Source organism: Methylophaga sp., from assembly GCF_030651745.1.
Genome location: NZ_JAUSCC010000098.1, coordinates 1 through 43,832 on the forward strand (window position 1 = coordinate 1; position 43,832 = coordinate 43,832).

At 45.7% G+C, this 43,832-nt stretch carries 52 protein-coding genes and 1 pseudogene; 35 read left to right on the plus strand and 18 right to left on the minus strand.

The window, feature by feature from the left end; translation table 11 throughout:
- Nucleotides 1-172 precede the first annotated feature (172 nt).
- The 4 genes from pstB to Q7V21_RS11565 all read left to right on the plus strand — a co-directional run bounded on the left by pstB (nt 173) and on the right by Q7V21_RS11565 (nt 3,898).
- Nucleotides 173-937, plus strand: a complete 765-nt coding sequence (gene pstB / locus Q7V21_RS11550; RefSeq protein ID WP_304917493.1) for a phosphate ABC transporter ATP-binding protein PstB — start codon at nt 173-175, stop codon at nt 935-937.
- A 23-nt stretch (nt 938-960) separates the two neighbouring features.
- Nucleotides 961-1,677, plus strand: coding sequence for a phosphate signaling complex protein PhoU (phoU, locus tag Q7V21_RS11555; RefSeq protein WP_304917442.1), 717 nt, complete (start codon nt 961-963; stop codon nt 1,675-1,677).
- A gap of 73 nt (nt 1,678-1,750) precedes the next feature.
- On the plus strand, nt 1,751-3,313 hold the full coding sequence (gene ppx / locus Q7V21_RS11560; protein ID WP_304917443.1) for an exopolyphosphatase: 1,563 nt from the start codon (nt 1,751-1,753) through the stop codon (nt 3,311-3,313).
- Between the two features lie 54 nt (nt 3,314-3,367).
- Nucleotides 3,368-3,898, plus strand: a complete 531-nt coding sequence (locus tag Q7V21_RS11565; protein ID WP_304917444.1) for a hypothetical protein — start codon at nt 3,368-3,370, stop codon at nt 3,896-3,898.
- Between the two features lie 44 nt (nt 3,899-3,942).
- On the opposite strand, the gene Q7V21_RS11570 is transcribed toward Q7V21_RS11565, so the two are convergent.
- Nucleotides 3,943-4,347: a cytochrome c gene (locus Q7V21_RS11570; protein ID WP_304917445.1), complete on the minus strand. Its 405-nt coding sequence runs from the start codon at nt 4,345-4,347 to the stop codon at nt 3,943-3,945.
- A 305-nt stretch (nt 4,348-4,652) separates the two neighbouring features.
- Here Q7V21_RS11570 and Q7V21_RS11575 point away from each other — a divergent pair, with 305 nt between their 5' ends.
- From Q7V21_RS11575 to Q7V21_RS11595, 5 genes are all read left to right on the plus strand, one after another.
- On the plus strand, nt 4,653-5,405 hold the full coding sequence (locus Q7V21_RS11575) for a sulfite exporter TauE/SafE family protein (protein ID WP_304917446.1): 753 nt from the start codon (nt 4,653-4,655) through the stop codon (nt 5,403-5,405).
- Between the two features lie 15 nt (nt 5,406-5,420).
- Nucleotides 5,421-6,359 (plus strand): sigma 54-interacting transcriptional regulator, encoded by a 939-nt coding sequence (locus Q7V21_RS11580; RefSeq protein WP_304917447.1) that lies wholly within the window; start codon nt 5,421-5,423, stop codon nt 6,357-6,359.
- 94 nt (nt 6,360-6,453) lie between these two features.
- Nucleotides 6,454-7,287 carry a thymidylate synthase gene (locus Q7V21_RS11585; RefSeq protein WP_304917448.1) on the plus strand — a complete coding sequence of 278 codons (834 nt, stop codon included), beginning with the start codon at nt 6,454-6,456 and terminating at the stop codon, nt 7,285-7,287.
- A complete protein-coding gene (locus Q7V21_RS11590) occupies nt 7,284-7,721 on the plus strand; it encodes a hemerythrin domain-containing protein (protein WP_304917449.1) in 438 nt (145 codons plus the stop codon). Before Q7V21_RS11585 ends, Q7V21_RS11590 begins: the two co-directional genes overlap by 4 nt.
- Before the next feature lie 95 nt (nt 7,722-7,816).
- Complete coding sequence (locus tag Q7V21_RS11595) at nt 7,817-8,554, plus strand: cytochrome b/b6 domain-containing protein (RefSeq protein WP_304917450.1); 738 nt, start codon at nt 7,817-7,819, stop codon at nt 8,552-8,554.
- A gap of 7 nt (nt 8,555-8,561) precedes the next feature.
- On the opposite strand, the gene Q7V21_RS11600 is transcribed toward Q7V21_RS11595, so the two are convergent.
- The 3 genes from Q7V21_RS11600 to radC all read right to left on the minus strand — a co-directional run bounded on the left by Q7V21_RS11600 (nt 8,562) and on the right by radC (nt 12,588).
- Nucleotides 8,562-9,698, minus strand: a complete 1,137-nt coding sequence (locus Q7V21_RS11600; protein ID WP_304917451.1) for a PepSY domain-containing protein — start codon at nt 9,696-9,698, stop codon at nt 8,562-8,564.
- A 62-nt stretch (nt 9,699-9,760) separates the two neighbouring features.
- Nucleotides 9,761-11,791 carry a TonB-dependent receptor gene (locus Q7V21_RS11605; protein WP_304917452.1) on the minus strand — a complete coding sequence of 677 codons (2,031 nt, stop codon included), beginning with the start codon at nt 11,789-11,791 and terminating at the stop codon, nt 9,761-9,763.
- A gap of 122 nt (nt 11,792-11,913) precedes the next feature.
- A complete protein-coding gene (radC, locus tag Q7V21_RS11610; protein WP_304917453.1) occupies nt 11,914-12,588 on the minus strand; it encodes a DNA repair protein RadC in 675 nt (224 codons plus the stop codon).
- 151 nt (nt 12,589-12,739) lie between these two features.
- Here radC and Q7V21_RS11615 point away from each other — a divergent pair, with 151 nt between their 5' ends.
- The 11 genes and pseudogenes from Q7V21_RS11615 to Q7V21_RS11665 all read left to right on the plus strand — a co-directional run bounded on the left by Q7V21_RS11615 (nt 12,740) and on the right by Q7V21_RS11665 (nt 18,574).
- Entirely contained in the window at nt 12,740-12,961 is a 222-nt protein-coding gene (locus tag Q7V21_RS11615) for a hypothetical protein (RefSeq protein WP_304917454.1), read from the plus strand.
- Nucleotides 12,954-13,241, plus strand: coding sequence for a type II toxin-antitoxin system RelE/ParE family toxin (locus tag Q7V21_RS11620; protein ID WP_304917455.1), 288 nt, complete (start codon nt 12,954-12,956; stop codon nt 13,239-13,241). Before Q7V21_RS11615 ends, Q7V21_RS11620 begins: the two co-directional genes overlap by 8 nt.
- Nucleotides 13,242-13,456: 215 nt before the next feature.
- On the plus strand, nt 13,457-13,786 hold the full coding sequence (locus Q7V21_RS11625) for a DUF1493 family protein (protein ID WP_304917456.1): 330 nt from the start codon (nt 13,457-13,459) through the stop codon (nt 13,784-13,786).
- A gap of 514 nt (nt 13,787-14,300) precedes the next feature.
- Nucleotides 14,301-14,972: a hypothetical protein gene (locus Q7V21_RS11630; protein ID WP_304917457.1), complete on the plus strand. Its 672-nt coding sequence runs from the start codon at nt 14,301-14,303 to the stop codon at nt 14,970-14,972.
- A gap of 29 nt (nt 14,973-15,001) precedes the next feature.
- The gene (locus Q7V21_RS11635; protein ID WP_304917458.1) at nt 15,002-15,094 is read left to right on the plus strand and encodes a hypothetical protein; all 93 of its coding nucleotides are present in this window, start codon (nt 15,002-15,004) and stop codon (nt 15,092-15,094) included.
- Nucleotides 15,095-15,136: 42 nt separating this feature from the next.
- Nucleotides 15,137-15,790: a hypothetical protein gene (locus Q7V21_RS11640; protein ID WP_304917459.1), complete on the plus strand. Its 654-nt coding sequence runs from the start codon at nt 15,137-15,139 to the stop codon at nt 15,788-15,790.
- 262 nt (nt 15,791-16,052) lie between these two features.
- Nucleotides 16,053-16,538 carry a hypothetical protein gene (locus tag Q7V21_RS11645; RefSeq protein ID WP_304917460.1) on the plus strand — a complete coding sequence of 162 codons (486 nt, stop codon included), beginning with the start codon at nt 16,053-16,055 and terminating at the stop codon, nt 16,536-16,538.
- Between the two features lie 216 nt (nt 16,539-16,754).
- The gene (locus tag Q7V21_RS11650; RefSeq protein ID WP_304917461.1) at nt 16,755-17,393 is read left to right on the plus strand and encodes a dihydrofolate reductase family protein; all 639 of its coding nucleotides are present in this window, start codon (nt 16,755-16,757) and stop codon (nt 17,391-17,393) included.
- A gap of 68 nt (nt 17,394-17,461) precedes the next feature.
- Complete coding sequence (locus Q7V21_RS11655; protein ID WP_304917462.1) at nt 17,462-17,776, plus strand: nuclear transport factor 2 family protein; 315 nt, start codon at nt 17,462-17,464, stop codon at nt 17,774-17,776.
- Nucleotides 17,777-17,949: 173 nt separating this feature from the next.
- Nucleotides 17,950-18,087: pseudogene (locus Q7V21_RS11660) on the plus strand (steroid delta-isomerase); the annotation flags it as partial.
- Between the two features lie 85 nt (nt 18,088-18,172).
- Entirely contained in the window at nt 18,173-18,574 is a 402-nt protein-coding gene (locus tag Q7V21_RS11665) for a GFA family protein (protein ID WP_304917464.1), read from the plus strand.
- Nucleotides 18,575-18,610: 36 nt separating this feature from the next.
- Here the strand turns inward: Q7V21_RS11665 and Q7V21_RS11670 are convergent, their stop codons facing one another.
- Entirely contained in the window at nt 18,611-19,108 is a 498-nt protein-coding gene (locus Q7V21_RS11670) for a DUF2938 domain-containing protein (RefSeq protein ID WP_304917465.1), read from the minus strand.
- Nucleotides 19,109-19,187: 79 nt separating this feature from the next.
- On the opposite strand from Q7V21_RS11670, the gene Q7V21_RS11675 reads away from it, so the two are divergent.
- The 3 genes from Q7V21_RS11675 (at nt 19,188) to mdh (ending at nt 20,990) form a co-directional block, all read left to right on the plus strand.
- The gene (locus Q7V21_RS11675; RefSeq protein WP_304917466.1) at nt 19,188-19,628 is read left to right on the plus strand and encodes a helix-turn-helix domain-containing protein; all 441 of its coding nucleotides are present in this window, start codon (nt 19,188-19,190) and stop codon (nt 19,626-19,628) included.
- A 55-nt stretch (nt 19,629-19,683) separates the two neighbouring features.
- On the plus strand, nt 19,684-19,911 hold the full coding sequence (locus tag Q7V21_RS11680; protein ID WP_304917467.1) for a DUF6434 domain-containing protein: 228 nt from the start codon (nt 19,684-19,686) through the stop codon (nt 19,909-19,911).
- Nucleotides 19,912-20,045: 134 nt separating this feature from the next.
- Entirely contained in the window at nt 20,046-20,990 is a 945-nt protein-coding gene (mdh, locus tag Q7V21_RS11685; protein WP_304917468.1) for a malate dehydrogenase, read from the plus strand.
- Nucleotides 20,991-21,116: 126 nt separating this feature from the next.
- Here mdh and Q7V21_RS11690 read toward each other — a convergent pair whose 3' ends face one another.
- The 7 genes from Q7V21_RS11690 to Q7V21_RS11720 form a co-directional block, all read right to left on the minus strand.
- Entirely contained in the window at nt 21,117-23,279 is a 2,163-nt protein-coding gene (locus Q7V21_RS11690) for a TonB-dependent siderophore receptor (protein WP_304917469.1), read from the minus strand.
- A gap of 351 nt (nt 23,280-23,630) precedes the next feature.
- On the minus strand, nt 23,631-24,092 hold the full coding sequence (locus Q7V21_RS11695; RefSeq protein WP_304917470.1) for a hypothetical protein: 462 nt from the start codon (nt 24,090-24,092) through the stop codon (nt 23,631-23,633).
- Between the two features lies 1 nt (nt 24,093).
- Nucleotides 24,094-24,549 carry a cytochrome c gene (locus Q7V21_RS11700; RefSeq protein ID WP_304917471.1) on the minus strand — a complete coding sequence of 152 codons (456 nt, stop codon included), beginning with the start codon at nt 24,547-24,549 and terminating at the stop codon, nt 24,094-24,096.
- Nucleotides 24,542-25,084 carry a methylamine dehydrogenase light chain gene (locus tag Q7V21_RS11705; RefSeq protein WP_304917472.1) on the minus strand — a complete coding sequence of 181 codons (543 nt, stop codon included), beginning with the start codon at nt 25,082-25,084 and terminating at the stop codon, nt 24,542-24,544. The genes Q7V21_RS11700 and Q7V21_RS11705 overlap by 8 nt, the downstream gene beginning before the upstream one ends.
- Nucleotides 25,085-25,114: 30 nt before the next feature.
- On the minus strand, nt 25,115-25,711 hold the full coding sequence (mauD, locus tag Q7V21_RS11710) for a methylamine dehydrogenase accessory protein MauD (RefSeq protein WP_304917473.1): 597 nt from the start codon (nt 25,709-25,711) through the stop codon (nt 25,115-25,117).
- 9 nt (nt 25,712-25,720) lie between these two features.
- The gene (locus Q7V21_RS11715; RefSeq protein ID WP_304917474.1) at nt 25,721-26,257 is read right to left on the minus strand and encodes a MauE/DoxX family redox-associated membrane protein; all 537 of its coding nucleotides are present in this window, start codon (nt 26,255-26,257) and stop codon (nt 25,721-25,723) included.
- On the minus strand, nt 26,254-27,426 hold the full coding sequence (locus Q7V21_RS11720) for an amine dehydrogenase large subunit (protein WP_304917475.1): 1,173 nt from the start codon (nt 27,424-27,426) through the stop codon (nt 26,254-26,256). Before Q7V21_RS11720 ends, Q7V21_RS11715 begins: the two co-directional genes overlap by 4 nt.
- 299 nt (nt 27,427-27,725) lie before the next feature.
- Between Q7V21_RS11720 and Q7V21_RS11725 the strand changes: the two genes are divergently transcribed.
- The 5 genes from Q7V21_RS11725 to Q7V21_RS11745 all read left to right on the plus strand — a co-directional run bounded on the left by Q7V21_RS11725 (nt 27,726) and on the right by Q7V21_RS11745 (nt 31,000).
- Entirely contained in the window at nt 27,726-28,031 is a 306-nt protein-coding gene (locus tag Q7V21_RS11725; RefSeq protein ID WP_304917476.1) for an NIPSNAP family protein, read from the plus strand.
- A gap of 42 nt (nt 28,032-28,073) precedes the next feature.
- Nucleotides 28,074-28,646: a LysE family translocator gene (locus Q7V21_RS11730; protein WP_304917477.1), complete on the plus strand. Its 573-nt coding sequence runs from the start codon at nt 28,074-28,076 to the stop codon at nt 28,644-28,646.
- Nucleotides 28,647-28,709: 63 nt separating this feature from the next.
- Nucleotides 28,710-30,173: a phospholipase D-like domain-containing protein gene (locus tag Q7V21_RS11735; protein ID WP_304917478.1), complete on the plus strand. Its 1,464-nt coding sequence runs from the start codon at nt 28,710-28,712 to the stop codon at nt 30,171-30,173.
- Nucleotides 30,174-30,310: 137 nt separating this feature from the next.
- A complete protein-coding gene (locus Q7V21_RS11740; protein ID WP_304917479.1) occupies nt 30,311-30,568 on the plus strand; it encodes a DUF1488 family protein in 258 nt (85 codons plus the stop codon).
- Nucleotides 30,569-30,727: 159 nt separating this feature from the next.
- Nucleotides 30,728-31,000, plus strand: coding sequence for a DUF1971 domain-containing protein (locus tag Q7V21_RS11745; RefSeq protein ID WP_304917480.1), 273 nt, complete (start codon nt 30,728-30,730; stop codon nt 30,998-31,000).
- 20 nt (nt 31,001-31,020) lie between these two features.
- Here Q7V21_RS11745 and Q7V21_RS11750 read toward each other — a convergent pair whose 3' ends face one another.
- The 4 genes from Q7V21_RS11750 to Q7V21_RS11765 all read right to left on the minus strand — a co-directional run bounded on the left by Q7V21_RS11750 (nt 31,021) and on the right by Q7V21_RS11765 (nt 34,089).
- A complete protein-coding gene (locus Q7V21_RS11750) occupies nt 31,021-32,187 on the minus strand; it encodes an ABC transporter ATP-binding protein (protein WP_304917481.1) in 1,167 nt (388 codons plus the stop codon).
- Nucleotides 32,184-32,885: a molybdate ABC transporter permease subunit gene (modB, locus tag Q7V21_RS11755; RefSeq protein WP_304917482.1), complete on the minus strand. Its 702-nt coding sequence runs from the start codon at nt 32,883-32,885 to the stop codon at nt 32,184-32,186. Before modB ends, Q7V21_RS11750 begins: the two co-directional genes overlap by 4 nt.
- Nucleotides 32,851-33,627, minus strand: coding sequence for a molybdate ABC transporter substrate-binding protein (gene modA / locus Q7V21_RS11760; protein ID WP_304917483.1), 777 nt, complete (start codon nt 33,625-33,627; stop codon nt 32,851-32,853). Before modA ends, modB begins: the two co-directional genes overlap by 35 nt.
- A 99-nt stretch (nt 33,628-33,726) precedes the next feature.
- Nucleotides 33,727-34,089: a winged helix-turn-helix domain-containing protein gene (locus Q7V21_RS11765; RefSeq protein WP_304917484.1), complete on the minus strand. Its 363-nt coding sequence runs from the start codon at nt 34,087-34,089 to the stop codon at nt 33,727-33,729.
- Between the two features lie 184 nt (nt 34,090-34,273).
- Here Q7V21_RS11765 and Q7V21_RS11770 point away from each other — a divergent pair, with 184 nt between their 5' ends.
- The 3 genes from Q7V21_RS11770 (at nt 34,274) to Q7V21_RS11780 (ending at nt 36,529) form a co-directional block, all read left to right on the plus strand.
- Nucleotides 34,274-34,594 (plus strand): hypothetical protein, encoded by a 321-nt coding sequence (locus Q7V21_RS11770; RefSeq protein WP_304917485.1) that lies wholly within the window; start codon nt 34,274-34,276, stop codon nt 34,592-34,594.
- A 192-nt stretch (nt 34,595-34,786) separates the two neighbouring features.
- Nucleotides 34,787-36,106 (plus strand): ferredoxin reductase family protein, encoded by a 1,320-nt coding sequence (locus Q7V21_RS11775; protein WP_304917486.1) that lies wholly within the window; start codon nt 34,787-34,789, stop codon nt 36,104-36,106.
- Between the two features lie 126 nt (nt 36,107-36,232).
- Nucleotides 36,233-36,529 (plus strand): DUF1840 domain-containing protein, encoded by a 297-nt coding sequence (locus tag Q7V21_RS11780; protein ID WP_304917487.1) that lies wholly within the window; start codon nt 36,233-36,235, stop codon nt 36,527-36,529.
- Nucleotides 36,530-36,651: 122 nt separating this feature from the next.
- Here the strand turns inward: Q7V21_RS11780 and ycaO are convergent, their stop codons facing one another.
- Both ycaO and Q7V21_RS11790 read right to left on the minus strand, forming a co-directional pair.
- A complete protein-coding gene (gene ycaO, locus Q7V21_RS11785; RefSeq protein ID WP_304917488.1) occupies nt 36,652-38,394 on the minus strand; it encodes a 30S ribosomal protein S12 methylthiotransferase accessory factor YcaO in 1,743 nt (580 codons plus the stop codon).
- Nucleotides 38,395-38,545: 151 nt separating this feature from the next.
- Entirely contained in the window at nt 38,546-38,746 is a 201-nt protein-coding gene (locus Q7V21_RS11790; RefSeq protein WP_304917489.1) for a DUF3185 family protein, read from the minus strand.
- 242 nt (nt 38,747-38,988) lie between these two features.
- On the opposite strand from Q7V21_RS11790, the gene Q7V21_RS11795 reads away from it, so the two are divergent.
- The 4 genes from Q7V21_RS11795 (at nt 38,989) to miaB (ending at nt 43,817) form a co-directional block, all read left to right on the plus strand.
- The gene (locus tag Q7V21_RS11795; protein ID WP_304917490.1) at nt 38,989-39,300 is read left to right on the plus strand and encodes a hypothetical protein; all 312 of its coding nucleotides are present in this window, start codon (nt 38,989-38,991) and stop codon (nt 39,298-39,300) included.
- A 96-nt stretch (nt 39,301-39,396) separates the two neighbouring features.
- Nucleotides 39,397-40,659, plus strand: a complete 1,263-nt coding sequence (locus Q7V21_RS11800) for an acyltransferase (protein WP_304917491.1) — start codon at nt 39,397-39,399, stop codon at nt 40,657-40,659.
- A 73-nt stretch (nt 40,660-40,732) separates the two neighbouring features.
- Nucleotides 40,733-42,322 (plus strand): glucan biosynthesis protein G, encoded by a 1,590-nt coding sequence (locus Q7V21_RS11805; protein WP_370654062.1) that lies wholly within the window; start codon nt 40,733-40,735, stop codon nt 42,320-42,322.
- A gap of 154 nt (nt 42,323-42,476) precedes the next feature.
- Nucleotides 42,477-43,817 (plus strand): tRNA (N6-isopentenyl adenosine(37)-C2)-methylthiotransferase MiaB, encoded by a 1,341-nt coding sequence (gene miaB / locus Q7V21_RS11810; RefSeq protein ID WP_304917492.1) that lies wholly within the window; start codon nt 42,477-42,479, stop codon nt 43,815-43,817.
- Nucleotides 43,818-43,832: the final 15 nt, after the last annotated feature.

Sequence of the window (43,832 nt, forward strand, 5' to 3'; positions counted from 1 at the left end):
ATCAGTATCCGTAACCGCTTACGCGAACGTTATCGCAGTGCGTCCGATTAATGCTCAATGCATCCTGTAATTAAACGAGTATATGACTATGAATTCACAAGCAACTAACGCCACCCCGATTCGCGTTTCATTAAACCAATCTCGCGGTGGAGAAGAACGAGAAGTTTTGCTGATGGCAAATGAAACACCAAAGATCCAGGTAAACGATTTAAATCTTTATTACGGAAAAGATCAGGCGTTGAAAAATATTACGCTGACTATTCCGGAAAAAAAGGTCACGGCATTTATTGGCCCTTCCGGTTGCGGTAAATCAACCTTGTTACGTTGTTTCAACCGAATGAATGATTTGGTGGATAACGTCACTATCACCGGTGAAATGCTGATGGATGGTTTTGAAATAAACGATCCGAAAATCAATGTCGCTGAATTGCGTCGTCAGGTCGGCATGGTATTCCAGAAGCCAAATCCGTTCCCGAAAACCATTTATGAAAACGTTGCTTACGGCCTGCGTTTGCAAGGCATCAATGATCGCCAGACGCTGGATAAAGTGGTTGAGAAATCACTGAAAGGTGCAGCGTTGTGGGATGAAGTCAAAGACCGTTTGAATGAGTCTGCAATGGGTATGTCAGGTGGTCAGCAACAGCGTCTGGTAATTGCCAGAGCCATCGCGATTGAACCGGAAGTAATTTTGCTTGATGAACCGGCCTCAGCTTTAGATCCGATTTCAACTCTGAAGATCGAAGAGCTGATTAACGAACTGAAAGATCAATACACCATTGTTATCGTTACCCATAACATGCAACAAGCGGCGCGCGTTTCTGATTACACCGCCTTTATGTACATGGGCGAGATGATTGAGTTTGGTGCCACCGACCAGTTGTTTACCAATCCAAGTGTTAAACAGACTGAAGATTATATTACCGGCCGTTACGGCTAGGCTGCAGGTTCAGGAGATCCTTTATGGCTACAAATAAATCACAACATATTTCGCAACAGTTCGAAAAAGAGCTTCAAGATATCCGCAGCCGTGTACTTGCCATGGGTGGCTTGGTAGAACAACAAGTCTCCAAAGCGATGGAAGCGTTGGTTACCGGTGATGCCGAGCTGGCTCGCCAGGTTATAACCGATGATGAAGACGTCAATAAAATGGATGTCAGCATCGATGAAGACTGTATTCAAATCATAGCGCTGCGTCAGCCTACTGCCAGCGATTTACGTTTGGTAACCGGTATTCTGAAAACCATTACCGATCTGGAACGTATCGGCGATGAAGCAGTACGAATTGGCAGAATGGCACTCAACCTTGCTGAAAAAGATCGTCCAAAAAAGAATTACCGTGAGCTGCATGCTTTAGGTCAGCATGTGTCCGGTATGTTGCATAGCACGTTGGATGCGTTTGCCCGTTTTGATGTGGATTCGGCTTTGCAGGTAGCGCATGAAGATCGTCAGGTGGATGCTGAATATGAAGGCATCATCCGTCAGCTGATGACCTACATGATGGAAGATCCCCGCACAATTAGCCGGGCGATTGACATGATGTGGTCAGCACGCTCACTGGAACGTATCGGCGACCATTCACGCAATATTTCTCAGCACATTATCTATCTGGTTGAAGGTAAAGACGTCAGGCATTTATCTGCTGAAAAAATGGAAAAAGTGGTTAAAGGCGACGAATAATTTTCTCTCGGCACGACGTTGCCCGTATTCATTATGAATGCGGGCTTTTTTTTGGGCCAAATTCTGAAAGTTCGTGGCGTCCCTCGACGTAGTCAGGCAAAATGCCAGCAAGTTGGTAAAAGCTGAGTTTATGGAAACACCAGAAGATTTTGATGTTCTCGCCGCTGTTGACCTCGGTTCTAACAGCTTTCATATGATCATCGCCCGATTGCGTGACGGGCATTTCCAGGTAATGGATCGGCTGCGCGAGATGGTGCAGCTTCGGGCCGGACTGGATAAACATAATATGTTGTCTGAAGAGGCACAAACACGTGCAATTGCCTGTCTGGAACGCTTCGGTGAACGCATTCGTCATTTGCCTGCCGGTAAAGTACGCATTGTTGGCACCAATACCTTACGTGTGGCTGAAAACAGTCGGGAATTTCTGCGTAAAGCCCGTCAGGCTCTAGGTCATCCCATTGAAATAGTCACCGGTGAAGAAGAAGCACGGCTGATTTACATGGGTGTTTCACGTTCATTAGCCTTTGATAACAGCCGCCGATTGGTAATGGATATTGGTGGTGGCAGCACAGAGTTTATTATCGGTGAAGGTCTCGATGGGTTGCGCCGTGAAAGCCTGGAAATGGGGTGTGTCAGTTTCACTCAGCGGTTCTTTACCGATGGCACCGTCAGTCAATTACGGATGCAGGCGGCATTATTAACTGCTGCTATCAAACTACGATCCATTCAACGACCTTATCAAAATCTTGGCTGGGTTGAGGCTGTCGGCGCTTCCGGCACCATTCGCACCGTCGCCAGTATTGCAACTGCGCAGAGCTGGAGTGAAAACGGCGTTATCACCACCGAAGCTTTAGATAACATTATTGCCCATATGGTCGAAGCCGGTCATTACGCTAAATTTCAACTGGAAGGCTTAAGTCCGGAACGTGCCAATGTGCTGGCCGGGGGAGTCGCCGTGTTAAAGGCATCATTTGATCGATTAAAAATTGATCGGATGATTGTCTCAGATGGCGCATTGCGTGAAGGTTTGCTTTACGACCTGCAAGGTCGTATTCAACATGATGATGAACGTGACCGCACGGTCAATTCCTTGGCCCGCCGCTATCACGTTGATGAAGCCCATGCTGATCGAGTCAGTAAAATGGCTACCGAGTTGTATCATCAGGTTGCGGCTGAATGGGAAATCAGTAGTGAAGAGCATCTGCATCGTCTGCAATGGGCGGCCAAATTGCATGAAGTTGGACTGGCCATTTCGCATTACCAATATCACAAACATTCTTCTTACTTAGTTGCCCACTCTGATTTACCGGGTTTTTCACGCGAAGAGCAACAGGCACTGGCGGCGATGGTAAGAGGGCAACGCCGCAGTTTTCCGCGTAAACATATCAAACAATTGTCGGATGATATGCAGCAGTCGACTATGCGTTTAACCATTTTATTGCGATTATCCCTGGTGTTTAACCGGGGCCGTAGCGAAAAAACTGACACCCATGTTGGCCTCAGTATGCATCGCAATTCATTGATCTTGACCTTACCAACGGGCTGGCTGGAAGAACATCCTTTAACAGAAGCTGATCTAGTGCAGGAAAGACAAGAGCTGAAAGAAATTGATCTCCGCCTGAAAATTCGTGACTAAAACGGAATTTCGCCTCGTAGCAACAGTCAATACTGCATGCGCGAGGGCATGATCATGTTGCGAGCAGTTTCAGTATTAGTATCAGGCTTAATGTTTTCTCTGCCAGTTTGGGCAGAAGAAGCGCTTTACTTCAGTGAAACTGGTGAGCGCTTCAGCATCAGCCAGACCAAAGATGGCAAATATTGGGCAACGCTGATTATCAGCGATAAACACACCGCCAGCTTTGCCAATAATGAATTAATTCTTTTGCAACTGGATGATCAAGCCCCAATTTCTTTGGAGCATGGGAATTTGAGTTGTGGCTCACCCGCCAAGGCTGAGCAAACTGTATTTTATGAGTTTTCCACTTCAGCTAACGGGGTGTTTGCAAAATCTGAATCCCAACCATTACCGAAAGGATTCGACCAGGTCAGGCAGCGTGATGTGTTTCGATCAATTACCGCCGATCGGCGTGCTGAAACGGTTGATTTTGAGTTGAGTGATAAAACTGTCACCGTGCAGCAATTAGAATCAGCCAACACATTGAATTTTCGTTTTGTTACCGATGATGAAATTCGGCGTCAGGCAACGTTTAAGCTGCAATAAAACAAACACAGGATCTGGCAACTTGCCAGATCCTGTGAGTCGTACTATTTAGCTTTAGTTGGTTTAACCTCGCCAATTGCACCATCAGCACGAGCTTTCAGATAAGCATAAATTTGATCCATGCCCTCCATTACTTGGGCATTGCTCTCCCAACCCGGCATCATGCCGATTTGCCCCATCTTGCCTTTGGCTACCGTGGTAATAAACTCATCTTTGGAAATAACATTTAAGCTTTCAGCCAGATTTGGCCCTACCATGCCTTGAGCAACGGTGCCATGGCAGCGTGCACACCAATTGCGATAAAGTTTATAACCATTAAAGGTTTCACTATCCAAAGCATGTCCATCGGTTACGGTGTAAGGTTTATCATCTGCATGACTGAATGCGCTAAAAGCCAGCAAACTTGCCATAATGGCCAAAACACTTGGTTTTAGTATGTTTTTTTTCATATTGTTCCTCACAAATATCAATAATCAGGCCATTGAGAGTAATCTGCTTTTAAAGTCAGGAGACCGGTATTCAAGACCTGTTATCACAACGGTCAAAACCATGAAATGTGTAAACTGCTGTGTTAATTGACATGGTTCTGTACTATTCAATCTGTTTTTAACATCATACTCTCTACCTTCAAGACTATTTTAGTAATTACTAATAAAGGAAAATGTGTTTTTTGCAGCGCTAGTAGGGCAAATCACACAATAATTAAAGGGTTAAAGTGATAATCTGTGCGCTAGTTGAAATTCAGGCTTAATAAATGGATGCACTCACGACATCGTTGGTCACGGCTTTCTTGCTAGGTTTATTCAGCTCGGCGCATTGCATTGCTATGTGTGGATCGGTCATTGGTGCGTTGACGTTGACCCTGCCCGTCGAGATCCGCCAACAACCTCGTAAAATGTTTCCGTTTGTCTTTAACTATAATGTTGGCCGAATTCTCAGCTATGCCATTGCCGGTAGTATCGTAGGCTTTCTTGCTTCTCCATTAGCTCAGATCAATGGCCTTTCAGTATTACGTTATCTTTCAGTTTTAGTGATGATCGGCATGGGCTTGTATCTGGCCGGATGGTTTCCCAAGTTTGCTCATGCCGAAAAAATTGGTGCGCCGATCTGGCGTAAGCTACAACCCATTGGTCAAAAACTGCTTCCTGTTCGTACCTTAAAACAAGCCTTTTTATTAGGTGCAGTATGGGGCTGGTTACCGTGTGGTTTGGTATATGCCGGGCTTGCCGTAGCAGCAACGACGGGTGATCCTTTATATGCTGCTTCAGTGATGCTGGCATTTGGCTTAGGCACTTTACCGGCAGTAATGGGGGCTGGAATGTTTGCCGGAATGTTGGCTTCATTAGCGCGTAATCAACTGTTTCGCAAACTTGCTGGATTATTGATCATCGTGATGGCTTTGTTGCTATTGTTATGGCCACATGGCGGGCATCATGATCATGAACAAGGGGAGGCAACTCCTTCAACTGAGATGGAATCTGGCCATGATCATTCCCACCAACATTAAGTTGAGCGCGCCAACATGACGATGGAAATGATTGGTCATTCACCCCAAATCACACATTTGCAACGTGTGTTACCAATGATTGCTTTGAGTGATGCCAGCGTATTGATTTGTGGAGAAACTGGTACCGGTAAAGAACTGGTTGCCCAACGTCTGCATCAATTAAGTCGCCGTGCCGATAAACCGATGGTGACGATTAACTGTGCTGCATTACCGGCGCAAGATACCGAAGTGGATTTATTTGGTCGTGCCAATGCTGACGGTGAAGTGATTGAACCGGGACGACTACTGGCCGCGCAGGGCAGTTCGGTATTTCTTGATGAAGTGGATGCTTTGCCATTAAGTGTGCAGGCCAAAGTACTGCGCTTTCTCGAAGCTGGAGAATGTCAGCTAGCGGGTAGCCATAAATTACATCTTATTGATGCACGAATTCTGGCGGCTTCCAGTGTTGATTTACCTGCCGAAGTCAAAGCCGGGCGGTTTCGTGCTGACTTATATTATCGCCTGCAAGTGGTGCCGATTGAATTACCGGTGTTAAAACAACGCAGTGAAGATATTCCGTTGTTGTTGAATTATTTCGCCAAACAATTTGCTGGCAATAATGCGCCATTACGTTTTGCCAAGGAAGCCGTGCAACAATTGCAACGATACAGCTGGCCCGGCAATGTCCGTGAATTATCCAATTTCTGTCAGCGACTCAGCTTATTACAGCCGGGCATTATGGTGCAGTTAAAAGATTTACCCTCTGAAATGCAGCAGAAATCACTTTCCGCTCCGCAGCAATTTAGCATCCCACCAGAAGGTATTGATCTGGCGCAACTGGAGCTGGATTTGATCGAACAGGCGTTGGAAATGGCAGCCGGAAATCGCTCTAAAGCCGCCAGATTATTAGGTATTACCCGCGATACATTGCTATATCGCATGCAGAAATACGGCCTCTCTGACGAAGCTAAATAATCTAAAGGGGCTATGAAAGACCAGACCCTTGGCCCGTGCGTCCAAAGCACTTTTGGTTTACAGTAGCGGCACTGCAACAAATGAGAAAACAAGCATGAAACAGTATCTCGATTTACTTCGTGATGTGATGGAAAACGGTGTAGATAAAGGCGACCGCACCGGTACCGGTGCCCGCTCGGTATTTGGTCGACAAGTTCGTTATGACTTGGCTGAAGGCTTTCCGTTACTGACTACCAAAAAACTGCATATTCGCAGCATTCTGCACGAACTTCTATGGTTTCTCAGTGGCGAAACCAATATCTGTTACCTGAAAGAAAATGGTGTATCGATTTGGGATGAATGGGCAACACCTGATGGCGAACTCGGCCCGGTTTACGGTGCTCAATGGCGTAACTGGCAAGGTGCGGATGGGAAAAAATATGATCAGATTTCAGCCTTAGTCGAAGGGCTGAAAAACAATCCCGATAGCCGCCGCCATATTATCAACGGCTGGAATGTCGCTTTGCTACCAGACGAAAAACAAAAACCCTGGGAAAATGCAGCCGCTGGCAAAATGGCTCTGCCACCGTGTCATGTGTTGTATCAGTTTTATGTTGCCAACGGTAAGCTCAGCGCGTCTTTGTATATCCGCTCAAATGATCTGTTTCTGGGTAATCCATACAACACGGCCTCACTGGCATTTTTGACACATATGCTGGCCCAGCAATGTGATCTGGATGTTGGTGAAATCGTGCTCAGCATTGGTGATGCACATATTTATAGCAATCATTTCGAGCAGGTTGAAACTCAGTTGCAACGCACGCCAGGCCCATTACCTAAACTGAAAATTCATCGTAAGCCCGATTCCATTTTTGATTATCGATTTGATGATTTTGAAATCGTTGATTACGTGGCACAGGCGCATATCAAAGCCCCGATAGCCGTATGATTGAAAAAGCCCAAAAACCTTTATATATCGTCTGGCAGGACAAGTTTCTGCAAAACGAACCTATCATTGATGAACAGCATCGAGGTGCTGTCGCGATTATCAATTCCCTGCATTACTTCATACAACAAGGTTTTACACTGCATCAGTTAAAGCCAACGGCACAGATATTGAAAAATTATTTGAATTTTCATTTCATGACGGAGCAGGGAATTTTAGAAGCTCTCGAATGCCCATTAATGAAGCAATACAAAGCAGAGTCGGCTAAAACCTTAAAAGACTTTGATGAATGCTATTTAAAGGGTATGTCCGAGAAAGATCCGACAATATTACTGATTTGTCTGAGAAACTGGTGGCTACAGCATTTGGAATTACATGAAAAAATTACGCCGTTTCTGCATCAGTGGAAAGGTGATTACTGCCGGGTTACTGAATAAATATGACGCTGCATGGTGCGTTTAACAGACCTTAAGTTTTTAGTAAGAATCTTGGGTTAGTCTAAACGCCACTGATTGATTTCAAGGAATACAGCATGACACAACAAAACTTAAAATCTTATCGAGTATGGGATAGACCGGTCAGGATCTTCCATTGGGTCGCGGTGTTGACCTTCATCCCGATGGTTGCCCTGGGGCTGGTAATGATGTTCAGCCGTGATTTAGGCATTTCAGCCGAGTCGAAAGTGTTGTTAAAAGCCATCCATATCTGGATTGGTTATGTGTTTTTCTTGAATATTGTCGTTCGTATTATCTGGGGTTTTTGTGGCAATCGTTTTGCCAGGTGGAAGGCAGTTTTACCGTTCGGCAAAGTGTATAAAGCGCAATACGCTGCTTATCGTGAAGCGCGTAAAACCAAACGTAAACTCAACTTTCTTGGGCATAATCCGCTAGGGCGCTGGAGCGTCATGGTGATGTTATTCCTGATGACTGCACAAAGTGTCACCGGCCTGGTATTAGGCAGCACGGATTTATATATGCCGCCATTTGGCTCGCATATAAAAGCCTGGGTGGCACAGGATGAAGCTTCAATGGCATTAATTGTGCCCGGCGATCGGGAAACCGGTATCAACCCAGAGGCCTATCAGGAAATGCGTGAGTTCCGAACCCCTTATCGCAGTTGGCACACTTACATTTTTTATCTGTTGATAATCTCGGTGGTGGTGCATATTGCGGCGGTTGTCAGAGCCGAGAAGATAGAGGGCAGCGGGCTTACTTCAGGCATGATCACCGGCAACAAGGTGTATTCAGAAAAGCCTTTCGACGCGGATTAAAAAATTGTTAAGCCGGGTGGCGGCTGCTCACCCGTCGCCTTGCCCGACGTTTTTGTAACCAACGGATCAAACCGGTCACAAATAAAAGCAATGGTAAAAAGCCGGCGATAAACACCAGAATCCGCCCGGTCATGCCAAACACTTCGCCGTTATGCAGCGGATGCAACCAGTGCATTAATACATCGCCACCCGTATCTTGTTTGGTATCACGAAAAGCCAGAATGTCCCCAGTTAATGGATCAACCCACACCTGAGTACGGGGAAAACGCCGACTTGGTTCGCCATCCTGATATAACGCAATTCGCCAAGCTTTCTGCTTAGCTAATCCCGGAGTTTCAACCCAACGTAATTCGGCTTGGGGAAATTGTTTTTTTGCAATTGCCACAGCTTGATCGGCAGTAATCGCTGAAGCATTTTCGGTGGCAGTTAATGCAATCTTTGGTGCACTGGTTAACTCCGAAAAGGGTTTCACCAGCATGGCCGTTTCATCAGGCAAGGCCAATGCCGCACCGGTCAGACTTAAAATCAGCAAAAACACCAAACCATAACTGCCGGTGAGCACATGCAAATCATAATTCAGTCGTGCTTTACCCGAGCGAAGCTGAGGTTTTAAAGCGTGTTTCAACCCAGCCCAGCCGGGCCACCATAACCAAATCCCGGAAATAAACGAGATCAATGAAATCAGCCCGATGATGCCAATGGCGATTTTGCCGGGTTTTTCCAGCAGCAGACTGTAATGCAGATCGTAAATCCAGGTCATTGCATAATCACCCCACAACCGTGAGCTGGTGACTTCCAGCGTTGTGGGATCAACGGTCAACATTAATGGTGCAAAGTGTTTCCCGGTTGATTCAACCGGCGTGTAATAACGCGCCATAATTGGCCAGTTATCATGCATCGGTTGTTCAATACGCCAAGGACCATCACGGGTTGGATGAGCCTGTTGCAGGGCATCAAGAATAGCTTGCTGGGCAGGAAGTTCGTACGGAACAGTTGTCGGCTCAATCTGCGGATTAATGATCTGATCGATTTCCAGATAAAACACCAGAATACTGCCGGTCAACCCCAGCAATAACAGTAAGGCACCGATACTCAAACCGAGATATAAATGAATGCTCAGCCAGATTCGGCGGGCGTTTTTCATGTAAAGCTGTCCGATTTTGGATAACGCGCCGCCAGAATTTGGCAGCGCGTGTGTAAAAAGTTTTAGAAGTCTACCTGAATCGAGCCATACACAGCACGTCCATCACCGGGTGAGTGCATGCTTTCAGTATTTAGCCAAACGTATTCATAATAACGATCAAATACATTTTTTAGTTCCAATGCCAGTTTTACTTTGGAGCTAACGGCATAACTCGCCGACGCATTAACCAAAACGTATTGCCCAAATTTTCGTGTGTCATTGTCTACTGTCAGGTAGTAATCATCTTGTGCACTAACCCAGCTGGAAAGTTTCAGTTTTGAATTCGCTTGATAATCGATACCCGCATCTATTAAGTAACTTGGCACATGATCAATTTCATTGCCTTTGGAACCTGGTTTATCTGAGCCCGCCTTAAGTATTTCTGAATCCTGAAACGCAGCGGCAAACCATAAACCTAATTTTTCCGTAGCCTGTGCATTAAACTGAACATCAACGCCGCGACGTTCGGTTTTACCAATATTCTCACTGTCATTATTGGAGTCACCCAGTTTCGTTTTGAACTCCCCTGAGGCAACCTGCTGCCAAACAGCAACGCGACCGTTTAACCAGTCGGTGGGGGTAAACTTCAGCCCTATTTCCCAGCCTTCATTAATAGACGCATCCAAATCATCGGAGAAGATGTTTTTCCGGTAGCTGGCGGCACCCGAGGCGACTTGAAACGTTTTCCCCCAATTACCGTAAACCGCATAACGGTCCGTCAGCGAATACACCGCACTGAATTTTGGCTGACTGATATTGCCATAATCGTTTATTTCCCGACGTACTCCAGCATCATTAAGGCTGCCGCGAACCGTATCTACTCTGAAAGCCGGTACCAGTTTTAACTTTTCTGTCGGTTTATAAATGGCTTGGACAAAGCCGCCATAGATATCAAAGTCAAACTTTTGATTGCGAGTCTGGGATGTGCGATTTCTAAAATCATCCACAATATAACGGCGGCTTTCGTTGTCCTGAAACTCGGCGCTAAGTCCACCCATCAAGGCAAATTCATGTGCCCAGTCAACATCAGGTCGCCAAGTAAGAGTGCTTAGCGCGCCTTTATGATCTTCCTGAGTGATGCGTTCATTATGATTACCACCTGCGGCAAAGGTCACATAGCGATATTCATCAAGCTGATTGAGATAAGCCTTGGTATTCCAAAACAAATCATCGCGTAAATCAACATCCAGATGTGCACTGAATTGATTCATCGAGCGATCCCCACCGTCCGGAGCATTGTGCGGACGGGACTGTTTCGGATCATCCCGAGATTCTGCACGGGTTAAATAGCCCGCTTCTTCAGCATCAGCTCTGCCATGCCGGGCGATAAAGCCAATCTGGGCACGACCACTTTCTGGGGTATAAAACCATTTACCCGAAAAGGTGCTTTTTTCGATATCACTATGATCACGGTAACGATTTGAATTTAGATAACTGATGGCATAATTTTGGGAAAAACCATTGTTTTCGATACCACTTACAAACTGAACATGACGTGTGTCAAAGCTGCCGTAGCTGACTCGCCCTTTATTATAGTTGCCACCTTGCTGGGTCCGTATGTCGGCGTTCCCAGCAATGTTGTGCAATCCATAACGTGGGTCATTAGTACCGCGAACGACTTCAATACTTTCAATTTCGAGTGGTGTGAGCAATTCCAGATAAGGCATGTTGCCTGAATTCTGGTTACTCGGCACTCCATCAATCAGCAATTTGACCGCATTGATTTCGCCTTCACCATTGAATCCACGAAAAGAGATTTTTCCCGACTCATTACCCATGCCAAATTGCGTCAGCATCACACCGGGCATTTGTTCAAACAGTTGCCAAGTGTGGTTCACATTTTGATTTTCAATACGATCTTTGCTTAAGACATCAACGGAAGTCGACAGATTACGAGAAGTGAGTGGTCCGTTATGGTCCGATGACACCACCATACTCCCTAAGCTAAGACTGGCATCATCCAGCAGGTTGGGAGATTGGGCAGAAGCCCCATTGGCATAAATTACGGCCAGAGCAATGCTGATCGGTTTGAGTGTTTTAGTTATCGTCATCATCGGTTCACACTTAATATAGATAGATGGGAGAGTAAGTTTTACAACCCCAAAGAATACCGTTCTGCTCGCCAGCAAAAATAGGTGATATGCACTAATAGTGCGGCAAAAACCCTAATTTTTACTTAACAATGCCCTAATTCAGCTAATGAAGTAGTTTCAGCATCACCGACAATAATATGATCCAGCACCCGAATATCGACTAATTCCAATGCACTGCGTAAGCGCTTAGTGATCTGGATATCCGACTGACTCGGCTCCGCCACACCGGAAGGATGGTTATGAGCAAATATCACTGCAGCCGCATTATGTTTCAACGCCTGCTTCACTACCTCACGCGGATATACACTGGCCCCATCAATCGTGCCCCGAAATAACGGCTCAAAGCTTATCAACCGATGCCGGGTATCGAGAAACAGACAGGCAAATACCTCATGCGGAAAATGGCGTAACTGTCGTTGCAAATACAGCCGGGTGGTTGCAGCATCGGTAAACGCATTACCTCGCGTTAACGTCGATTCCAAATGACGTCGACTCATCTCCAAAACCGCCTGCAACTGCACAAACTTCGCCGTACCCAAACCATGTTGCTGACAAAACGTATGATGGTCAGCCTCCAGCAAAGCCCGTAAACCACCAAAGTCAGCAAGCAGTTTTCGAGCTAAATCCACAGCCGAAATCCCAGTCACACCCGTTCGAAGAAAGATAGCCAGTAACTCGGCATCTGATAAAGCTGCAGCCCCTGATTGAAGCAGTTTTTCACGCGGCCGTTCATCTGCCGGCCAGTCCTTGATTGCCATGATTCGCTCCCTGCGATTTTGGATTTTAAAGAAACTTAAATGTAATAACCGGACAAGTTAAAAACAATCTCAGATCACCTGTTTTGTGAACTGTGACTTTTTGTGGCAACTTGCTACAATTGCATCAAACTGAATCAAGAGGAGATATCTCATGGCAACATCAAGTGTCAGACTAGATCAAGAGTTCGTTGAGAAAGCAAGCATCATGGCCAAAGCCTTTAATCGCTCAACGCCGAAACAGATTGAGCATTGGGCAAAAATCGGTGAAATGATGGAGGACAACCCAGAATTGCCGTATGAATTTGTAAAACAAGCCATCATTGCCAAAGCCGAAAAAGAGGCCGGAAAGCTTGAGGCTTATGATTTTGGCTAAGATCATACAAGTCTTACAAACACCGTCTTTTAAAAAAGCAGTCAAAAAACTGCATGCAAATCAAAAAAAGGATTTAGATAAAGCAGTTAAGGAATTAATGAAAGATCCGAAATTAGGCGAACAGAAAAAAGGTGATTTGGCTTTTCTTCGGGTATATAAATTTAAGATGGCAAAGCAATTAATGTTATTGGGATACAGCTACCAGGAGAAAGCGATAGTTTTAGAATTAATTGCACTTAATTCGCATGAGAATTTTTACCGGGATTTGAAAAATAACTAGTTTAATAGCAGTACTTTGAATCTTTAAACTCGATGAGTCCTAAATTAATCGTGAATGATTCACGATTAATTATTTCGATTATAGTTGGCTAAAAATAAGATATTTGATTTCAATCAGTTAACAAAGGCAGATGAAATTGAAAAATAATTATGATTCATTCACATTAATAATTATTATGAGGTCGCAGACCTCATTAACATACTGTTACATGCCTTATGGAATCTGAAGTTATTGCATTTTTATCCGAATTTACGGGCGTAAAGTCGGAGAATATCTCATCTGACACATTGATCAACGATGATCTAGGTGTTGACGGCGATGATGGGTTTGAGCTGCTAGAGAAATTCTCGGCACGATTTGGCGTGGACCTTAGTCCAATCTCTGAAACCTACTTTGGTCCAGAGGGGTTTTCGGTTGGCTTTCTGGTTCTTTGGCCTTACTATTTGTACCGGCGAATCAAAGGCTATAAACCTCAAACTATCGCTCCGCTACCGGTAAGACAACTCGTAAAGTCCGCGGAGGCAGGGAAATGGGTCAGCATGTAACAAACGGCATCAGTCGGACAGCATACACAACGCGGTTTTGTGTTACTCGCTGACGCTCAAACAGTAACACAAAACCGCTCCGTTACGGCTGCCGCTGTGCCGAGGCGTTAGGGCTGGCTGCATATATGCGCAAAACCATAGTCATTGTCGTAGGCATCTTAGCGATGGGCTTGGTAGCCGTTGTCTATCTACTTCAGGTTAGTGGGGAATGGCAAGCCACTACTAACGTGCGTATTGGGGTTTTCGAGATGGAGTCAGAAGCTGCATATCAGCATGCGCTTAATAAGCCTTCCCCAACTCCAATCGTCGTTCTGGAGTCAGGCATTCAGGTATCGGTGTTGCGGGATAGGTACGGTAAAGATTACTGGTCTTGCTACATAGAGACTTCCGAAGGAGTTCGAGGATGGGTTCTTTGTACGTCTCTAACACCAGATCCCGCATGAGCCCTGCATATTGCTAACAAGTGTAGGCAAGGGACGCTCCTGACCCTGCTACAAACGTTAGAATTCAGCTTATGACCTCTACATCCTTATTAAAAATAACAGGCCCATGGTTTCATGGAACCATGCATCATTTCAATACATGGGGAAACCCTCCACTTGAACCACATTCAAAAGCATTGATCCCGCATTCATTTATCTCACTTAGCAGCAACCTTGGATACGCCGAACTACATAAAGGGCCGCATGGAAAAATATGCACAGCAATGTTGTCACCCGCTGCTAAAACTCTAGACCTCCGAATAAAATCACCGGATTCATTGCTGCTTTACAACAAAATAAGATCAACCCGCCTAGGTTCTAAATATTATGGGCTGGCCTCCTATACTAATTGGCATAATGCTTGTGTAGAAGGAAGCATTTTACGATTTATTTTTAGCAGCAGAAATGACCATCCAAAATTGTTTGCACAGCAAGACATCATAAGGCACTCCATAAATAATAAAGCCGTATCAGAAGCAGTGATTTATACCCATAACTTCACCCGAGAATGGATTGAAACAGTAATTAGCCCTGCTAAAAAAATGGGCTACGATGCCGTTATTTGCAATGAATTAGAAAAATCATTGAGCCCAATTGCGAGCACGCAACTATTTGTATTCAACGCTGAATACTTATCCGCGCCGAACTGGGAAGTCTCTATAGAGCCCAACCTGCTTAAAAATTCTAATGAATTATTACTCTGACCCCAAACTTATTCCTGACCCCAAACTTATTGGGAAACAGTTACCAAGATAAAGCTATAGTTTTGGAATTAATTGCACTTAATTCGCATGAAAATTTTTACCGGGATTTGAAAAATGATTAGGTTAATAGCAGTGCTTTGATGACTTAACATGGACAGATGAATATGCAGATAAATAGCACCAGCATTGGGTTATTCGTGACGGTAGTAGGCTCCTTTCTCGGAATGTTGGCATTTAAGGATGATCAGCCTGCCTCGTCTATGCTTTATGCAACCTGCTTGGCCCTATTTGTAAGCTCAATCTTTTTTGCGGCAACCGTTATTGCTCCAGAAACTAGAAGAAGGCACAGAATCCGCAGGGGACTTCGAAAGCAATACCGCTCCTTTAAAAGACGATGCGTTGATTTGTTCTTAATATCTTCTAAATCCCAAGATTACCAAGACCGCAATAACTTGCTCGATCATCAGGAGTTCAGAAGATACTTTTCCATTAGGGGTGACAATGACCAATCACGGTGGGGCCTTGTTATAACTAGTATTGATGACCAAGACTACATTTTTGATGAAATCGTGAGAGAGCTGGACTTTCTTAGCCGAGAGATTGATTTCGCCCGCTCCTCCGTAGATATAGATGATTTGGCCGTTGAAGATTTTCTCATCAACTTGAGCCAGGTCATTCATACCATCAAAGCCGCGGAGGCCAATTCAGATGATTACAAGCATTTTTCTAGAACTCTTTGGAGTATCTTCACGCGATGGAACTTCATTGACGGCCAGTTAGAAGAAGACATCATAGAGTCTATGATCGAGAGAATTTAAGGTTATTTGCGATATTTGGAGCCAGTGTAAAACTAGCTGCCACCCAGAAATTGATATTGGGGTAAGAGTAAAAACTCACTAAATCCTTAAATAATGAATTATTACTCTGCCTCCAAATTTTTAATCAGAGAAAAACGTTGAAATGAGTCTTAGCATAGCTAATAAGATCAAGCACAATCACCTCGAAAAGCGCGGGTTGGATGGCCTACCCTATGTTTCGGCTTCCTGTGCTGGCGGCGTTAGTTGATGAAAGGTTGCTCCTATGAGTTCAAATAACAAAGAAATAGTGTTGCAGCCTGCAAACATCGTTGCTCATGTTGAGGGGCATTGGTTAAGGCGTTACGCTGAGGATTTCCTTGCTGCAGCTCGGGCGTTTAAAGCACCTAATAATCGGTTTTCACCGGTTCGGTATTATTTGATTTGCCATTCCATCGAATTGGCGTTGAAGGCTTATCTTTTCACTGCGGGATACAAGAAGAAAGATCGAAAAAAATTGAATCATGATTTGGTTGAGGCATTAATCGCCGCAGAAAAAAACGGCTTGTCTGAGTATTTTCAAATCACACTCAAAGAACGAGAATCGGTCGAAAAGGCAAACGCGCTTTATCCAAAGAAAGAGTTTGAATATTTCGAAAGCCTGAAAACAATCTATGATCCGCATGAGTTCGATCTTGATGTACTTGATGAGTTAGCACAGAGGCTAATCGAAAAGATTGAAGAGCCGATTAAGGCAACATTCTTTGAATAACGAGCGCATCTTGGAGGTAATCAAGGGGTAATCAAGGGGTAATCAAGGGGTCAGCCAACTTGATTTACTAATTTTACAACCATTAATTCAAACTGAAGCTGCTTGCTTCCGCGTTTAAGCCCCTCAGATACATAGTGGAAACTTCGATAAAACTTGTCGATTATCCTCCGCGATTTTCGACTAGAAACACACAGTTTAAAAATGCGGGGAAAGATAATGAGCAAAGTATTCGTAAACATCGGACTTAGTCTTGATGGTTACATGGCCCCGGAAGGTATGACTTTGGAGAATTGGGGGAGACCCGAGTTCAAGGACTGGGGCGCAAAGTGGGGGGCGATGATGAGCTGGGTTCTTGAACTGCAGTACTTTCGCGAGAATCTCAAGTTCGGACCTCGCGGTGAGACCGGTCCGGTCAATGATATGTTTCGTTACACCATGGAGCGTAGCGGTGCCAATATCATGGGTAAGCGCATGTTTGAGCAAGGCGAGGTTTCATGGCCCGAAGAGGCTCCGTTTCATACTCCTGTATATGTTCTTACCCATGAGACGCGTGAACCTTGGATCCGACCAGGCGGGACGACATTCTACTTCGTCAACGACGGACCGGAGAGTGCCCTTGAGCAGGCTAGAGAGTCTGCAGGCAATCGCGATATTCGTATCTCGGGTGGTGCGGACGTAATTCAGCAATACTTGGCTATGGGAGTCGTTGACGAGTTGGAAATTGCCTTGACGCCTTTATTGTTCGGCGGTGGGCGGCGTCTGTTCGAAAACCTGCCTGAGTCTGGATCGCAGTTTCGCATTGATAAGGTTCTTGATAGTCCAGCCGCCACACATTTACGCTATGTACGAGTGTAAATCTGGCTAAAATCGGTTGCAGCGGACGAGCTGGTGAACACTGTGCCAGGTCTCACAAGGAACGAGTTATGGAACCAAAAAAAGTTGTAGAAGCATGGGTCGAAGCCTTTAGCAAGGCAGATGCCGATCTCATTTCAAGCTATTACTCGGATGATGCAATCAACCACCAAGTTGCCAACCCCGTGGTCTCTGGCAAAGATGCAATACATGCTATGTTCAGGCAGGAGTTTGCAGTAGCCGAAATGGTCTGCATCGTAGAAAATATTTTTCAAGATGGTGAGTGGGCGATATTAGGGCCTGTTTATCTTTCAGAGCCACCACTGCTGGAAACTATTTTTTCGTCCAACAAGGCGGAAATGATGCGATGTAGTTGTTCTACATAAGTCATTTCCAACGCCGTAGGGCGGAAAAATAGTCCCAGCCCTGCGGGTTGTGACTGAAAATGCACCACTCCGTGTTGCTCGTCGTTTATTTAGAACGACTAAACTACACTCCTCGCGCCTTGATTGGTTGATTTTCAGTCACAACAGAGGCGGCTATGAAAAATAAACAAGCCCTAAAATGGAAAGATCCTCTTGGTTTGCGTGGCTGTGGATTCTTTCATGTCCAACATGGAAAAATTGTATTTCAAAGAGGGTATTGGGATAAGTTGTCATTTTTGAAGCAACACGGGCTTCCAATTCCGTATGACTAATAATTATCAAGATCCTAATATGTTGCTGTTTGTCACCATCACGCGGTTGGGACAACACATTGGCTATTAAGAAGAGAAACTGTTCATGAGTTTGAAGGGAAGTTGTCTGTGCGGTGGTATCCGCTATGAAATTGATGGCGAACTTAGCCCTGCGATGTTTTGCCATTGCAGCAAATGCCGAAAGTCGAATGGTTCTGCTTTTGCACTAAATGCTCCATTTAAGTCGTCTGATTTCAAGTTATTGACAGGAGAGCATCATTTAAAGAGTTACGCCTCGTCAGAAGACGCCAGGCGCTTCTTTTGTGGAACCTGTGGTTCGCCAATCTACAGTATGCGTATATCAATGCCGGAAGTTTTTAGGCTTCGAGTGGGGACTTTGGATGATGACATAGCAATAGAAAAGCTTTGTCATATCTTTGTTGCTAGTAAAGCCGCATGGGATGAGATTCATGATGATTTACCGCAATTTGCAGAACGTCCCGAGTAACCTCTACTAACAACAGTATCGCGGCTGTTGGAAAAGTTATTGCCATATTGAGCAAATAAACTTCACTGCCCAGCCGGATGCATATAGGCCGAGCCCAAAAACTATATGGGTTATAAGACTCTGCAGCCGGGCAGAATTTGGGTTTTGTGTTCGGGACGCAGCAATACCGGCTCCCATACCCGGCTGCATCAGCAGAAAGGGGGCAGCAACAGTGCCTACGCCAACGACGAGTGCGGGTCCAATCGTTGGGCTTTGAATCCATGGCTCTCCACCGATAGCGATTAATAAAGCAGCGAATGCGATGCCTGTCAGGTAGTGGATGATCCATCCTATAAGTTGTTCTCCGCGTATGGGGGGAGATGCCGCAATAGCGTCATGACGAAATTGTCCATGTGCCATGTGAGCTATCCAGCGTCCTACCATTCCATAGTTGGGAGAGGGGATGCCGAGCAGTGACTTACGCACGATGCTCCACAAATCCATCACGGCAGTCGCTCCAATACCTATCCATACTATAAATAAGAGATTGCTCATACTTCACTCCTCTGCTTGTCTTGGTTCCGAGCTGGTGATAGCTTACAACTTCAAGTCGACTTGAGGTCAAGGGGTAATTATGGATATCGCTGAAGTAGCCAAACGCTCTGGTGTTCCAGCCTCGACGCTGCGCTTTTATGAGGAGAAAGGGTTGGTAAGCTCTATAGGCCGGCAAGGGTTACGCCGGGTTTTTAGTGCCAATATCATAGAGCGATTGGCGTTGATTGCATTGGGGCGTGCTGCAGGGTTTTCGCTGGATGAAATTGCCCGGATGTTAGGGACGAAAGGCAACCCGAATATTGATAGAGAGTTACTGGTGGATAAAGCCAAAGAACTTGAGAGCACCATCCAAAAGCTAACAGCGATGCGTGATGGTCTTCGGCATGCTGCCGTGTGTTCTGCACCAAGCCATATGGAATGTCCGAAGTTTCGTCGTCTGCTCGGATTAGCGGCATATGGGGCGATTAGTAGAGATGGCAAAGGCAAGTTGTCACAAAAACGGCACTCTAACAAAACATAGGCCCGAATGAGCCGGTGAATGCGGCGTTATGTTTTATATAAGTGAGGAACTGTCTGTGAAGAATAATTTTGACTGGCACGGCGATAGAATTACCCAAGAAACCCCAGTAACAAGTACCTATCGAAATACTCAAAATGTCCGTCGATTTTTAGAGGAAATCTGTGGGCCAGGCTTTAAGTTTAATCGGGAATTTATGGCTTGGATAAAAGACGGAAACGCCAAAACAATGGGCGATGTGGCCTCAGAATGGCTACGCCGAGAGCAAAACAAAAAAGCTTTCTGATTAATTTGGAGCCTGCAGAGGTGCAAGGTTTCAAGCATCTCGATTTTATATTTATAACTTAACTGGTAAGTTATTATTTCTAATATGAAATTGGTATTCAATTCATAAATAGCCCGACAAAGTAAGGAAACAATGTGCAAAACAAAATTGCTCTCTACGGTGCTGGAAATGTCGGTGCCACCACGGCCCACTGGTTAGCTCAAAAAGAATTAGGCGATATCGCCTTATTCGATATTTATCAGCAGATCGCTGAAGGTAAAGCACTGGATCTGATGCAGTCCGGCCCGGCGGCTGGTTTTGATGCGAAGATTACCGGCAGCAATCACCCTGAAATCATTGCTGATGCCAATATTGTAGTGGTTTCTGCTGGTGTGCCACGGCGTAAAGACCCTGAAACCGGTAAATATCCGGGTCGAGACGAGTTAATCAAAATCAATCAGGTAGTAATGGAACAGGCGGCTGAGAACATCAAACGCTATGCCCCCAACAGCATTGTGATTGTTGTGACCAACCCGATTGAAGCTATGTGTCATGTGGTGAAACAAATTACTGGCTTCCCTGATGAACGCATTATCGGTCAGGCGGGGGCATTGGATACCACCCGTTATAAAGCGTTTATCGCGATGGAGCTGGGTGTCAGTGTTAAAGATGTAAATGGTCTGGTCATTGGTGGCCATGGCGATGCAATGGTGCCTTTACCCACGCATACCACTATTTCCGGTATTCCTATTTTGGATTTGATCAGTGAGAAACGTCTGGAAGAAATCATTTATCGCACCGCGCATGGTGGTGGAGAGATCGTGAATTTGCTTGGCTATAGCAGTTATTACGCTGCAGCAGCGGCCACCGCTCAAACCATTGAATCGATATTGAAAGATCAAAAACGGCTTATTCCAAGTGTGGTTTATACCCAGGGCGAATACGGCTACACGGATTTATTTATTGGCCTGCCCGCTATTTTGGGATGCAAAGGGGTGGAAAAAATTATTGAACTTAATTTAGATTTTGATGAAAAAGCCAAACTCGAACATTCCATGAATGCCGTGAAAGAAGTGGTTGCGTTGTTGGGGTATAACTAAGACATAAGGTTGATGAATGGAAGAGCTCAAGTTTGAGCCCTTCACGAATAAACCAATGAAATTCACGTGACATCATCCCCGCGAACAAGTGAATGTTCGCGGGGTGAGTTCGCAAAGCTATATCGGTTAAAACCCGGCTCGCAGACTAAGTGAAACACTACGCGGTTCACCGTAAATGTTGTAGCTGTTCAGCCCGCCAATACGCTCGTAATATTTGCGATCTGTCAGGTTGTTCACAGCAAGCGTAACACTGGTATTTTGGGTGATGTCGTATCCCAGTTGTGCGTTAAATACAGCGTAGCCGCTTCCTTCCCTTAATCCTTTTTCACCAGATCCAATGATTGCTGAGTTGGCCGTCATGCCGCCGCTGGTGCGCCATGGGGTTCCAGCAAATCGATAGGTGCCATAGAGCTTGAGCGAGTGTCGAGGTTCAAACAATGAGAAACGTTCACCTTCCCTGAGCCGGTCAACCTCGTAGCTGCTCGTCAGATAGGCATAACCTGCCATCAGTTGCAGGTTTGCGGTTGGGCTGCCGCTGACTTCAAACTCGGCACCTTTTACTTCGACTTCTCCAGCAGAAAGGAAGAAACCCGGGTTGGCGAGATCGTTAAACGCACGGTTGACATCACGGGTACGGAACACCGATGCGCCAAACTGCAGCTTACCTTCATTGGCTTCGGCTTTGACACCAACTTCAATCTGTTTACCTTCACGTGGATCAAGGGTTTTTCCGCTGATATCCATTTGCGACTGCGGCATAAAGATATCGGAGTAACTGGTATACACCGCCAGTTGCTGGTTGATGCGATAGACCACACCGGCATAAGGCGTGAACGTATCACGTTCGCGGGTTCTGACATCCCAAGGAGTGATAACAGGTGAGGGCGCAACATTACGGCTACGTGTAGTGAAATTGCTTAAACGGCCTCCCAGCACTACTGTCAGTGGATCCGTTACAGATAATCTGAGCTGACCATATATACCATTCTGCCGTGTTTCATAGCCGGACCCCCTTACGTAGGGTTTAACGCTGTTTTTGGGTACTAAATCTGAACGGTCGAACGGAACTCCAATAATGCTGGAGTTAGCGCCGTATAACGTTTCACCGCTATAACGCTCGTAGTTGGAACCCAATGTCGCTTCGTGCTGCCTGCCAAGTAATGAAAACGGACCTGTACCGTAGATATCAAGCGATTTACGTGTGGACTCGTCGTCCCAACCGCGTCGCATGTAGCTGCCAATCATTCCTGTCTGTGGATCAACACCTGTGGTCGGAAAGGTATCATTTAAGTGCCACTTTCGTTCAGCATGTCCAACGATAGCTTTAATCATCCAGCCATTTTCAAGATGATGTGCCCCTTCGAATCCGATAGTGGTATTACGTGTCTCATAGGTCGCCCAAGATGGCATGGGATTAGTGGAGCGAGATGTATCGATAAGACTGCCGTCGGTATAGGTTGGAAGCCCTGAGAATGGACTGGTTTTGTCATCCTGAGAAGCTACATGAAATGAGAAAGTTGTAGACGGGCTAAAATCGTAGTCCAATGTGCCGTATACAAAGTCTTTACGGCTAGTTGCATCATCATAATAGAACTCACGATCCTGGATGGTGGCAACAAATCTTCCCCGCAGGCTGCCGTCGTCATTCAATGGTGTTCCCGCGTCGACCTCAGCTCGATTATTCGACCAAGAACCATGTGTCAACGCCACAGAGCCCTGTGTTTTACTAGGCGCACGCTTACGAACAAAGTTAACCGTACCTCCCGGTTGTCCTGAACCTTGAAATAAACCGGCCGGACCCCTCAATACTTCCACCCGATCAAACATCGCCAGATCATATTGCTGCGAAGCATTCAATCCACCAAAAGCCGGTACGCCGTCGTAACTAGGTTCCAGAAAATAACCACGTGAACGAATCTGGAAAGTAGCACCATCCCAAGGAGTAACGGTGACACCAGTGACCTGAGCTAATGCATCTTCTACCCGGACTAGATTTTGATCTTCAATTCGCTGGCGTGTGATTACACTCACTGAGTTAGGGATTTCCATCACAGGTACAGCGGCTTTACCGCCTATAGTCAATACCGGTGATGCATAGCTGCCGCTTCCTTCGGTAGTTGCATCGGCCAAGCCTCTGACGGTTACGGTAGGCAAGGTCTCCTCATTTTCAGAAGCTTCCTCCGCTTTGCTTTCTGCAGCTGCAGAGTATGCCCAGCCCAACGTAACGCTGAGTAGAAGCAGTTGTCGTAGGGAGGGCGGAGACGGCCGCCAGCGCGGCAAATTTTCCATGAAATCATTACAAATAAAAGGTTTATTTTTCATTTTAGGTCTCAGTAAACAAGTGAAAATTGCGATGAGCGGCCAGCGACGTTACATGGCGGCAGGTTTTAGAGGTTAGCTGTTGATTTGATGCATCATATCATTATATGGAGCGGTTATTCTAAGGAGCGGTCGTTTCACTCTTGGAGTGAAACGGTGGGGGGAAATCGTTGAACTTAATTTAGAGAAGGATGAAAAAACAAATTTCAGTATTTGGGCAAAGCTTGAGAGCTCTAGCAGTTTGGTTAGGTTATAACTTAGGCAATTTGGTCGATATTATTGATTTAAATATGAGGCTCAACTTCAGTTTTTGATCAGCGGTTACGGCCACGGATAGTCGGCCACTTCTTTGCCTTCTTGTTTGTATTGCTCAGCAATTTCCCGGCGGTAGCTGACCACGTCAGCAATATCTTTGGCGCGAAGTTGGCTGACTTCTGCCGCAGTAAAAGGCGTGTAGTCGATAGTGTTATCGCCCCAAAGCTCGACGATATAATTCATCACTTCTGCGATTTCGGTTGAGTTTAAACCAGAGCTGACCACGCCGGGCACATGCATAAGATAGGTACGGCCTTTGGTGTCAGAGGTGAATGCATTGATTAACTGTAACGGCGGGATTCCGCCTGATGCTGAGCCGGTGCCATCCATTGCATGACAACCGGCACATTTTAATATGTAGCTGATAGTGGCACTGTAACGAGCCGGTTCGGCACACACTGGTGAAATAAAAGATACACCTGTTAATGCCATTAAGCCCAATAACTGTCGAAGGTGTTTGCCCGCCATATTACGGTTGCTTGCGTATCGCACGAAGTTCGGTGTGGGACAGCGGTGTGGCTTTTAATTTGTCGATCAAAGCAACATCCGGTATTGCCTCGCTACCGTTTAAGGTTGTGAGCACATACTCAGCAATTTTGACCAGATCCTCACTGGCAATCATCGATTGAGGTGGCATGACCATGGCCTGGTATTTAATACCGTCAACTATAATGGTGCCACTTAATCCTGCGGTCATGACACCAGCAATATATTCATTGCCTTTTGAGCCAAGCCGTTGCCATAACTCCGGGTTTTGTAATGGTGGTGCTAAGCCGGGTATGCCGACGCCGGCATCACCATGACATGCAGCACAGGTATTTGAGAACAAGTCTGCACCGCTGATGTCGGCTGCCCACCCTGTCGATGAACTGGCTAACAGAACCAATACCGAAACCAGAGCCTGCCGGTAGCGGGTTTTATTCATCGACAATTCCTACCAGCAGGGCGACAGTGCAGTAATAGCCTTTGTTTTCATTGGCCATACACCAGTTAATATCGTTATGCAGACCCATACGATATCCAGGCCGTTCGTCCTGACTGGTAAAGCAGAAGGTGCTGCCGACCAGAGCTGCTTTACCACAACAGTCATTGTAGGAAACCAGATAATCCTTTTCATCATCGGGGTTACGGCAAGTACCTACCCAGGCGACTTTTGAGGCATCTGATCCGGGAGGGCATGAGGTGTTGGTGCCACCGGAATCATTGCATAACGTGCCGTCTAAAGCGCAATAACGCCAGTAATCACAAGAGGTTTCATCAAAAACGGACGAACCATCTGCGGCATAAGCCTTGCCCATTGAGCGATCAAACGGCAACACCGGAAACAACGCACTGGCTACCATTAAACCGCCGACCTTCGACAAAAATCCTCTTCGACCATGCGTCTCTGCACTTTTACGGGCTTGCTTTTCTGCACGGCTATCCAGCATCTGGAGCATTTTTTCAAGTTGAGTGAACATGGATGTCTCCTTGGTCTAAAAGGTTGTTTCTTAACTAATCGTGTGTTGCTTGGCCAACTCTTGAATAGAGGCAAAGCCCGTTTCTGCTGCATTAAATAAGCTGTCTAATTGTTCGCGGGTGTTAACCAAACCTTTGGCGAGCACAACGCCTTCACTGTTAAGCAGCACAGCGAAAGGCAGGCGTGAGACACGATAAGTCGTGCCCAATGGCTGAGACAGCACATAAGGAAAATTGCTGATCGCATGTTTTTGAATAAACTCGAGGTGTTTGGCGGCGTCACCGTCACTGGCTAATACGATATTGAGCCAGCTACCTTCTGCACTTTGAATCGATTTAATTGCCGGTAACAGCTTGTTACAGATCGGACAGGTCGGGGATAAGAAAAACACCAGGGTGCTTTTATCGCCTTTATAGCCAATCTTAACGTCGCCACCGTTTAAGCTGGTTAAATCAAAGCTCGGGCTGGCAGCACCAATTGGTGGACCTGAATCATTAATCATGGCGCCGACAGGGGAGATACGCTCAAATAAAATGCCGATTTGGCGAGTCATGGCCAACACCATAATCGTCAGTACAACCACCATGATGGAGAGCAGGGCGACAAGGAAAATGAGTGTATTTATCATGGTGTTTAATTACCGATTTAAAGTTTGTGAGTGATGGAAATTAGCCAGCAGTTTTTCAGCGATGATGAACAGCACAAACAACAAGACACCACTACTCATCGATATAAAGGTATCAAGCATGCTTATATCAGTAGAGCGGGCAAACAGAGCCGGTAACGCTATCAATATAATCAAGCCGTTTCGCAGCACGAGGTTATAAGATAAAAACATCACAGGTCCTCCACAGCCACACTCAATCTGCGTATTGCCCCGGCGGATATTAATCAGCATTGCCAGTGCATAGAGTGATAACAGAGCAATGGCCACCATAGTGGCAAAACCATTAAATGCCGGAATGATTAAGCCAAAACTAATGGCAACCTCAATACCAATCAGAGCGTAAGTGGTGGCTTTTTCCCACTGTTTCGGGACCAGAGCATAATTGACCACATAGCCGGAAAAGCGATCCACATCCAGTAATTTATGTAATACGGAGATAACAAACAGCAGCACCAGAAAGGTGGTGCCGGTTATCGCCATCAGCTGTATTAGCTGATCAGCATTCATTTTTCAGCAATCCAGACAATGTCGTAATGACCGACATCTTCAGCGATGTCTTCTTGCAGAGTTGCAGTAAAGCCCGCTTTGGGATCAATTAAAAAACGATAAACCACGCCCAGCTCAGAGTCATGAGCAAATAAAACGGGATCTTTGCCTTCCGTCACAGCCAGTGAAGTAATGCCTGAGTCTTCAATATCAACCGGGATGCGAGAGACGACTTTTTTACTATCAAGACTAATAGCCCAAATTTCTTCAGCACCATTTTTATGACTGCCGTTATATGCCTCTGAGTGCATCGTTATAAAGACCACATTATTGGCCTTGTTGTAAGTCATGATGGCCACCCCACCAGGAGCCCAATCACCTTCAACGCCTTCTACAAAGGAATACTTATCGACCAAACTGGGTTTTTCATCAGCATCAGAGACAAGGTAGAGATTGCCGTTAAAAGAGCTAAATACAAGGTTGTTGCCGGCGCGAACGCTATGAACATAGAGCGGGTCATCATCTGCATCAAAAACTTTGTCGCTTTTAACTGGATTGTTGATCTTGCCATCTGCAGAAAAAGAATAGCTGGTCACGGTGCCATCGCCACATAAAGAGCTATAACGATTGCCTTTGAGAGCCGGAAAGATGCTTATGCAGCCAGGGTGAGGGATTTCAGTTAACACTTCGCCCGCATCCATATCAACCACGGTAACCGAGGTTGCCGGAGTGGCATTTTGCACATAGGCATATTTACCATCAGCCGAAAACTCAAGGTAACTCAGCTGTGGTGCTGATTGAGCCATCTTCGGAGAAATGATGATTTCACGTTTTTTGACTAAGCTCTTGGCATCAAACTCTTCCAAAACTGCTTCGGTCGGGCCAGACATAATTCGCTTGGCATAAACTGATGCCGTGTAAGCCGACTTGCCATCTTTACTCATAGCAAACTGAGAGACCACACCGGCGCTCAAACTGCCTTTAACTGACGTCAGATCTTCTGCGGATCGAATATGCACCCAGCTTGAACCATCCCAGCTTTGATCCAAAACAAAGATACTTGGGCCGGGGCGAATGGTGGGCTCAACGGTTAAGACTTCAGGGACGAACTCATCTTCTGCATAACTAAACGTGGTGCTTATTGAGCCGAGTAAGCCCAGGCTAAGCATCAACACACTTTTATAGCGCATGATTTATCTCCCAATTAACTGAAAATGATAGTTTTTATTGGGGAGAGCACTAAATATGCCAATGTATTCAGGTTGGGTTTTCTTAAGTAGAAATATTTTTAACTAACTGATTTTATTTGGTATTTTTTATTATGCTTTGCAGGATGCCTTGTCCCTTAACGGACGAATAGCATATTTATGCTTTATTAATGTGCATCGGGTAAAAGCCATGCACTTTTTTTGATATCAGCAAGCTGCACTAAAGTGAGTTTGAGCACTAAACTGTCGGCCACTATGTCCAGTAAAAATAGGAACTGTAAATGATTACCTGCTACCTCAACTATGTTATCGACCCTTATAAACTTGCTGAATTTGAACGCTATGCAAGGATGTGGATTCCATTGGTCAATAAGTTTGGCGGTACACACAACGGCTATTTTCTCCCGTCAGAGGGCGCCAATAATATTGCGCTGGCACTGTTCACCTTTCCCAGTTTGGCCAGCTATGAAGCCTATCGTGCTCAGTCGCTTGAAGATGCAGAATGCCTGGCAGCATTTAAATATGCTGAAGAAACCAGATGTATCGTGAGCTACCAGCGTAGTTTTTTTCGACCGGTTTTTGAGTAACTTCCCAATACAGAATGTCCCTGCTGATTTATCATGTGAAAGATGACTAGCCCAATTTTATTTCTGTTTGCCACTGTGATTCTGTTGTTGACGCCCGGCCCGACCAATACTTTGTTATGGGCTTCTGGGGCGATGGTGGGAGTGCGCCGATCTTTGCCATTGTTGCTGGGTGAGTTGTTGGGTTATTTCAGTGCGATTCTACTGATCCTGATTATTTTTGAGCCGCTTATTGAGCAATTTCCGTTGTTTCAGCCGCTGCAGGCGGTTGTTGTTGGTATCTATATTGTTTATCTGGCTATTAGTATGTGGCGACGAGCCAGCCATATCAGCGCTGCAGCTGAGCTGATCAGCTTTAAAAAAATCTTTCTGGTGACGTTTTTGAACCCAAAAGCCTTTGTGTTTGCATTAACACTTATCCCAATTGGTCACGATCAGCTGTATTGGTATTTTGTTGCGTTGGCCGCAAGCATTACGTTTATTGGCTTGAGTTGGGTGGTCTTTGGCTTTCTTGTGGGATCAGTTGCGGGGCAACACAATTTGAAGTTGTTCAATCGGTTTTCAAGTGTCATGTTGACCGGGTTTGCAGGATTTATCGTGTTATCAGCGTGGCAATAAGCTTGGCTTTACACGCATTTTAAATGGATTTAGATCGACGAGTGGCAAAAGGAGCAGCACCTCATGACAATGTTAAATTCCAACGCAGGAACACATAACCGTCGACGATTAGGAATAAGGTTGCTCGCACTTATAGTGCTTTGGTTAGCAGCTATTGCGATTTACCACGTTTACAAACCGTTGCCTTATGGTTTGGATTTTTCTCCTGCTGAGCGAACTGTAACCAGTGTGCAGTTTCTGGCAGATCGGACATTTACTACTGCTGATGGCGAGCGCCATATGGAGCAGCAGATATTCGATGCCGTGATTGAGATGATTACTGGTGCCCGACGCTTGGTGCTGGTGGATATGTTTCTGTTCAATGATTTTCAGGGGAAAGTTGCTGAAACACATCGGGCCTTATCGGATGAATTAACCGCTACGTTGATTGCTCAGAAACAGCGTTATCCTGAACTAGATGTGTGGGTGATCTCTGATCCGCTTAACAGTGTTTATGGCGGACTCCCATCCCGACAATTTGCTGAACTGGAAGCGGCCGGTATTCCGGTTACCTTGACTGATTTGACTCGCTTGCGGGACAGTAATCCTGCCTATTCTGCTATCTGGCGTCTGTTTATTAAGCCATTTGGTAATAGCAAAGGCGAGCTGCTGCCCAATCCTTTTGGTGAAGGCAGAGTTTCATTGCGTAGCTATCTGGCAATGCTGAATTTTAAAGCCAACCATCGCAAGCTGATCATTGCCGATGATGGACATGAACTGACGGCATTAGTGACTTCAGCCAATCCTCACGACGGCAGCAGTGCCCATGGCAATGTGGCGTTACGTTTCAATGGCGAAGCTGCCTGGGATCTGTTTGAAAGCGAGGCGGCGCTGTTGAAGTTTTCTGGAGAGCCGGTTCCGGTTCCTGAATTAGTGCACATAGCAGATTCAGCAACTAACGGACTTACCGTTCAAGTGGTCACTGAACGAGCTGTGGAGCGAGCGGCTTTAGATCTGATTGATAGAGCCGAGCCCGAAGATCAATTGGATATGGCAATGTTCTATCTTGCTGACCGACACATCGTGAAAGCGCTGCAACGAGCTGCAAAGCGGGGCGTGACCTTAAGGATATTACTCGATCCCAATAAAGACGCTTTTGGGCGGGAGAAAAATGGTGTGCCTAATCGCCCTGTGGCCTATGAATTAAAGCAAGCTGGCATTAGTGTTCGCTGGTGCGATACCCATGGTGAGCAATGTCACTCCAAGTGGCTGATGCATCATGATGCTGAAGGCCACAGCGCCATGCTGCTTGGCTCCACCAACTTTACCCGGCGTAATCTGCATAACCTTAATCTGGAAACTAACGTGATCCTGCGGGGCTCAGCTGATGTTGAACCCCTGCAACTGGCACAGCGCTGGTTTGATGAGCGCTGGAACAACTATGACGACCGGAACTACAGTGTGGACTACGAAGCTTATGCCGATGAGAGACTCTGGCCCCGTATCTTATATCGCGTTATGGAAGCGACTGGCCTCAGTACTTTTTAGGTGGTTTTAAAATGCTGGTGAAGAGTCGTTTTGATTAACATCAGTTAACGCATTGGTTGGAACAATCTGTCACTTTTATTCTCTATGTTTTATGTCGAGATCATTTTCAAAAAACATACTTAATCTAAGGAGACGTTATGGATATCGACTTTACCAGTGATTATGTGGTTAACGACAACGATGTAACTTTTTTTGCCATTGTGGATAATCAAACGGTGGCGTGTATTGTTTCAAAAGCAGTTTTGCTTGAGCTGACTACCCCTGATGATGAAGATGATGCTGAGACGGTGTTTCTTGATCATCAATACAAGTTTGAAGAGATTGCTGAGGGCATGATTCGCAACCATCAAGCGGTGGATGGAGAAGTGCATATCGCTGACGCCGAGCTGTTATAGGGGGCAAATTCCTTTGTTATCGGTGTTATTGATTAATCTCGGGTTATAAATCTCCTTTATATAAATTAACGTTATATAGTGGCTATCGAACTATTGCCTGAATAAATTTGTAGAATCACAATGTTTCAGGCTTTCTCCGGATCTATTGAGGGATTGACGATGAAATCACTGCCGGACAATGTTGTTTCCTATAAACGCACTCCCGAGTTTTCTGAGGCCACGATTCCTGAAGGTTTATTAAAGAATCATCAAACAAAGGCCAACGTCTGGGGAAAAATAGTCGTCTTGAGCGGCCATCTGCTTTACACCATCCAAGATCCATTTGAAGAAATCACCTTGGATATCAATACCTATGGAGTGGTGGAACCTACCGTATTACATCAGGTAAAACCGATTGGTTCAGTACTGTTTTATGTGGAGTTTTATCAGTAATACAAATTAGATAGGTGCTTTCAGGCTTTGTTTATTTTTAGCCTGTTTTTGCCTTGACCATCAGCGCGAATTGGCATGACATGCACCAAGCTCAAATCCAGCCTGATCCCCAGCTTGGAACCCACCGGCAGATTTTTACGAAATGATCCTGAGAGGGTCAATACAAACTCTGCTCCGGGCACTTCTTCAATGGTTAATGTCAGCAGATTGATTTCACCCAAATGTCTGGATTCTGTAACTTGGGCATGAAAGTCATTTTGCTGAGCAATTTCACTTTTTTTAATAAGGCTAATGCCATCACTTGGGATCACCCAGTTTACCGGCTGACCTTCAGGTAATCGGCCCTTGTCGCGAACTTGTAAAACGGGCTGTTGAGCAAGGTTCAAACCTTCACCCTTCCAGCGTAATAGCCCTTGCCCGGATTGCTCAGATGGTCCAATCCATTCACCCAGAAAACGATTATGAATGCCAACCAAATCAGCAACCCGAGCATTGCGCGGGGCATTGTAAATGGCCGAAGGTGTGCCTTGCTGGAGGATTTGGCCGTTATCGATGACGACCAGTTGATCGGCCAGCAGCCGGGCTTCGTTTAAATCATGTGTCACTAAAATGATCGGGATAGCTAATTCACGCCGCAGATCTGCCAGCAGCCGATAAAGACTTTGACGATTCATCTGATCCACAGCAGAAAAAGGTTCATCCAACAGCATCAGTTTAGGTTCACGGGCCAGCGCTCTGGCAACAGCTACCCGTTGCTGTTGTCCTCCTGATAAATCGGCAGGTTTACGGTGTTGTTCAGCATCGGTTAAACCAACGTGATCCAGCCAGCGTTTGGCTTGTTTGATCCGTTCGTGTTTGGGCAAATGCAGTAATGGTAGTGAAACATTTTCAAGCGCATCAAAATGCGGCATCAGCGCGTAGTTCTGAAACACCATGCCTACATGACGGCGTTGTGGTGACAGACAAATATTCTTGTCGGTATCGCACCAAACTTCGTCACCGACTATCACTTTGCCCTGTTGTGGTTGCATCAGACCTGACAACATTCGCATTAATGAGGTTTTACCCGCGCCTGACGGGCCAACCAATGCTAATAACTGTCCTGACTCACAGTGGAAGTAGCCCTTTATCGGCATCGGTAACGATTGTTCAATCGAAACTTGGAGGGCCGGAGAGGTTGGCTTCATCGTTTAACAGCCAATCGCGCCGAAGCAAAAAATGATGCGACCACAGCGGTCAGCGACAAGATCAACAGCATCATTGCCATTTGATTGGCACCGTCGAGATCAAATGACTGCACCCGATCATAAATAGAGATAGCGACAGTTTTGGTTTCACCGGGAATACTGCCGCCAACCATTAACACCACCCCAAACTCACCCATGGTGTGCACAAAGGTTAATACCATGCCGGATAAAATACCCGGCCAGGCCAACAGTACTTCAATGCGCCAGAAGCTTTGCCATTTGCTTAAACCACTGACGGCAGCGGCTTCGCCTAAGTCTCTGGGAATGGATTCAAATGCACGTTGAATTGGTTGTACCAGGAAAGGAATATTAAAAATCACCGACGCAATCACCAAACCTAAAAAATTAAAGGTCAGTTGAAAACCAAATGTATTGGAGAACCATTGTCCGAACGGCGATCCGCCGCCCATCGAAACCAGCAGGTAATAACCTAATACTGTCGGCGGCAATACCAATGGAAGCACTACCAGGCCTTCTATCCAGGCTTTATAACGCACCTGTGTGTGAGCCAACCAGCGGCCCAGCCAGAGACCGAAAGGTAACAAGACCAACAAGGTCACAAAAGCCAGTTGCAGCGAAAGTATTAACGCCTGCCAATCCATCTTATTGATGCTCTCTATCGGGCATCGCAAAGCCATATCGCACCATGATTTCTTGGGCGGGTGGTGTGGCGAGAAAGTCATAAAACTGTTGTGCTGCTGGCGGAGCATCTTTAATAACTACCATGCGTTGAATCAGTGGTTGATGCCAGCTGGCCGGGATCAATTCAAACTGGCCTAATTTGGCAACTTGCGGAGCCAGCGCCAGAGATAATGCAATAATGCCGCCTTGTGTGGAGCCAGAGGTAGCAAATTGGGCAGCCTGAGAAATATTTTCGCCATATACCAGCTTGGGTTGAATGCTCTGCCACAGCTCGGCATATTGCAAAGCTTCCATTGCACGCGTTCCATAGGGAGCATGCTCAGGGTTAGCGATAGCGAATTTTTGTAATCGACCATCGGTTATTGCACTGGCTAAATCAGTGAGTTCGCCATCGGCTTTTAATGGAGATTGATGCGGCACAATAATGCCAATGCGGCCAATCGCGTAGATGCGGCCCTGATCTTGAGTTTTACCTGCTTCAGCTAATTCAAATACAAAACTTTCATCTGCTGACATAAACAGATGAAACGGGGCCCCTTGCAGAATCTGGGTTTTGAAGTTGCCGGAAGATCCAAATACCAAACGCAGTTGCTGACCGGTTTGCTGCTCAAACAAGGCTGCGACTTCTTCAACCGCAAATTTGAGATCGGATGCTGCTGCTACCGTGGCCTTTTCCGCCAGTGTCTGGCTGGAGAACAACACGATGAAAAAACTGGCAATTAATTTAAAAAACGTCATGTTGTCCTGACTATAGGGGTTGTTTTCGTTAGGCCTGCTGAGACATAACGCTCAATATAATGCATGTGATTTATGACAACAACTTTGCGAGCAACCGGACTAGTCGGTTAAGGCGCGAACGGCTGCTAATTCTTTGGCAGCTTGTGCATTCAGGCGTGTTTCAAGTGCATCATATTTCTCAACCAGTTGCTGACCGAGAAGGGTTAACGAAGTGCCACCACCACCTTTGCCACCACTGGTGGTTTCAACGACTGGTTTACCAAATCCTTGATTAAGCGAATCGATAAGCACCCAGGCGCGTTTATACGGAATGCTCAGTTTTCTCGCTGCCGCAGCAATGGATTTTAATTCGGCAACCGCCCGTAATAAATCGATTTTGCCGGGGCCAATAGCCAGGCCTTTGCCCAGATAGATCCTCGGGCGTACTAATACGACATGATTTTTTTGGCTTGTTGAACGCATGGCGATAGCCTAACTAAAAGTGAAGTTGCAGGCGAGTTGGAGTTCTGTCTGACAATATACATATGTTAAAGCCTGCTCGGGTTTTTTGCGCTGTAATAGAGACTGTTTATTAACTGGTAAACAGCTGATAATGGCGGCCTAGGCTCTGAAAGATATACAGACCCTAATTAACATGGAGATCACAATGAAAATTATTGCTTTAATCATCAGTCTGTCAGCAGTCGCAATGGTTGCAGGTTGTGCAGTCAAAACATCCGGTGTTAAAAAAGTCGGTCCGGATACTTACACGGTTTCAGCCGATCATGTGAATGCTTCAACAGCTAAAGCTTCAGTGCTGGATCAGGCTGGCGCTTATTGTGCCAACCAAGGTAAAGAATTGTTAGTCACCAAAACCTTAAAACGCCAGCAAATGAAATATTTTTATGATGTGACGTTCCTGTGTCTGGATAAAGGTGACCCGCGTCTGGTCAGCCCTGAATATGAAACAACGGTTGAGCCAAGATAGTCGCTTAAAACGCTATAAACATAAACCCGGCAGCTAATCTGACTGCCGGGTTTATTTCTTAAAAGACGCCTGTTGATTTCTGTTAACGACGGCCGCCAGTAATCTGTTTTAGTGTTACTGTAGTGGTCTCTTCATTTTTTCTCTTCATGCCAAGTCCGCTTGCATCCCCTTACCCTGAATCGGAGAGTTTAGATGCCGATAAACCTCGTCAATCTTGTGCTTTGGCTATTTTTATATCTGGTGATTGCCTTATTACCAATGCTAATCGCCATGGGTATTGATCGACCAGAGCCACGAGATCTATTGGTGGAAATGGGCTCCATACTTGGTTTATTGGGGCTTGGTATGCTGGCAACGCAATTAATTATTTCTGGCAGACATCGCTGGTTTGCCGGCAATGTCGGTCAGGATAATTTGCTGCAGTTTCACCGCCGTACCGGCATTGCTGCGTGGTTATTTATCCTGGCGCATCCGGTGTTATTAATGACTGGAGATCAGCAATTTATTGCCTGGCTGGATCCCACAGCAGACTGGCTACGGGCCAGCGGCGTTATTGCATTGGCTTTGGCGGTGACGGCATTGATTATCAGTTCGTTGTGGCGCAAACAACTTGGCTTGCAATATGAAACATGGCGAACCATCCATGCGAGCCTGTCGTTATTTGTAGTGGCTGGCGGGCTTGGGCATGCCTTGATGGGTAAGCACCATACCGATGGTCTCCTCACTCAGGCACTGTTGATTGCAGTGATTGCCATTCCGTTATTGCTGTTACTGGAAACGCGTTTATGGCGTCCTTATCGTTTAAAACAACGACCATGGCGAGTAGTGGAGTCTGACGAAATCAGAGCAGATTCCACGGTTCTGATATTAGTCGCGGATGGTCATACGGGGATGAATTTTAAACCCGGCCAATTTGCCTGGCTGACCTTGGGCGATTCACCTTTTTCGATACAGCAGCATCCTTTTTCAATGGCCTCCAGTGCAACTCATCCTGAAAGACTGGAATTTGTTATTAAAGAAGCCGGCGATTTCACCGATTATTTATCCCGAGTGAAAGCAGGTGATAAAGCTTTTCTGGAAGGACCGTATGGCGTGTTTACGCTCGATCCCAAGGCTGTACGCCGTGCTGTTTTTGTAGGGGGTGGTATTGGTATCACACCTGTGTTGTCGATGATTCGCAGTCGGCTTGCAGAAGAAAATTACACTCCGATGTGGCTGATTTATGCCAATAAATCGGAAGATGAAATCATCATGCGTGACACACTGGAAGTGTTTACCCAAAAGCTGTCTTTCACCATAGTTCATGTGCTATCAGACCCATCAGATGAGTGGATGGGGGAATCGGGTTATGTCGATGGTGATCTGTTGGATGAATACCTGCCGGAAGACGCTGACGATATAGACTATTTTGTCTGTGGACCGCCACCAATGATGGATCTGGTCGAACCGGAATTGCAAAAGCGCGGTGTTAATGCTCGACGCATTTATTCTGAACGTTTTGATTTAGTGTAGGAAGATATTATGTTGCACATCTATGCTCGACGAATTGGCAGTGTGATGTCAGTCGTTTTATTAATCATTGCACTAACGGTAGCCTGGCTGTTTGCCGGCTAAAAATAACAATAATGGGAGAGACCAATGATCGTAACTTTTAGCTCTAAAGCTTATGCCAATATCACCATGCTGGGGGATGTCGCCAAAGATATGCTGAAAATTATGGGCCATAGCGGAACCGTACCCGGCGCCTATCAACCTCAGGATTTACCGCAGGCTTTGGCGAATCTGCAAAAAGCCGTTGATTCGAGTGCCGCTGCAGATCAGGATCCTGAAGACGGTGAATTCAAGCCAGGGCTATCTCAACGGGCATTGCCATTGATCAATCTGTTAAAAGCAGCGATTGAGGCCAATGCCGATGTGATGTGGGATGAAAAATAAAGATTGTCACTGGATAATTAGGCAAAGCAAGCAATTATCACCGTTATAAGTGCAGGTTTTTTATTTAAAATCCGCAGCCCAGACTTATTCTGGCCTGCGGATTTAATTATTTCTATAAGAAGCTATTTCCAGTTAGTACGCTTGGCTTGTTGTAGTTTTTCATAACCTGCCAGTAAGGCATTATGCCGTGCAAAACCTTCCAGGCTAAGGCCGGGGCAATGCAAATTATGGAACAGTTTTTCACCTTCGACGATCTGAATACCATCATCCACATTTTGCTGGCCATACATTAACGCCAGACCTGTGGTGTAGTCAGCATAATCACGTTCATCATCCCATTTGATTTCCAGCAGGGCTTTCAAACAACGGTAGTGCAGAATGGTTTTTTCACTGGCCTGATCCAGTGACAAACACCAGTCAATCCAGTCAATGGCTTCTTCGTCTTCCAAAGCCAGATATAACATAGCTTTCAGTTCACCGAGACGAATCTCTGCCCATAAGGTGCCGGGATCGGCTGCCAGTCCAATAAACGGTGCAACTGGTGTCTGGTCGTTATAACCACCTTCATCCAGTCGATCCAGAATATCCTGCCATTGTTCGGCATCACCATCTTTCAGGGTCAGGAAATCTTCGCGGAATAACGCACCTTCATTATTGTTTTCCCACACCAGTTCATCAACCGGATAAATATCTGACATACCTGGCACCAGAATACGGCAGGCGTAGACATCGAGATGATTATAATCGGCGATATAAATATCAAATCCCAGATTGTGGATGGTATCGCTGAGGAATTTAAATTCATCGGCGGTGGCATCATCAAAGTCCCAGTCGACAAAATCAAAGTCGGGTGTTTCCCGGAAAAAGTCGTTGGAGATATAACCGCTGGAGTCGATAAAGTGCATTTCCAGATTGGCTGGCGAGGCAACTTCATCCAAATCAAACGTCGGTGGATGGAACACATCCAATTGATCCAGACCGCGACCTTGTAATAATTCGGTTACGGTACGTTCCAATGCCACTTCAAAACTGGGATGTGCACCAAATGAGGCAAACACGGAGCCGTCTTTTGGATTAATCAAGGTAACCGACATCACCGGAAATTGACCACCTAATGAGGCATCCGCAACTCGCAGGTGATACCCATGACCACGCAATTCTTGCAAGGCTTGCTGGATTTTCGGGAAACGGTTTAACACTTCATCAGGGACTTCCGGCAGGCACAGCCCTTCAGCAATAATTTTGTTTTTCACATAACGTTCAAAAACTTCTGACAAACCCTGAACCCGGGCTTCGTTCTGGGTATTACCGGCTGACATGCCATTGCTGACATAGATATTGCCGATAAGGTTGATTGGGATAAAACGCGTTTCGCCATCTCGCAGACGCTGATAAGGCACCGCACAAATACCGCGTTCACCCTCACCGGAGTTGGTGTCAAACAACATGTCAGGTGTCAGTTCATTTTCCGGATCAAAATATTTCCACAGGCTTTCATCCATCAAGCCTTCCGGCATTTCATCGCCATCAATATCAAACCAGCGTTCATTCGGGTAATGCACAAATTCGCTATTGCTATGGTGTTCGCCAAGGTAGAAATCGGCAAAAAAGTAATTGCAGCTGAGACGTTCGAAATACTCGCCTAACGCGCTGGCAAGACAGGCTTTTTCAGTGCTGCCTTTGCCATTGGTAAACATCAGCGGACAGGTTTTATCGCGAATATGCACGGAATACACATTACTGACCGGATTCAGCCAGGAGGCTTCTTCAATATCAAAACCAAATGATTTGAGTTTGGCCTGCATGGTGGCGATGCTGGTTTCCAGATCGCTATCTTTGCCTTTGATAAATGTTTTTTCAGTCATGATGGGATTCTCGTATAGATAAAAAAGCCCCCGATTACGGGGGCTTTTTTAGTTAGCCTGCTTTGGCTTCACATCTTAACAGTTTTTGAGGGTTGGGCTTTTGGCTTAAATTGCCACTACTCAGATTTATATATTTAGAACATCTTAAAACTTATTTTTTGCCCAGTGCCAAAAAAGCACCGACAACAACGGCTACAGCGCCACCGATAATGAACCACATGGTTTCATCGGTAAAACGGCCAGTAATGGTTTCAGTGATCTGGTCACCTAAAGACTGTGAAGCATTCCAACCGAAAATCAGCAGAATGACACCGACAACCAATAAGATAATGCCTAAAAGTTTGGAACTCATATTCTCTCTCCTCAATTTACTGATGTGCTGATTTATTATTTATCTGCCGAGGTAAAAATGTATTTCTGACAGGAATTTCGTAAACGAAATATGATTAAGCTGAAACATTTTCAGTTATATAAAATCTCAGCGGTTTTTACCTTGGTTAATGTTGTATAAGCAGTTCCACTGTATATAGCAAGGAAATAAGCGCATTAACATAGATCAAACCCATTGACGGTAAAGTGATCAAGGATAAGCGTATGAAAACCGTTTTATTAATACTGACATTAATGGTGAGTACATTGACCACTCTGGCAGTTGCTGAAGATCGCCAAGCTATCCAGCAACAGCTCGACCAGGCTTGCGAAGCTGTGAGACTGGAAAAACTGCGACCCATCCGAGAAAAATATGCTGCTGAGTGTGTTGCCGAGTGGGATCGAAGCCAAGAATATTGTGATCGTTTTTACAGCGATTACGGAAATACAGGTGGAGAGGCACCAGTTTTATTTTATGAATTACCAGAATGTGAAAAAGCCTGGAATTACCGGCAAAGTTATCGCAGAGCAGATTGAGTTCAGATCGATGGAACACCCTGTACAAATATTTGATTGAAAGTCTTTAAAGATCTCCCTGTAATATCTTCTATAACAATTTCTCAAGGACATTGAGTGGAACGAGGCGGTAAGGAACATTTTATAGGTTTGGAATGGCTGCGCTTTTTGCTCGGTTTGTACATCGTTATTTTTCACACGCTGCATACTTATAAACTTAAAGAAAAAGTCCCCTGGCTGATGGATATGGTTGGTGTTGGCTTTTTTGCGACCAGCAGTTTTTTTGTGTTATCCGGATTTCTGTTAGCGCATGTGTATTGCCGCAATGGCGAATTACGTGAAGCTGCGACCAGCTTTTGGGCTAAGCGATTTTCTAATTTATACCCGCTGCATATTTTTTCTCTGCTGTTAACGTTCACCGTGTTGACCATTATCAGTCATCTGGGCATTCCACCGGATGATGTGAAGGCCACAGTAAGATTTGTGGTGTATGACACCAATGTGGATTTGGGTGAAGCGGGTAGGGCGTCAATCGAACATTACATGAGTAATGGTGAGTTATTGCTTAATTCATTGTTACAGGTGTTTATGTTGCAGGCATGGAACCCTTTTTATCTGACCTTTAATGCGCCATTGTGGTCAATCTCCACCTTGTTTTTCTTTTATCTGACCTTTCCTTTTGCTGCGCCATACCTGATGCGAGTAAAACACAAAGTGCTATGGATTACAGCACTGATGCTGATTTATCTGATACCGCCATTACTGGTGATTTGGAATGGTGATTACGGCATGCCGTTTACCGGCATGTTGCATCGAATGCCGATCATTCGTATTCCAGAATTTTTTGCCGGTATCGTCAGTTATGCTCTGTTTCGTCAGATACGAGATAGTGGACGGGATCCTAAGCTGGTTGTCCGGATATTGATGAGTCTGTTTGTTTTAATGTGTTTTCTTGGCGCGATATGGCTGCTGAAAGGTGAACGTTACTGGTATTTTCTGTTGCACAACGGCTTATTGCTGCCTGCTCAATTAATGTTGATTTACCTGTGCGCTTTAGTCGGAACGCCTCGCAGTGAATGGTTTAATAACTGGTCGCGTCGACTTGGCGCAGCATCTTTGCCATTGTTTGTATTGCATGTTCCCGCCTTTGTTTTATTTTCCCGTTCGGAAAAAATACTTAATGTGATGTCATTCGAGTGTTTGCAGAACTGGAACAGTTGTGCGGTGCAGGCCGGTGAGCAAACCTTATCAATTTGGTTTTATCCATTATTTCTATTACTGACCGTTATCTTGTGTATCTGGTCAATGGAGCACGCGGTGGTGCCTACTCGTAAATGGATATTAAAACGTCTGCCATTTAAGGCGACGAAAGCAGCTTGATGGCTTTAACGCCAAAGTTGGCGTAAATCAATTTTCAAACACTAAAAATCCCAGTTTGATTCGAGGAAATAACATGTCTTATTCATTCTTTAATCGCCCTTCGCGATCAATGAACTTGTTCTCCCATGTTGTGGCTATGTGCTTGTTGATGCTGTCAGTTAATAGCCATGCCTTCTCGCTGGAAGATGTGGCTGAGAAAGCCCAGGCATTGGTCAAACAGGAATACGTCAAACCGCAAAGCAATCTACCGGTTGAGTTTAGCCAGATGCAGTTTGCTGATTACATGAAGATCCAACCCATCGCTGAGAAATTCCATTGGAATGATCAGCAAACGCCATTCCGTTTAGCGTTTTATCATCAAGGCATGCACTTCAAAGTGCCGGTAAAAATTAATGAAATCCTGCCCAATGGCATCACGGAAATTACCTATGATCCGGAGGATTTCACCTTCGGCGATTTGACCTTTGATAAAGCCACCACCGCTCAGCTTGGTTATGCCGGTTTTCGCGTTTTGTATCCGATCAACAAAGCCGATAAATATGACGAAATTATGAGTGTGTTAGGCGCGAGTTATTTCCGGGTGATTGGTAAAGATCAGGTGTATGGCTTGTCCGGGCGCGGCATGAATATCGACACAGCCGTGTCAGATGATATTGCTGAGGAGTTTCCGGAATTTCGCGAGTTCTGGATTCAACGCCCCAAATCTGGCGAAGACAATCTGGTGATTTATGCGTTATTGGATTCGCCCAGTGCAACTGGTGCCTATCGCTTTGATTTACAACCGGGCACCGCGACGGTACTGGATGTAGAAGCCAAAGTGTATTTACGTAAGCAGGTTCATGAGCTTGGGCTGGCGACCTTAACCAGTATGTTTTTATATGATGGCCGTCAACCGCCTAGTCAGCATAATTTCCGTCCCCAGATTCATGATTCGAATGGTTTATCGATTCATGCCGGCAATGGCGAGTGGATTTGGCGTCCATTAAACAATCCTGATGGCGTATCGGTCAGCACCTGGCAGATTGAAAATCCGAAAGGTTTTGGTTTATTGCAACGTGGCCGTGAATTTTCACGGTTTCAGGATCTGGATGATTTGTATCATTTACGGCCAAGCGGTTGGATAGAAACCAAAAGTGACTGGGGCAAAGGTCGCATTAAACTGATTGAATATCGAACGGCAGATGAGACCAACGATAATGTTGGTGCCTTCTGGATCCCGGATAAGATCCCGGCATTTGGTCAACCTATTGAATTAGCCTATCGAATCCATTGGACCTTGGATGAACCCTCACTGGCTGATCCGAATATTGCCTGGGTTGCCCAAACCTTGCGTTCGGCAGGTGAAGACAAACAGGCTAATCTGATCCGTGACTTGGATGAAACCATATTATTGCAGGTGGATTTTGCAGGTCCGGTATTAGCCGAACGAGGTGAATATCAGATGCCGATGACACAAATCAGTATCAGCGAACACGCCGAAGTGTTGAGTAGCCAACTGCGTTATAACTCGGCAATAAAAGGCTGGCGTTTAATTATGCGAACCCGAATTCATGATCCGAATAAAGTGGTTGAAATGCGTGCCGCACTGGTTGACGAAAATCAACAGCCATTATCCGAGACCTGGAGTTATCAGATCCCGGTGGGCTTTGCGGTAACCCGCTGAAATGGCTGAACAAGGTTCGACTTTATACAGACCAGTGATTTGTTTTATCGGCGACTTGCGATTGGGTAATTTTGCGCTAACAAAAACAATCACTTGTCTGTACTCTGCGGCGTAAAAAGCGTATGCTGTGCGCCCTTTATCGATAACTGATTTTATGGCCGGAAAACTTTTTATTAGAACCTTTGGTTGCCAGATGAACGAGTACGACTCGAACAAAATGGCCGAGGTGCTTGCTGCGTCGCATCAACTGGAAACCACCGATATCGCTGAAGAAGCGGACGTGTTGTTGCTCAATACCTGCTCGATCCGTGAAAAAGCGCAGGAAAAGGTTTTTCATCAATTAGGTCGCTGGAAACGCTGGAAAGATAAAAAACCGCATCTGGTGATTGGTGTTGGCGGCTGTGTAGCCAGTCAGGAAGGTGAGGCGATCCGTAAACGCGCGCCTTATGTGGATCTGATCTTTGGACCACAAACTCTGCATCGACTGCCAACCATGCTGGATGACGTCCGAAAAAATAACAAACCGGAAATTGATATCTCGTTTCCGGAAATCGAAAAGTTCGACAATCTGCCCGCGCCAAAAGCCGATGGTCCGACCGCATTTGTATCCATCATGGAAGGCTGCAGCAAATACTGCACATTCTGTGTTGTGCCATATACCCGTGGTGAAGAAGTCAGTCGTCCGGTAGGGGCTGTATTGCGTGAGATACGACAACTGGCGGCGCAAGGCGTACGTGAAGTCAATCTGCTCGGCCAAAACGTTAATTCCTATCGCGGTATTATCGAAGGTGATGAAACCGCCGATTTAGCCTTGTTGATTCATTATGTCGCAGCGATTGATGGCATTGAACGAATCCGTTTTACCACCTCACATCCAGTGGAGTTTTCTGATTCATTGATTGAAGCCTTTGCTGAGATCCCTGAATTGGTCAATCATCTGCATTTACCTGTGCAATCAGGTTCAGATCGGATCCTGGCGATGATGAAACGTGGTCATAGCGTGGCGCAGTACATCGAGAAAATCGAACGGGTGAAAAAAATCCGTCCGAACCTCAGTCTGTCGAGTGACTTTATTGTCGGTTTTCCCAACGAAACCGAAGATGACTTTAATGCAACGATGGCCTTGATCAATCAAATCGGCTTTGATCATTCTTTCAGCTTTATTTATAGCGCGCGTCCAGGTACACCGGCGGCGATGTTTAATGATTCAGTGTCTGATGAAGAGAAAAAACAGCGCCTGCAAATCATGCAGGATCGTCTGCGCGAACTGGAAGATGCGGTTAGTGATTCTATGATTGGTACCGTGCAACGGGTGTTGGTTGAGCGGGCTGCACATCGTGATGCCGCTGAAATTGCCGGCAGAACTGAAAATAATCGGGTGGTGAATTTCCCCGGTGATATGGCGCTGGTGGGCAAGTATGTCGATGTGCGAATTACTGAGGCACACACCAATTCCTTGCGAGGAGAACTTCTTGCTGATAGCGTTATCCTCTAACTCCTTTTTGGAATC

Bases quoted from the DNA above. Each gene is read 5' to 3' on its own strand.
- pstB (WP_304917493.1), top strand. From the start codon at position 173: ATGGCAAATGAAACACCAAAGATCCAGGTAAACGATTTAAATCTTTAT.
- phoU (WP_304917442.1), top strand. From the start codon at position 961: ATGGCTACAAATAAATCACAACATATTTCGCAACAGTTCGAAAAAGAG.
- Q7V21_RS11565 (WP_304917444.1), top strand. From the start codon at position 3,368: ATGTTGCGAGCAGTTTCAGTATTAGTATCAGGCTTAATGTTTTCTCTG.
- Q7V21_RS11570 (WP_304917445.1), bottom strand. From the start codon at position 4,347: ATGAAAAAAAACATACTAAAACCAAGTGTTTTGGCCATTATGGCAAGT.
- Q7V21_RS11575 (WP_304917446.1), top strand. From the start codon at position 4,653: ATGGATGCACTCACGACATCGTTGGTCACGGCTTTCTTGCTAGGTTTA.
- Q7V21_RS11580 (WP_304917447.1), top strand. From the start codon at position 5,421: ATGACGATGGAAATGATTGGTCATTCACCCCAAATCACACATTTGCAA.
- Q7V21_RS11585 (WP_304917448.1), top strand. From the start codon at position 6,454: ATGAAACAGTATCTCGATTTACTTCGTGATGTGATGGAAAACGGTGTA.
- Q7V21_RS11590 (WP_304917449.1), top strand. From the start codon at position 7,284: ATGATTGAAAAAGCCCAAAAACCTTTATATATCGTCTGGCAGGACAAG.
- Q7V21_RS11595 (WP_304917450.1), top strand. From the start codon at position 7,817: ATGACACAACAAAACTTAAAATCTTATCGAGTATGGGATAGACCGGTC.
- Q7V21_RS11600 (WP_304917451.1), bottom strand. From the start codon at position 9,698: ATGAAAAACGCCCGCCGAATCTGGCTGAGCATTCATTTATATCTCGGT.
- Q7V21_RS11605 (WP_304917452.1), bottom strand. From the start codon at position 11,791: ATGATGACGATAACTAAAACACTCAAACCGATCAGCATTGCTCTGGCC.
- radC (WP_304917453.1), bottom strand. From the start codon at position 12,588: ATGGCAATCAAGGACTGGCCGGCAGATGAACGGCCGCGTGAAAAACTG.
- Q7V21_RS11615 (WP_304917454.1), top strand. From the start codon at position 12,740: ATGGCAACATCAAGTGTCAGACTAGATCAAGAGTTCGTTGAGAAAGCA.
- Q7V21_RS11625 (WP_304917456.1), top strand. From the start codon at position 13,457: ATGGAATCTGAAGTTATTGCATTTTTATCCGAATTTACGGGCGTAAAG.
- Q7V21_RS11630 (WP_304917457.1), top strand. From the start codon at position 14,301: ATGACCTCTACATCCTTATTAAAAATAACAGGCCCATGGTTTCATGGA.
- Q7V21_RS11640 (WP_304917459.1), top strand. From the start codon at position 15,137: ATGCAGATAAATAGCACCAGCATTGGGTTATTCGTGACGGTAGTAGGC.
- Q7V21_RS11645 (WP_304917460.1), top strand. From the start codon at position 16,053: ATGAGTTCAAATAACAAAGAAATAGTGTTGCAGCCTGCAAACATCGTT.
- Q7V21_RS11650 (WP_304917461.1), top strand. From the start codon at position 16,755: ATGAGCAAAGTATTCGTAAACATCGGACTTAGTCTTGATGGTTACATG.
- Q7V21_RS11655 (WP_304917462.1), top strand. From the start codon at position 17,462: ATGGAACCAAAAAAAGTTGTAGAAGCATGGGTCGAAGCCTTTAGCAAG.
- Q7V21_RS11665 (WP_304917464.1), top strand. From the start codon at position 18,173: ATGAGTTTGAAGGGAAGTTGTCTGTGCGGTGGTATCCGCTATGAAATT.
- Q7V21_RS11670 (WP_304917465.1), bottom strand. From the start codon at position 19,108: ATGAGCAATCTCTTATTTATAGTATGGATAGGTATTGGAGCGACTGCC.
- Q7V21_RS11675 (WP_304917466.1), top strand. From the start codon at position 19,188: ATGGATATCGCTGAAGTAGCCAAACGCTCTGGTGTTCCAGCCTCGACG.
- Q7V21_RS11690 (WP_304917469.1), bottom strand. From the start codon at position 23,279: ATGGAAAATTTGCCGCGCTGGCGGCCGTCTCCGCCCTCCCTACGACAA.
- Q7V21_RS11695 (WP_304917470.1), bottom strand. From the start codon at position 24,092: ATGGCGGGCAAACACCTTCGACAGTTATTGGGCTTAATGGCATTAACA.
- Q7V21_RS11700 (WP_304917471.1), bottom strand. From the start codon at position 24,549: ATGAATAAAACCCGCTACCGGCAGGCTCTGGTTTCGGTATTGGTTCTG.
- Q7V21_RS11705 (WP_304917472.1), bottom strand. From the start codon at position 25,084: ATGTTCACTCAACTTGAAAAAATGCTCCAGATGCTGGATAGCCGTGCA.
- mauD (WP_304917473.1), bottom strand. From the start codon at position 25,711: ATGATAAATACACTCATTTTCCTTGTCGCCCTGCTCTCCATCATGGTG.
- Q7V21_RS11715 (WP_304917474.1), bottom strand. From the start codon at position 26,257: ATGAATGCTGATCAGCTAATACAGCTGATGGCGATAACCGGCACCACC.
- Q7V21_RS11720 (WP_304917475.1), bottom strand. From the start codon at position 27,426: ATGCGCTATAAAAGTGTGTTGATGCTTAGCCTGGGCTTACTCGGCTCA.
- Q7V21_RS11725 (WP_304917476.1), top strand. From the start codon at position 27,726: ATGATTACCTGCTACCTCAACTATGTTATCGACCCTTATAAACTTGCT.
- Q7V21_RS11730 (WP_304917477.1), top strand. From the start codon at position 28,074: ATGACTAGCCCAATTTTATTTCTGTTTGCCACTGTGATTCTGTTGTTG.
- Q7V21_RS11735 (WP_304917478.1), top strand. From the start codon at position 28,710: ATGACAATGTTAAATTCCAACGCAGGAACACATAACCGTCGACGATTA.
- Q7V21_RS11740 (WP_304917479.1), top strand. From the start codon at position 30,311: ATGGATATCGACTTTACCAGTGATTATGTGGTTAACGACAACGATGTA.
- Q7V21_RS11745 (WP_304917480.1), top strand. From the start codon at position 30,728: ATGAAATCACTGCCGGACAATGTTGTTTCCTATAAACGCACTCCCGAG.
- Q7V21_RS11750 (WP_304917481.1), bottom strand. From the start codon at position 32,187: ATGAAGCCAACCTCTCCGGCCCTCCAAGTTTCGATTGAACAATCGTTA.
- modB (WP_304917482.1), bottom strand. From the start codon at position 32,885: ATGGCTTTGCGATGCCCGATAGAGAGCATCAATAAGATGGATTGGCAG.
- modA (WP_304917483.1), bottom strand. From the start codon at position 33,627: ATGACGTTTTTTAAATTAATTGCCAGTTTTTTCATCGTGTTGTTCTCC.
- Q7V21_RS11765 (WP_304917484.1), bottom strand. From the start codon at position 34,089: ATGCGTTCAACAAGCCAAAAAAATCATGTCGTATTAGTACGCCCGAGG.
- Q7V21_RS11770 (WP_304917485.1), top strand. From the start codon at position 34,274: ATGAAAATTATTGCTTTAATCATCAGTCTGTCAGCAGTCGCAATGGTT.
- Q7V21_RS11775 (WP_304917486.1), top strand. From the start codon at position 34,787: ATGCCGATAAACCTCGTCAATCTTGTGCTTTGGCTATTTTTATATCTG.
- Q7V21_RS11780 (WP_304917487.1), top strand. From the start codon at position 36,233: ATGATCGTAACTTTTAGCTCTAAAGCTTATGCCAATATCACCATGCTG.
- ycaO (WP_304917488.1), bottom strand. From the start codon at position 38,394: ATGACTGAAAAAACATTTATCAAAGGCAAAGATAGCGATCTGGAAACC.
- Q7V21_RS11790 (WP_304917489.1), bottom strand. From the start codon at position 38,746: ATGAGTTCCAAACTTTTAGGCATTATCTTATTGGTTGTCGGTGTCATT.
- Q7V21_RS11795 (WP_304917490.1), top strand. From the start codon at position 38,989: ATGAAAACCGTTTTATTAATACTGACATTAATGGTGAGTACATTGACC.
- Q7V21_RS11805 (WP_370654062.1), top strand. From the start codon at position 40,733: ATGTCTTATTCATTCTTTAATCGCCCTTCGCGATCAATGAACTTGTTC.
- miaB (WP_304917492.1), top strand. From the start codon at position 42,477: ATGGCCGGAAAACTTTTTATTAGAACCTTTGGTTGCCAGATGAACGAG.